The sequence below is a fragment of the Pseudomonas sp. PDM01 genome (assembly GCF_014852325.1).
Lineage (GTDB): Bacteria > Pseudomonadota > Gammaproteobacteria > Pseudomonadales > Pseudomonadaceae > Aquipseudomonas > Aquipseudomonas migulae.
Window position 1 is genome coordinate 171,761 of record NZ_JACVBK010000010.1, and the last position, 56,060, is coordinate 227,820.

54 protein-coding genes are annotated in these 56,060 nt (G+C 60.8%); 25 read left to right on the forward strand and 29 right to left on the reverse strand.

Annotated elements, in window-relative coordinates; all coding sequences use genetic code 11:
- The first annotated feature begins 47 nt into the window (after nucleotides 1-47).
- Nucleotides 48-467, forward strand: coding sequence for a hypothetical protein (locus IB246_RS24225; protein ID WP_008035153.1), 420 nt, complete (start codon nucleotides 48-50; stop codon nucleotides 465-467).
- A gap of 29 nt (nucleotides 468-496) precedes the next feature.
- Complete coding sequence (locus IB246_RS24230; protein ID WP_008044574.1) at nucleotides 497-1,405, forward strand: cation diffusion facilitator family transporter; 909 nt, start codon at nucleotides 497-499, stop codon at nucleotides 1,403-1,405.
- On the opposite strand, the gene IB246_RS24235 is transcribed toward IB246_RS24230, so the two are convergent.
- Nucleotides 1,390-2,418, reverse strand: a complete 1,029-nt coding sequence (locus IB246_RS24235; RefSeq protein ID WP_008044572.1) for a DUF6515 family protein — start codon at nucleotides 2,416-2,418, stop codon at nucleotides 1,390-1,392. The two genes, IB246_RS24230 and IB246_RS24235, sit on opposite strands and share 16 nt — an antisense overlap.
- Before the next feature lie 435 nt (nucleotides 2,419-2,853).
- Here IB246_RS24235 and IB246_RS24240 point away from each other — a divergent pair, with 435 nt between their 5' ends.
- Together IB246_RS24240 and IB246_RS24245 are read left to right on the forward strand one after the other, a co-directional pair.
- The gene (locus IB246_RS24240) at nucleotides 2,854-3,333 is read left to right on the forward strand and encodes an Lrp/AsnC family transcriptional regulator (protein ID WP_007894448.1); all 480 of its coding nucleotides are present in this window, start codon (nucleotides 2,854-2,856) and stop codon (nucleotides 3,331-3,333) included.
- A 189-nt stretch (nucleotides 3,334-3,522) separates the two neighbouring features.
- Complete coding sequence (locus tag IB246_RS24245; protein ID WP_007937369.1) at nucleotides 3,523-3,732, forward strand: DUF2788 domain-containing protein; 210 nt, start codon at nucleotides 3,523-3,525, stop codon at nucleotides 3,730-3,732.
- On the opposite strand, the gene IB246_RS24250 is transcribed toward IB246_RS24245, so the two are convergent.
- From IB246_RS24250 to IB246_RS24265, 4 genes are all read right to left on the reverse strand, one after another.
- Nucleotides 3,727-4,362 carry a pseudouridine synthase gene (locus IB246_RS24250; RefSeq protein WP_008035145.1) on the reverse strand — a complete coding sequence of 212 codons (636 nt, stop codon included), beginning with the start codon at nucleotides 4,360-4,362 and terminating at the stop codon, nucleotides 3,727-3,729. The two genes, IB246_RS24245 and IB246_RS24250, sit on opposite strands and share 6 nt — an antisense overlap.
- 71 nt (nucleotides 4,363-4,433) lie before the next feature.
- On the reverse strand, nucleotides 4,434-5,933 hold the full coding sequence (amn, locus tag IB246_RS24255) for an AMP nucleosidase (RefSeq protein WP_177318196.1): 1,500 nt from the start codon (nucleotides 5,931-5,933) through the stop codon (nucleotides 4,434-4,436).
- Nucleotides 5,934-6,106: 173 nt separating this feature from the next.
- Complete coding sequence (locus tag IB246_RS24260) at nucleotides 6,107-7,753, reverse strand: acyl-CoA dehydrogenase family protein (protein WP_008044570.1); 1,647 nt, start codon at nucleotides 7,751-7,753, stop codon at nucleotides 6,107-6,109.
- A gap of 73 nt (nucleotides 7,754-7,826) precedes the next feature.
- Entirely contained in the window at nucleotides 7,827-10,211 is a 2,385-nt protein-coding gene (locus IB246_RS24265; RefSeq protein WP_008044567.1) for a hybrid sensor histidine kinase/response regulator, read from the reverse strand.
- 314 nt (nucleotides 10,212-10,525) lie between these two features.
- On the opposite strand from IB246_RS24265, the gene IB246_RS24270 reads away from it, so the two are divergent.
- The 4 genes from IB246_RS24270 to IB246_RS24285 all read left to right on the forward strand — a co-directional run bounded on the left by IB246_RS24270 (nucleotide 10,526) and on the right by IB246_RS24285 (nucleotide 14,044).
- Nucleotides 10,526-11,323, forward strand: a complete 798-nt coding sequence (locus IB246_RS24270) for a hydroxymethylpyrimidine/phosphomethylpyrimidine kinase (RefSeq protein ID WP_008044566.1) — start codon at nucleotides 10,526-10,528, stop codon at nucleotides 11,321-11,323.
- A gap of 18 nt (nucleotides 11,324-11,341) precedes the next feature.
- Nucleotides 11,342-11,965, forward strand: a complete 624-nt coding sequence (gene thiE / locus IB246_RS24275) for a thiamine phosphate synthase (protein WP_008044565.1) — start codon at nucleotides 11,342-11,344, stop codon at nucleotides 11,963-11,965.
- Nucleotides 11,966-11,980: 15 nt separating this feature from the next.
- Nucleotides 11,981-13,264, forward strand: coding sequence for a glutamate-1-semialdehyde 2,1-aminomutase (gene hemL, locus IB246_RS24280; protein ID WP_008044562.1), 1,284 nt, complete (start codon nucleotides 11,981-11,983; stop codon nucleotides 13,262-13,264).
- Nucleotides 13,265-13,489: 225 nt separating this feature from the next.
- A complete protein-coding gene (locus tag IB246_RS24285; protein ID WP_008035122.1) occupies nucleotides 13,490-14,044 on the forward strand; it encodes a tetratricopeptide repeat protein in 555 nt (184 codons plus the stop codon).
- 140 nt (nucleotides 14,045-14,184) lie between these two features.
- Here the strand turns inward: IB246_RS24285 and IB246_RS24290 are convergent, their stop codons facing one another.
- Nucleotides 14,185-14,514, reverse strand: coding sequence for a DUF1820 family protein (locus IB246_RS24290; protein WP_007894425.1), 330 nt, complete (start codon nucleotides 14,512-14,514; stop codon nucleotides 14,185-14,187).
- Between the two features lie 135 nt (nucleotides 14,515-14,649).
- Here IB246_RS24290 and miaB point away from each other — a divergent pair, with 135 nt between their 5' ends.
- The 5 genes from miaB (at nucleotide 14,650) to lnt (ending at nucleotide 20,052) form a co-directional block, all read left to right on the forward strand.
- Nucleotides 14,650-15,978, forward strand: a complete 1,329-nt coding sequence (gene miaB / locus IB246_RS24295) for a tRNA (N6-isopentenyl adenosine(37)-C2)-methylthiotransferase MiaB (RefSeq protein ID WP_032832882.1) — start codon at nucleotides 14,650-14,652, stop codon at nucleotides 15,976-15,978.
- 205 nt (nucleotides 15,979-16,183) lie between these two features.
- The gene (locus IB246_RS24300; RefSeq protein WP_032829221.1) at nucleotides 16,184-17,188 is read left to right on the forward strand and encodes a PhoH family protein; all 1,005 of its coding nucleotides are present in this window, start codon (nucleotides 16,184-16,186) and stop codon (nucleotides 17,186-17,188) included.
- On the forward strand, nucleotides 17,181-17,675 hold the full coding sequence (gene ybeY / locus IB246_RS24305) for an rRNA maturation RNase YbeY (protein WP_008044557.1): 495 nt from the start codon (nucleotides 17,181-17,183) through the stop codon (nucleotides 17,673-17,675). The genes IB246_RS24300 and ybeY overlap by 8 nt, the downstream gene beginning before the upstream one ends.
- 5 nt (nucleotides 17,676-17,680) lie before the next feature.
- The gene (locus IB246_RS24310) at nucleotides 17,681-18,520 is read left to right on the forward strand and encodes an HlyC/CorC family transporter (RefSeq protein WP_008035118.1); all 840 of its coding nucleotides are present in this window, start codon (nucleotides 17,681-17,683) and stop codon (nucleotides 18,518-18,520) included.
- Nucleotides 18,521-18,528: 8 nt separating this feature from the next.
- Nucleotides 18,529-20,052: an apolipoprotein N-acyltransferase gene (gene lnt, locus IB246_RS24315; protein WP_192230191.1), complete on the forward strand. Its 1,524-nt coding sequence runs from the start codon at nucleotides 18,529-18,531 to the stop codon at nucleotides 20,050-20,052.
- A gap of 125 nt (nucleotides 20,053-20,177) precedes the next feature.
- Here lnt and IB246_RS24320 read toward each other — a convergent pair whose 3' ends face one another.
- Nucleotides 20,178-20,939 carry a YdcF family protein gene (locus IB246_RS24320; RefSeq protein ID WP_008044554.1) on the reverse strand — a complete coding sequence of 254 codons (762 nt, stop codon included), beginning with the start codon at nucleotides 20,937-20,939 and terminating at the stop codon, nucleotides 20,178-20,180.
- A gap of 107 nt (nucleotides 20,940-21,046) precedes the next feature.
- Nucleotides 21,047-21,367 carry a hypothetical protein gene (locus IB246_RS24325; protein WP_008044553.1) on the reverse strand — a complete coding sequence of 107 codons (321 nt, stop codon included), beginning with the start codon at nucleotides 21,365-21,367 and terminating at the stop codon, nucleotides 21,047-21,049.
- Between the two features lie 279 nt (nucleotides 21,368-21,646).
- Between IB246_RS24325 and leuS the strand changes: the two genes are divergently transcribed.
- The 5 genes from leuS to IB246_RS24350 all read left to right on the forward strand — a co-directional run bounded on the left by leuS (nucleotide 21,647) and on the right by IB246_RS24350 (nucleotide 27,762).
- Nucleotides 21,647-24,253 carry a leucine--tRNA ligase gene (leuS, locus tag IB246_RS24330; protein ID WP_008044551.1) on the forward strand — a complete coding sequence of 869 codons (2,607 nt, stop codon included), beginning with the start codon at nucleotides 21,647-21,649 and terminating at the stop codon, nucleotides 24,251-24,253.
- Nucleotides 24,254-24,340: 87 nt separating this feature from the next.
- On the forward strand, nucleotides 24,341-24,946 hold the full coding sequence (lptE, locus tag IB246_RS24335) for an LPS assembly lipoprotein LptE (protein ID WP_008044550.1): 606 nt from the start codon (nucleotides 24,341-24,343) through the stop codon (nucleotides 24,944-24,946).
- 39 nt (nucleotides 24,947-24,985) lie between these two features.
- Nucleotides 24,986-26,023 (forward strand): DNA polymerase III subunit delta, encoded by a 1,038-nt coding sequence (gene holA, locus IB246_RS24340; protein WP_008035107.1) that lies wholly within the window; start codon nucleotides 24,986-24,988, stop codon nucleotides 26,021-26,023.
- A 189-nt stretch (nucleotides 26,024-26,212) separates the two neighbouring features.
- Nucleotides 26,213-26,377, forward strand: coding sequence for an alternative ribosome rescue factor ArfA (arfA, locus tag IB246_RS24345; RefSeq protein ID WP_008035105.1), 165 nt, complete (start codon nucleotides 26,213-26,215; stop codon nucleotides 26,375-26,377).
- Nucleotides 26,378-26,439: 62 nt separating this feature from the next.
- Complete coding sequence (locus tag IB246_RS24350) at nucleotides 26,440-27,762, forward strand: lytic murein transglycosylase (protein ID WP_008044549.1); 1,323 nt, start codon at nucleotides 26,440-26,442, stop codon at nucleotides 27,760-27,762.
- Between the two features lie 94 nt (nucleotides 27,763-27,856).
- On the opposite strand, the gene IB246_RS24355 is transcribed toward IB246_RS24350, so the two are convergent.
- The 13 genes from IB246_RS24355 to IB246_RS24415 form a co-directional block, all read right to left on the reverse strand.
- Nucleotides 27,857-28,807, reverse strand: coding sequence for a S66 peptidase family protein (locus tag IB246_RS24355; RefSeq protein ID WP_008044548.1), 951 nt, complete (start codon nucleotides 28,805-28,807; stop codon nucleotides 27,857-27,859).
- Between the two features lie 159 nt (nucleotides 28,808-28,966).
- Nucleotides 28,967-29,992 (reverse strand): lipoyl synthase, encoded by a 1,026-nt coding sequence (gene lipA / locus IB246_RS24360; RefSeq protein WP_008035102.1) that lies wholly within the window; start codon nucleotides 29,990-29,992, stop codon nucleotides 28,967-28,969.
- Between the two features lies 1 nt (nucleotide 29,993).
- A complete protein-coding gene (lipB, locus tag IB246_RS24365) occupies nucleotides 29,994-30,641 on the reverse strand; it encodes a lipoyl(octanoyl) transferase LipB (RefSeq protein ID WP_008044547.1) in 648 nt (215 codons plus the stop codon).
- Nucleotides 30,641-30,916, reverse strand: a complete 276-nt coding sequence (locus IB246_RS24370) for a DUF493 domain-containing protein (protein ID WP_008022933.1) — start codon at nucleotides 30,914-30,916, stop codon at nucleotides 30,641-30,643. Before IB246_RS24370 ends, lipB begins: the two co-directional genes overlap by 1 nt.
- An 86-nt stretch (nucleotides 30,917-31,002) precedes the next feature.
- Complete coding sequence (locus tag IB246_RS24375) at nucleotides 31,003-32,160, reverse strand: D-alanyl-D-alanine carboxypeptidase family protein (RefSeq protein ID WP_008035100.1); 1,158 nt, start codon at nucleotides 32,158-32,160, stop codon at nucleotides 31,003-31,005.
- Between the two features lie 183 nt (nucleotides 32,161-32,343).
- Nucleotides 32,344-33,354 (reverse strand): septal ring lytic transglycosylase RlpA family protein, encoded by a 1,011-nt coding sequence (locus IB246_RS24380; protein WP_008044546.1) that lies wholly within the window; start codon nucleotides 33,352-33,354, stop codon nucleotides 32,344-32,346.
- Entirely contained in the window at nucleotides 33,354-34,364 is a 1,011-nt protein-coding gene (gene mltB / locus IB246_RS24385; protein ID WP_008035098.1) for a lytic murein transglycosylase B, read from the reverse strand. The genes IB246_RS24380 and mltB overlap by 1 nt, the downstream gene beginning before the upstream one ends.
- A 17-nt stretch (nucleotides 34,365-34,381) precedes the next feature.
- Entirely contained in the window at nucleotides 34,382-35,485 is a 1,104-nt protein-coding gene (gene rodA, locus IB246_RS24390; protein WP_050550375.1) for a rod shape-determining protein RodA, read from the reverse strand.
- A gap of 31 nt (nucleotides 35,486-35,516) precedes the next feature.
- On the reverse strand, nucleotides 35,517-37,412 hold the full coding sequence (gene mrdA, locus IB246_RS24395; protein ID WP_008035095.1) for a penicillin-binding protein 2: 1,896 nt from the start codon (nucleotides 37,410-37,412) through the stop codon (nucleotides 35,517-35,519).
- 9 nt (nucleotides 37,413-37,421) lie between these two features.
- Nucleotides 37,422-37,889: a 23S rRNA (pseudouridine(1915)-N(3))-methyltransferase RlmH gene (rlmH, locus tag IB246_RS24400; RefSeq protein ID WP_007937439.1), complete on the reverse strand. Its 468-nt coding sequence runs from the start codon at nucleotides 37,887-37,889 to the stop codon at nucleotides 37,422-37,424.
- A gap of 9 nt (nucleotides 37,890-37,898) precedes the next feature.
- Entirely contained in the window at nucleotides 37,899-38,393 is a 495-nt protein-coding gene (gene rsfS / locus IB246_RS24405) for a ribosome silencing factor (protein ID WP_008035092.1), read from the reverse strand.
- Between the two features lie 72 nt (nucleotides 38,394-38,465).
- Nucleotides 38,466-39,155, reverse strand: coding sequence for a nicotinate-nucleotide adenylyltransferase (nadD, locus tag IB246_RS24410; RefSeq protein WP_085988415.1), 690 nt, complete (start codon nucleotides 39,153-39,155; stop codon nucleotides 38,466-38,468).
- A gap of 1 nt (nucleotide 39,156) precedes the next feature.
- Nucleotides 39,157-40,428, reverse strand: coding sequence for a glutamate-5-semialdehyde dehydrogenase (locus IB246_RS24415; RefSeq protein ID WP_008044543.1), 1,272 nt, complete (start codon nucleotides 40,426-40,428; stop codon nucleotides 39,157-39,159).
- Nucleotides 40,429-40,605: 177 nt separating this feature from the next.
- Between IB246_RS24415 and IB246_RS24420 the strand changes: the two genes are divergently transcribed.
- Both IB246_RS24420 and IB246_RS24425 read left to right on the forward strand, forming a co-directional pair.
- The gene (locus IB246_RS24420) at nucleotides 40,606-41,304 is read left to right on the forward strand and encodes a DNA-3-methyladenine glycosylase (RefSeq protein ID WP_032832881.1); all 699 of its coding nucleotides are present in this window, start codon (nucleotides 40,606-40,608) and stop codon (nucleotides 41,302-41,304) included.
- 175 nt (nucleotides 41,305-41,479) lie between these two features.
- Nucleotides 41,480-42,796 carry a bifunctional DedA family/phosphatase PAP2 family protein gene (locus IB246_RS24425; protein WP_008044540.1) on the forward strand — a complete coding sequence of 439 codons (1,317 nt, stop codon included), beginning with the start codon at nucleotides 41,480-41,482 and terminating at the stop codon, nucleotides 42,794-42,796.
- A 54-nt stretch (nucleotides 42,797-42,850) separates the two neighbouring features.
- Here IB246_RS24425 and IB246_RS24430 read toward each other — a convergent pair whose 3' ends face one another.
- The 4 genes from IB246_RS24430 to IB246_RS24445 form a co-directional block, all read right to left on the reverse strand.
- A complete protein-coding gene (locus tag IB246_RS24430) occupies nucleotides 42,851-43,018 on the reverse strand; it encodes a hypothetical protein (RefSeq protein ID WP_008044534.1) in 168 nt (55 codons plus the stop codon).
- A gap of 129 nt (nucleotides 43,019-43,147) precedes the next feature.
- Nucleotides 43,148-43,738 (reverse strand): LON peptidase substrate-binding domain-containing protein, encoded by a 591-nt coding sequence (locus tag IB246_RS24435; protein WP_008035081.1) that lies wholly within the window; start codon nucleotides 43,736-43,738, stop codon nucleotides 43,148-43,150.
- 10 nt (nucleotides 43,739-43,748) lie between these two features.
- Complete coding sequence (locus IB246_RS24440) at nucleotides 43,749-44,465, reverse strand: LrgB family protein (RefSeq protein ID WP_008035079.1); 717 nt, start codon at nucleotides 44,463-44,465, stop codon at nucleotides 43,749-43,751.
- Nucleotides 44,462-44,824 carry a CidA/LrgA family protein gene (locus IB246_RS24445; protein ID WP_008044533.1) on the reverse strand — a complete coding sequence of 121 codons (363 nt, stop codon included), beginning with the start codon at nucleotides 44,822-44,824 and terminating at the stop codon, nucleotides 44,462-44,464. The genes IB246_RS24440 and IB246_RS24445 overlap by 4 nt, the downstream gene beginning before the upstream one ends.
- 183 nt (nucleotides 44,825-45,007) lie before the next feature.
- Here IB246_RS24445 and IB246_RS24450 point away from each other — a divergent pair, with 183 nt between their 5' ends.
- From IB246_RS24450 to IB246_RS24460, 3 genes are all read left to right on the forward strand, one after another.
- A complete protein-coding gene (locus IB246_RS24450; protein ID WP_008035756.1) occupies nucleotides 45,008-45,463 on the forward strand; it encodes a MaoC family dehydratase in 456 nt (151 codons plus the stop codon).
- A gap of 103 nt (nucleotides 45,464-45,566) precedes the next feature.
- Complete coding sequence (locus IB246_RS24455; protein WP_192230193.1) at nucleotides 45,567-47,285, forward strand: C13 family peptidase; 1,719 nt, start codon at nucleotides 45,567-45,569, stop codon at nucleotides 47,283-47,285.
- Nucleotides 47,286-47,312: 27 nt separating this feature from the next.
- Nucleotides 47,313-47,954 carry an oxidoreductase gene (locus IB246_RS24460; protein ID WP_008042977.1) on the forward strand — a complete coding sequence of 214 codons (642 nt, stop codon included), beginning with the start codon at nucleotides 47,313-47,315 and terminating at the stop codon, nucleotides 47,952-47,954.
- Nucleotides 47,955-48,069: 115 nt separating this feature from the next.
- Here the strand turns inward: IB246_RS24460 and IB246_RS24465 are convergent, their stop codons facing one another.
- The 4 genes from IB246_RS24465 to IB246_RS24480 form a co-directional block, all read right to left on the reverse strand.
- Nucleotides 48,070-48,354, reverse strand: a complete 285-nt coding sequence (locus IB246_RS24465) for a YceK/YidQ family lipoprotein (protein ID WP_008035760.1) — start codon at nucleotides 48,352-48,354, stop codon at nucleotides 48,070-48,072.
- Nucleotides 48,347-48,979, reverse strand: a complete 633-nt coding sequence (gene ubiX, locus IB246_RS24470; RefSeq protein WP_008035761.1) for a flavin prenyltransferase UbiX — start codon at nucleotides 48,977-48,979, stop codon at nucleotides 48,347-48,349. The genes IB246_RS24465 and ubiX overlap by 8 nt, the downstream gene beginning before the upstream one ends.
- Nucleotides 48,976-50,325, reverse strand: a complete 1,350-nt coding sequence (mpl, locus tag IB246_RS24475; protein ID WP_008042978.1) for a UDP-N-acetylmuramate:L-alanyl-gamma-D-glutamyl-meso-diaminopimelate ligase — start codon at nucleotides 50,323-50,325, stop codon at nucleotides 48,976-48,978. Before mpl ends, ubiX begins: the two co-directional genes overlap by 4 nt.
- Nucleotides 50,326-50,584: 259 nt before the next feature.
- A complete protein-coding gene (locus IB246_RS24480; RefSeq protein WP_008042979.1) occupies nucleotides 50,585-52,498 on the reverse strand; it encodes a sigma-54-dependent Fis family transcriptional regulator in 1,914 nt (637 codons plus the stop codon).
- Nucleotides 52,499-52,797: 299 nt separating this feature from the next.
- On the opposite strand from IB246_RS24480, the gene IB246_RS24485 reads away from it, so the two are divergent.
- Both IB246_RS24485 and eat read left to right on the forward strand, forming a co-directional pair.
- Entirely contained in the window at nucleotides 52,798-54,318 is a 1,521-nt protein-coding gene (locus IB246_RS24485; protein ID WP_008035766.1) for an aldehyde dehydrogenase family protein, read from the forward strand.
- Between the two features lie 218 nt (nucleotides 54,319-54,536).
- The gene (gene eat / locus IB246_RS24490; protein WP_008035770.1) at nucleotides 54,537-55,907 is read left to right on the forward strand and encodes an ethanolamine permease; all 1,371 of its coding nucleotides are present in this window, start codon (nucleotides 54,537-54,539) and stop codon (nucleotides 55,905-55,907) included.
- Nucleotides 55,908-56,060: the final 153 nt, after the last annotated feature.

Below are 56,060 nucleotides of genomic sequence, written 5' to 3' on the forward strand. Positions count from 1 at the left end.
ATTCATAGAGACGCCCTTTCGTTTTGAAATTACCCAGGAGATTTCATATGCGTGTTCCCTTTCGCCTGATTGGCGGTGTATTGGTTGCCACCTTGCTGACCCAGGTAACCGCTTGCGGCTCGATCTTCTACCCTGATCGCCGCGGGCAGATCGAAGGCAAGATTGACCCGGCCATCGCCGCGCTGGATGCCGTGGGCCTGCTGTTCTACATCATCCCCGGCCTGATCGCGTTTGCCGTGGATTTCGCCACCGGCGCGATTTACTACGCACCGGGCGAGACCGCGCAGGTGGCGCCGGAAAAACTCAAGGAAGCGATCGGTGCCGACGGCAAGGTCGATACCCACAAGTTGCAGACTATTCTTGAAACCGAACTGGGCCGCAGCTTCCCGCTGGACGATCCACGTTTGATTCAACACAAGGGCAGCACTCAGCAACTGGCCTTGCTCGGCCTGCAACCTGCCGCGTAATCCGTGCACATAAAGGAATAGCCGCACTTATGATTTCCAGCTCCGAACACGCCCGCCTGCTGCGGCTGGCGACCCGTGCCTCGGTGGCGGTGGCGTGCACGTTGATCGTCGCCAAAGCCATCGCGTGGTGGTTGAGCGGTTCGGTGAGCATGCTCGCCGGGTTGACCGACTCGGCCCTCGACGGTATCGCCTCGTTGCTCAACCTGCTGGCAGTGCATTACGCCTTGCGCCCCGCCGATGAAGATCACCGTTACGGGCACGGCAAGGCCGAATCGCTGGCGGGCATGGCGCAGGCGTTGTTCATTGGTGGCAGTGCGGTGCTGATTGCGTTGCAGGCGTTTGATCGGCTCAAGCATCCGGAACCGGTGGGTGCGCCGTGGATCAGCATCGGCGTGATCGTGTTTTCCCTGGCGCTGACATTGGTCCTGCTGATGTTGCAGCATCGGGTCGTCAAGGCCACCGGCTCCAACGCGGTGCGTGCCGATTCCCTGCATTACCGTTCGGACTTGCTGCTCAATGGCAGCATTCTGGTTGCACTGGTGCTGGCCGGGGTTGGCTGGCATCAGATGGACGCGTGGTTTGGATTGGGGATCGCCGCTTACATCTTCTGGAGCGCCATTCAAATCGCCCGGGAAAGTTTTAAGGTGCTGATGGACGAGGAGCTGCCGCCAGACGTCAGCCAACACATGCTCGAACTGGCCTGCAGCGTACCGGGGGTGCTGGGCGCGCATGACCTGCGCACACGGGTTTCCGGCAACCAGTGGTTCGTGCAATTGCACCTGGAATTGCCGGGGGAGCTGACCCTGTCAGTCGCCCACGGCATCAGCGATCAGGCGGCCGATGCAATTCACGCGGTGTACCCGCGAGCCGAGGTGCTGGTGCACGCCGACCCGCAGGAAGTGGTGAAGGCCGCCAAGGCAAATCAGAAACTCACCTGATACCCGCGACTGCTCAGGCAGTTGCCCTGGGCCTGACGGTAGGCTTGCACCACCGACGGATCCGGCTGGTAGGTGGCCGTGCGCGGATCGAAGCCACTCTGCTGCACTGCGTATTGATAACACTCGTAGCCGTCCTGATTGACCTGCTGCGGCGACTGCCCGTTGGCGGGATACGCCACCACGTCATAGCCATTGCCGGTCGGTTGCGGTTGCACGGGCGGCTCGACCACCACGTAATCCTGAGTGCTTTCCTGATAGGCGTAGTACGAGCCCGCCGCCAGGAACAACAGCGCGCCGCCGATCCACACTTCACGGGCGTAATCAGGCAGGTAGCTGACGCGAATCCCGCGCGGCGGCTGTACCACGACATAACGCGGGCCGAGCGGGCGATACCAATAGCCGCCGGAGAAGAAATAATCCTGCCCACGATACGGCACGCGATAGTCGCGGTCCGGGAAGCGGTCGATCACATGCCCGGGACGGTACTGCGGGCCTGGCCCCCAACCGTTACCGTGGCCATTCGGGCGACCGGCCCAATGATGATCGTCGGGACGTGAACCCGGCCCGCCGGTCTGCCATTGCTGGTTGTAACCATTGTTTCGCGGGATGTCCTGATAGTAACCACGTTGCGGCTGCTGGGTCTGGCGCACGGTGTCGGGCCGGCCCTGGATCGGCAAATCGTTGGCCGGCAATTGTGGCGGCGGCGGTGGTGGCCGCACGGGACTGTTGAAGTCGCGCGGCGGGTTGTCTCGCGGCTGATTGTTCTGCCACTGCCCGCCATTGCGCGACTGGCCGTTGTTCTCGAACTGACGACTGTTGTCGCCACGAATGATGTCGTTGTTTTGCGGACGCGGCTGATTGTTGCCACCACGGCCCTGATTGTTGCCCTGATGACCGTCCCCACGCTGTCCGTTGTCGGGACCCCGGTTCTGCGGCTCATCGGCCAGCGATTGCGCAGTGACACTGACACACAGCAAACCAACACCGGCCAAACGCCAGATGCGCGACTTCATGCTTTTCCTCACTGCGGGTTAGGGCCTGTACGTAAGACTGGGAAAGCACAGGCCGGTTCTGCAACAGGTTATCAGTCGCGCAACTTATTTATTGAGGGCGGGTGAAAAATTGCGGGCAAAAGAAAAGGGAGACCCGTCGGCCTCCCTTTGAGAACTTCGTCCGTGCTCGACGCTTATGACGTCGGCTCACCTCACGCCGTCTTCTGGACAGTGTGTAGCTCGGGGGCCGGCACATCCCCGGTGGGGGTGGCGGCCGCGACTGGCCTGATTGGGCGAGTCGCTGTGGACTGTTTGTCCGAGCAGTGATTCTGGTGATAAGAATAGGCCTGGGGCGCCGGCAGAGGATTGCGAAGATTGCTCAAATAAACATGACTTGCGCAATTTTTAACCCTGGATAGATAATCTGCCGCAATCGATATGACAAAGGCCTGATTGATGAGCAAACTCGACCGATACGACCTGAGCATTTTGGCGGAATTGCAGCGCGACGCGCGCATCTCCAACCAGGAGCTGGCCGAACGCATCGGCCTGTCACCTTCACCGTGCTCGCGCCGGGTCAAGCAACTGGAAGACGACGGCTACATCACCCGCCAGGTGGCCCTGCTGGATCGCAAAATGCTTGGCCTGAGCCTGACGGCTTACGTGCTGATCGGCATGGACCGGCATACACCGGAGCGATTCGAGAATTTCGAAGCGGCGATTCGCACCTTGCCGCAAGTGCTTGAATGCAGCCTGGTGACGGGGATGGATGCGGACTATCAGCTCAAGGTGGTGGTGCCGGACATGGATCACTATCAGAAATTGCTGCTGGGGCACCTGACAAGGATTGAAGGGGTGACGAGTGTGCGGTCGAGTTTTGTGTTGAATCAGGTGCTCAACAGCACTGAGTTACCGCTGACTCATCTGCGCAGCTGACGACGCCTTCGCAGGCAAGCCTCGCTCCTACAGGTTTTGCGCGAGCCTTTGTAGGAGCGAGGCTTGCCCGCGAAGGGGCCGGAACAGGCGACGAATAGCTGCGACACGCTGCCGCAGGTCAATGCCGCGCCAATCCCCCATGCCGTATACTCCAGCGCCTTTTAGCCCCGCCCTCGCTGGAGATGTCCGATGGATCCTGCAGTATTCGAAGAGTGGATGATGACCGGACTGGTCAGCATTCTGATCATTTTCATGGGTTTCATCGTCTGGGATCTGGCAAAGAAATCCAAGGCCGGGCGCTTCGGTTCGTTCATCCTGTTCTTCGTGCTCGGCCTCGGTGTGGCCGCGTTCGTGATCAAAAGCGTGGTGATCGGCCTGATCGAATCCGGCACGTTATAAGCGCGCCGGCACTTCTTTCCACTGGCCCTGATCGAGCCCTTCGATCGACCAGTCGCCGATCCTGACCCGCACCAGGCGCAACGTCGGCAAGCCGACCGCTGCGGTCATGCGCCGGACCTGACGGTTACGCCCCTCGCGAATCACCAGTTCCAGCCAACTGGTCGGCACGCTTTTGCGAAAGCGCACCGGCGGGTTGCGGGGCCACAGTTGCGGCTCATCCAGTTGCCGCGCTTGCGCGGGCAAGGTCATGCCGTCATTCAGCTCGACGCCATCACGCAAACGCTGTAACTGCTCGGCACTCGGCTCGCCCTCCACTTGCACCCAATACGTCTTGGCCAGTTTGTGCTTGGGGTCGGCAATCCGCGCCTGGAGCTGGCCGTCGTTGGTCAGCAGCAACAACCCTTCGCTGTCGCGATCCAGACGGCCTGCCGGGTAAATCCCGGGAATCTCGATGAAATCCTTGAGCGTCGCCCGCCCTTCACCGTCGCTGAATTGCGTCAGCACATCGAACGGTTTGTTGAACAGAATCAGCTTCGGCTCGGCCGGCGGCGCTTTGGCGACACGGCGCGGGGCTGATGACGGGGTGTTCGCGCCAGGGCGGCGGGACACGGGACGTTGGGGACGGGACATGGCGAAGAGAACATCTAACGGTCAGGGCTGCTAATGCTAGTGCCCTGACCGCCAAATGACCATGACAACTATTACCGGAACGGCGGCTCGTCGAAGCTGCGCAGTTTGCGCGAGTGCAACGAGTTGAGTTCGGTGCGCAACAAGTCCACCGCCTCGATACCGATCTTCAAGTGCTGGCTGACCGCGCGCTCATAAAAGGCGTTGGCCGAACCCGGCAGCTTGATTTCGCTGTGCAGCGGTTTGTCCGAGACGCAAAGCAATGTGCCGTACGGCACCCGCAAGCGATAACCTTGCGCGGCGATGGTGCCGCTTTCCATGTCCACCGCCACGGCGCGGGACAGGTTGATCAGCGGACGCTCCTGGGCCCAGCGCAATTCCCAGTTACGGTCGTCGTAAGTCAGCACGGTGCCGGTGCGCAGGCGTTTCTTCAGCTCGTCGCCCTTCTCGCCGGTGATGTTGGCCGCCGCTTGCTGCAACGCCATCTGCACCTCGGCCAGGGCCGGAATCGGAATGTTCGGCGGCACGACCCGATCGAGAATCCCGTCGCGGCGCATGTAGGCGTGAGCCAACACATAATCGCCAATGGTCTGCGACTGACGCAGACCGCCGCAGTGACCGATCATCAGCCAGCAATGCGGACGCAATACCGCCAAATGGTCGGTGATGTTCTTGGCGTTGGACGGGCCGACGCCGATGTTCACCAAAGTCACGCCATGACCGTCGCTGGCAATCAGGTGATAGGCCGGCATTTGATAGCGATGCCAGACCACGCCGGCCGCAATCGCCGACGCTTCGCCGTGATCCATGCTCTTTTCGATGATCACGTTGCCCGGCAACACCATGCGCACGAAACGCGGATCGCTGCGCAACTGCTCAAGGCCATGAACAATGAACTGGTCAACGTAGCGGTGGTAGTTGGTCAGAAGAATCCACGGCTGCACATGGCGCCAGTCGCTGCCGGTGTAATGCACGAGGCGGCGCAGGGAGAAATCCACCCGCGCGGCATCGAACAGGGCCAGCGGCAGCGGATCGGTGTTTTCCCAGTCGTACAAACCGTCAGCGATACCATCGGTGGCGGCGGACAGATCGGTGCTCGGGAACACCCGCGCCAGCACGGCCGCGGTCACGCCGGAGCCGGCCAGTTCATCGCCCTGCTCGACCACGTACGGATAAGGAATATTCTGCTGGCTGATGCCGACTTCCACGGTCACGGTGAAGTCGTGCATCAACGGCACGAGCTGTTCCAGCAAGTATTTACGGAAAGCCGCCGGATGGGTGACGGTGACGCTGTAGGTCCCCGGCAGCTGCACCTTGGCGTAGGCGCGGGTGGTTTGCGGGACTTCGCCCTGGCAGTGGTAGGTCAGACGCAGTTCAGGATAACGAAACATCGCACGCTGTTCGGCGTCCGGTTCAACTCGATCCTTGAGGTAACGCTTGAGCGCCTGGCTCAGTGCGGTGGTTGCGCGATTGTGCAAGTGAGCAAGCCGGTCCACGGCTTGCTCGGCGGTTTGAACGATAATAAAAGCTTCGGTCACGATCAGCATCCTGTGTTCTGACTTGCAGGCCTTCATCTTGCCTGCATCGTCGCTTCACGGGAACAGTGGTGGCTACACAAATGCCAAGTCCACAGTAGATCCAATGTGGGAGCGAGCCTGCTCGCGATGACGGACTGTCAGCCAACAAAATTGCTGAATGTTGAACCGCTATCGCGAGCAGGCTCGCTCCCACAGGGGTTCGGTGTTGGTTACATAGATGGGGTCGAGCGGGCGACGATCGCTTCGACATCCAGCCCTCGCGGCAACGCGCCGTATACCCGACCAGTGGAACCGAGGCGGCTGGCGATGAACGCATCGCTGACCGCCGAATTGCCGGCCTCCAGCAACAGCTTGGCTTGCAGCCCCAACGCAATGTCTTCGGTGAGCTGCCGCGCACGATACTGAATGTCGCTGGTGTCCTTGAACGCCGCCTGCAACTGGCTGATGTGCGCGGCCAGCCGTTTGTCGCCGTGACCATCACCCAACTCGCTGAACAGCACATCGAGCACACCCGGTTCTTTCGACAGCGCCCGCAACACATCCAGGCATTGCACGTTGCCGGAGCCTTCCCACGTCGAATTGACCGGTGCTTCGCGGTACAAGCGCGGCAGGATGCTGTCTTCGACATACCCGGCACCGCCCATGCATTCGGCAGCTTCGTTGATCATCGCGGGCGCGCGCTTGCAGATCCAGTACTTGCCCACGGCGGTCACCAGGCGCGCGAATTTGGCTTCGTGCCCGTCATCCAGATGATCCAGCGCCTTGCCCATTCGCAGGCTCAACGCCAACGCCGCTTCGCTCTCCAAGGCCAGATCGGCAAGGACGTTCTGCATCAACGGTTGTTCGCTGAGCAGCTTGCCGCCGACGCTGCGATGAGCGCAGTGATGACTGGCCTGGGTCAGCGCCTGACGCATCAAGGCGCTGGAACCGACCATGCAATCGAAGCGGGTCATGGCAACCATTTCGATGATGGTCGGAACGCCGCGCCCCTCTTCGCCGACCATCCACGCCAGCGCACCGCGAAACTCGACTTCGCTGGAGGCGTTGGAGCAATTGCCGAGTTTGTTTTTCAGGCGCTGGATGTAGAACTGATTGCGTGTGTCGTCCGGGCGATGGCGTGGCAACAGGAAGCAGGTCAAACCTTTGTCGGTCTGGGCCAGCGTGAGGAAGGCATCGCACATCGGCGCAGAACAGAACCATTTGTGGCCCACCAGTTCGTAGGCCTGGCCCGGCCCGCTGGCACCCACCGGATACGCCTTGGTGGTGTTGGCCCGCACATCGGTGCCGCCCTGTTTCTCGGTCATCGCCATGCCAATGGTGACACCGGCCTTATGGGCCATGCCGACATTGCGCGGATCGTATTCGGTGGCGAGGATTTTCGGCAGCCACTGCTTGGCCAGGTCCGCTTGCAAGCGCATCGCCGGCACACTGGCGAAGGTCATGGTCAATGGGCAACCGCTGCCGGCTTCAGCCTGGCTGTGCAGGTAGGTCATGGAAGCGCGGGCGACATGGGCGCCGTCCTGTGGATGCGCCCAGGGCAGCGAGGTCAACCCGTGCTCGATCGCCGTGCGCATCAGCTCGTGATACGCCGGGTGAAATTCCACCAGATCGATGCGATGACCGTAGCGGTCGTGGCTGCTGAACACCGGTTTGTTCTGGTTGGCCAGGAACCCCGCTTCCATCAGCGGCCCGCCGGCCAGCGCGCCGTAAGTGTCGATCCGCGACTCGGCCCAACCGGCCCCGAAACGCTGCGACCACTCCTGCAAAGGCAGGTCGATGCGATACAGGTTGGCGCCGTCCAGCGACGGCGGCTGGTTGGTGACTTCGTGGGTTTCGGCGAACTGATGCAGGTTCATGACGGGGCTCCTTTGGTCAGCCAAGGAGTTCAGTTAAGCACTGCCCCGAGGCCGAACAAAGTGGCATATCCGCCTAACTGTCGGCGCTTTCGCCTTGTTTTGGACAAAGCACGCGTCGATACAACGCGGCCTGCAAATCTTCGAATTTCACCGGTTTGCTCAGGTAATCGATCAAGGCACCGGTTGGGCAGCGCTCCCGATCAGCGCTCAAGGCAATCATGAACACCGGCAATTCGGCACAACCCGGCAAGTCCCGGATCTGGCAGCAGACAGACTCCCCGTCGAGGGGCGGTAGCTGACAATCGAGGAGTACGGCATCAAAGGTTTCACGCTGCAGGACTTCCAGCGCGGTCACCCCGTTGTCCGCCGTACGGACCCGAAACCCGAGCTTGAGCAACATGCCGCGCATCACCAATTGATTGATGCTGTTGTCGTCCACCAGCAGCACCGTGCAGTCCTGAGGCAAGCGCAGGCGCGGGAATTCCCGGGTCATCAATGGCGTTGTCACGCGCTCGACCACCGGCAATTCAAACTCGACGTCAAGCTGGAAGCGGCTGCCGCGACCTGGCTCGGAGCGGTGAGTCAGGTTCCCGCCGAGCAGGTCGACCAGTTGTCGACAGATCGCCAGGCCGACACCGAGGCCGCCATATTCACGGGTCATCGAGCCGTCGAGCTGGAAGAACCGCTGATACAGCGTCGCCTCGCCCAGATCGGTAAAGCCGATGCCGGTGTCGATGACCGCAAAGGACAATGCCAGCTTGCCGGGCTCCACGTTTTTACCCGAGACCCGCAGCGCCACCCCGCCCACTCGCGTGAACTTGATCGCGTTATCCAGCAGGCATTCCAGGCATTGCGCCAACTTGACGTTATCGCCGTACAAGCGGTCCGGCAGGCCCGGTGTCACCTCGACCTTGAAGTCCAGCGACTTGCCCGACGCGTTGCCTTCGAACTGCACGCGCAAGGTATCGACCACGCTGCGCAAACTGAAGGTGGACGCCGAAGCCTTGAGCTTGCCGGCCTGCAATTCGGTCAGGGTAAGAATGCCGTTGACCATGCGCATCATGTCGCGTGCCGAACCGGCGGCCGTTTGCTGGTATTGCTCCAGCTCCGGGTCCATCTCGACGGTTTGCATCAATTCCAGCGAACCGATCACGCCGTTCATGGGGGTGCGCAATTCGTGGGTCAGCGTGGCGAGGAATTCATCCTTGAGCTTGTTACTGTGCGCCAGTTGCTGGTTGAGCACTTCAAGCTTTTGCCCTGCATCGAACAAGGTTTGCGCCTGTTGCTCGCGCATGGCGTTGATGCGGTCGGCCAAGGCCAGGGACAGCAGCGCCACCTCGATGGCCGAACCGATCTGGCTGGAGTACATGGTCAGGAATACGTTCGGCAGGTAACCCAGCACCATCATCGTATTGATGATGCCGCCGAGCAAAAACGCCGACCAGGCGATGATGAAATAGCGCGCCACCCGCAAGCCGCGCCACCAGGCGAAAAACCCTGCGGCGAAAATCACCACGGTGAACGACAGGGCCAGCGTCGTCGCCAGGCGCAGGGCCAGAGCGTAACTGGTCATCAATGACAACCCGACGACTACCGCACTGAACGCAATCAACGCCAGCAGCAAGCGATCGAGCCAGCGGCTGAGGGTCGCCGTTTGCAGGAAGCTGCGGGCGAACTGGCTGCCGAACAGCCCTGCACAACCAATGAAAAACGGCGTCGCGGCGTTGGCCCACCACGGGTTGTCTGGCCAGAAATACTCTACGGCCGCGCCATTCACCGACAGCTGATACAGGCCGAACGAGGCAATATAAAAAATGTAATAGAGGTAGCTGGTGTCGCGCACGCTGAGGTAGATGAACAGGTTGTAGACCAGCATCCCCAGCAACACGCCGTAAATCAGGCCCAACACATAAAGCCGCACCGGCTGTTCTTCGAGGAACGCAGTGCTCGACCACAACGTGACCGGCGCCTGGATCGACCCTTCGCTTTGCAGGCGCAAGTACACGGTTTGCATTTGGTCGGGCGTAAAGTTCAGATCGAACAGGTAGTTGTTCTGGCGAATCTCGCGACTGCTGAACGGCAAGGCGTCGCCGGTCTGACGGGCCAATTGATAGCTACCGCTGGCATCAGGCAAATACAGATCAAGGTGATCGAGGGGCGGATAGGCCAGTTCCAGCAGCCACGTCCGCTGTGCAGCGGGATTGGTCGGGCGGTAATGCAGGTCGATTTTCAGCCAGAACACCGAACGCGAGTAACCGGCGTTGAGCGTGGCCTTGTCATGGGGCTTGAAGTGTCCGGCAGCGGCTTGCGCGCGGATATCGGCAATGCTCGCCTGACCATCGGCGTCTTCGAACACTTGCAGGGTTCGGCCCAAGGGCAGGCTTTGAGTGAACTCATCGAACTCGACTGCGCTTGCCATGAGGGGCAAGCAAAACAGCAACATCAGCAAATAGCGCATTTAAGCCCCAGCGTGGCCTGTCCGGTTATCTCAGGAAGCCCCTCATTCCTTTTGAGTAGACGTAAAACCGGCATTACCTGTTATTGGTTTGGATCCACTCTAGCATAGCCGTTGATGGCCATTGAACACCATTGAAATTTTTCTTGGAAAGGCTCTAGAACGGGTGTTCCAGAGAAGAATATAGAGCCAGAGCTGTTTGCTCGGTCAGATTGTGACAATCCCGGACGACTGCATTTCCAGCCCATGACACTCTATCGGCAGACCTGGCGGGCACTGCACCCGAAAATCGATGTTTGGTGGTAAGCTCGCGCACCATGAATATCTACAGCTCTCGCCCCGTTGTCCTCTGTCTCTCCGGCCACGACCCAAGTGGTGGCGCCGGCTTGCAGGCAGATATCGAAGCCCTGCTTGCCCAGGGATGTCATGCGGCTCCGGCCGTCACCGCCCTGACCGTGCAAGACACGGTCAACGTCACGGATTTCCGCGTCCTCGACCGTGAGTGGGTGCTGGCTCAGGCCAACGCCGTGCTCAACGACTCCGAAGTCGCCGCCGTCAAGCTGGGCATGCTCGGTTCCCTGGAAATGGTCGACACCGTCGTCGAACTGCTTCAGGCGCACCCGCATTTGCCGATGGTCTGCGACCCGGTGCTGCGCGCCGGCGGCGGCGGACGACTGGGCAAGGACGAAGTCGGCTACGCCATGCGCGAACGCTTGCTGCCCCTGGCTATCATCGCCACCCCTAACCTTCCCGAAGCCCGCATCCTCGCTGAACTGCCAGAAGGCACCGCCGACGAGTGCGCTGAAAAACTCCTGCCGTTCGTCAAACACCTGCTGATCACCGGCGGCCACGGTGATGAACACGAGATACACAATCGCCTGTACAGCCGCGACGGTCTGCGCGAAACCTATACCTGCCAGCGCTTGCCCGGCAGTTACCACGGTTCGGGTTGCACATTGGCGAGCGCCCTCGCCGGTCGTCTGGCCCAGGGTGAAAACCTCATCAGTGCCGTGCAGAGCGCGCTTAACTACACGTGGCGCACCCTGCGCGATGCCGAGCAGTTGGGCAAAGGCCAGTTCGTGCCGCGCCGCCTGCCACTGGATTTCTGTTCGTAACGCCATGAGGCATGCCCGATGAAACTACGCGGCCTGTACGCCATTACCGACAGCCAGTTACTGGCCGGTAAATTTCTTTCGTACGTGGAGGCGGCGCTGGAAGGCGGCGTCACCCTGCTGCAATACCGCGACAAGAGCAGCGACGAGGCCCGCCGTCTGCGTGAAGCTGAAGCCCTGCGCGATCTGTGCGAACGCTACAAGACCCATCTGATCATCAATGACGATGCCGAACTGGCCGCACGCCTGAACGTCGGCGTGCACCTGGGCCAGACCGACGGCCCGCTGACCCCGGCCCGTGCGTTGCTCGGTCGCCAGGCGATCATCGGTTCGACCTGTCACGCGCAACTCGAACTCGCCGAACAAGCGGCCAAAGAAGGCGCCAGTTATGTCGCCTTCGGCCGTTTCTTCAATTCCAGTACCAAACCCGGCGCACCGACTTGCAGCCTCGAACTGCTCGACCAGGCCCGCAGCACATTGCACCTGCCGATCTGCGCGATCGGCGGCATCACCCTGGAAAACGCCGCCCCGCTGGTGGCCCACGGGGTCGATCTGCTGGCGGTGGTCCACGGCCTGTTTGGCGCCGAGAGCACGGCTGAAGTGACCCGCCGCGCCCGCGCATTCAACGAATTACTAAAAATCTGATTTGAGAGCCCCATCATGTCTCGTTCCGAAACGCTGTTTGCCAATGCCCAGAAACACATTCCCGGTGGCGTGAATTCACCTGTTCGCGCGTTCAAGAGCGTTGGCGGCACCCCCCTGTTTTTCAAACACGCTGAAGGCGCCTACGTCACCGACGAAGACGACAAGCGTTATGTGGATTACGTCGGTTCCTGGGGGCCGATGATCCTCGGCCACAGCCATCCGGACGTGCTGGACGCGGTGCGCAAGCAGCTGGAACACGGCTTGTCCTATGGCGCCCCGACCGAGATGGAAACCGAGATGGCCGACCTGGTCTGCTCGATCGTCCCATCGATGGAAATGGTGCGCATGGTCAGCTCCGGCACCGAAGCGACCATGAGCGCGATTCGCCTGGCCCGTGGTTTCACCGGTCGCGACAGCATCATCAAGTTCGAAGGCTGCTACCACGGCCACTCCGACAGCCTGCTGGTTAAAGCAGGTTCCGGCGCCCTGACCCAAGGCGTGCCGAGCTCGGCCGGTGTACCGGCGTCCTTCGCCAAACACACCCTGACCCTGCCGTTCAACGACATCGACGCCGTAGAAACCATGCTCGCTGAAGTGGGCCAGGACGTGGCCTGCATCATCGTCGAGCCGGTGGCCGGCAACATGAACTGCGTACCGCCGGCACCGGGCTTCCTCGAAGGCCTGCGAACCCTGTGCGACAAGCACGGCGTGGTGCTGATTTTCGACGAAGTGATGACCGGTTTCCGCGTTGCCCTCGGCGGTGCTCAAGCGCATTACGGCGTTACGCCAGACCTGACCACGTTCGGCAAGATCATCGGTGGCGGCATGCCGGTTGGCTGCTTCGGCGGCAAACGCGCAATCATGTCGCACATCGCGCCACTGGGCCCGGTGTACCAGGCGGGCACCTTGTCGGGTAACCCGCTGGCAATGGCGGCCGGTCTGACGACCTTGCGCCTGATCAGCCGCCCAGGCTTCCACGCCGAACTGAGCGACTACACCAGCCGCCTGCTCGATGGCCTGCAACAGCGCGCCGACGCTGCCGGCATTCCGTTCGTGACCACCCAGGCCGGTGGCATGTTCGGCTTGTACTTCAGCGGCGCCGACGACATCGTCACCTTCGATGACGTGATGGCCAGCGACGCGAAGCTGTTCGGCCGCTTCTTCCACCTGATGCTCGAAGGTGGCGTGTACCTGGCGCCAAGTGCATTCGAAGCCGGCTTCACCTCGATCGCCCATGGCGAAGCCGAGTTGAAACTGACCCTGGATGCCGCCGAGCGCGCTTTCGCTGCATTGAAATAACGTTGTGCCGCTGACGTTGGCGATTGCCAGCGTCAGCTTTCACCTACATTCCCGCCTCTTTTCCTACTCACCTGCCAATAATCCCCCGTAAAGTGGGCGATATATTCCCCGTGCAGCAGAAAAACGAGTAAAGACTTTGTAAGGTTGGCCCTGCTTATTTCATAATGCGCGCTTATTGGATCCCCTCGTTGGGTCCGCGCGCCCTTCAGAGGTAAGTCGATTCCCATGAACCGCACCGGCCGCGCCCTTGCAATGGGCTGCCTGTTGCTCCTTCAGCCCCTGCTCGCGCTCGCACAAGCAGGCGGCAACTCGTTGTTAATCCCAGCGATGGGTCGCTGCACCCTCAATACCCAGCCGCAAGACCTGGCACAGGCGCTCGCCGCCTGTCAGAAAGCGTCGGATGAAGGGGATGCGCAAGCGCAATACGAGTTGGGTGAGTTCTACTACGACGGCAAAAACACCCCGCGCGATCTCAAGAAAGCCCTGGATTACTTCGAAAAGGCCTCGCTGCAAGGCCATGCCCAGGCGCAATTCAAACTCGGCACCATGTTCTTCCACGGCGAAGGTGTACCGGCCAATAACGTTCAGGCGTACATCGTGCTGAAAATGGCGGCGGTCAATGGTGCGGAAGAAGCGCTGGATACGGCGGATGAAGTCGCCGAGAAGATGCCGCGTGAAGAGCTTGAAGTGGCGACTCAGGTGCTTGGGCAGATCTTCCGCAAGTACCTGATGGAATTGCAAAGCGCCGATGGGCGTACGCCGTTTTCGCCTCTTCCCTGATTTCTGCGCTGTTCTGACTGGCCCCATCGCGAGCAGGCTCGCTCCCACATTGGATCTTCAGTGAACACAATATCTGTGAACACTTGAGATTAACTGTGGGAGCGAGCCTGCTCGCGATGGGGGCAACGCGGTCTTGAGGCTTACTTCTCAGGCATCGGCATCGGAAACGGCATCACATTGCCGACCGCGCCACGGGCTTCGCTGATTTTCGGGGTGCCCAGACGCTCGACTTCGTCGATGCGCACGATCGAATGCATCGGCACAAAACTGCGCACCACGCCCTCGAACTGAGCCTTGAGCTTCTCTTCGCTCGGGTCGACGACCACTTGCGTGCGCTCGCCAAAGACGAACTCTTCCACTTCCAGGAAGCCCCACAGATCACTTTGATAGATCTGCTTGGCGTACATTTCGTACACCTGGCCCTGATTGAGGAAAATCACCTTGTAGATTGGAGCTTCACGTTTGGTCATGGTGGGCGAGCAACACATCGGGGGATAAAAATGAGGGCGCGAACTATAGCATAGCCACCGGACGCGCAACGGTAGGAACCTTGGGACATGTTCCCTATAATGCGCGGTTCTTTGAATCACGTGATGACTGTATCCATGGCCAAGAAGCTTTACATCGAAACCCACGGTTGCCAGATGAACGAGTACGACAGCTCGCGCATGGTTGATCTGCTGGGTGAACATCAGGCCCTGGAAGTCACCGCTCGCGCTGAAGACGCCGACGTGATCCTGCTCAACACCTGCTCGATCCGTGAACGCGCCCAGGACCGGGTGTATTCCCAGCTCGGCCGCTGGCGCGAACTGAAACTGGCCAACCCGGAGATGGTGATCGCCGTCGGCGGTTGCGTCGCCAGCCAGGAAGGCGCCGCCATCCGCGATCGCGCACCGTACGTCGACGTGGTGTTCGGCCCGCAAACCCTGCACCGTTTGCCGGAAATGATCGACGCCGCACGCGCTACCAAGCTGCCGCAAGTCGATGTCTCGTTCCCGGAAATCGAAAAATTCGACCACCTGCCCGAGCCGCGCATCGATGGCCCGAGCGCTTATGTGTCGGTGATGGAAGGTTGCAGCAAGTACTGCACATTCTGCGTGGTGCCCTACACCCGCGGCGAAGAAGTCAGCCGCCCGTTCGATGACGTGATTGCCGAGATCATCCACCTCGCCGAGAACGGCGTGCGTGAAGTGACGTTGCTGGGCCAGAACGTCAACGGCTATCGCGGAACCACTCACGATGGTCGCCTGGCGGACCTCGCCGAGCTGATCCGCGTGGTCGCCGCTGTCGATGGCATCGACCGCATCCGCTACACCACTTCGCACCCGCTGGAGTTCTCCGACAGCCTGATCCAGGCCCACGCCGAGGTACCGGAACTGGTGAAACACCTGCACTTGCCGGTGCAATCGGGTTCGGACCGCATTCTGTCGGCGATGAAGCGCAACCACACGGCACTGGAATACAAATCCAAACTGCGCAAGCTGCGCGCCGCCGTTCCGGGGATCTGCATCAGCTCGGACTTCATCGTCGGCTTCCCGGGCGAAACCGAAAAAGACTTCGAACAGACCATGAAGCTGATCGAAGACGTCGGTTTCGACTTCTCCTATTCGTTCGTCTATAGCCAGCGCCCAGGCACGCCGGCGGCCGATCTGGCCGACGAAACGCCGGAAGAACTGAAAAAAGAACGCCTGAACGCCTTGCAACATCGCCTGAACCAGCAAGGTTTCGAGATCAGCCGACAAATGGTCGGTTCGGTCCAGCGGATCCTGGTGACCGATTACTCGAAAAAAGACCCTGGCGAGCTGCAGGGCCGGACCGAGAATAACCGGATCGTCAACTTCCGCTGCGACAATCCAACCCTGATAGGTCAGTTTGCCGACGTGCATATCGATGCCGCTCAGCCGCACTCGCTGCGCGGCTCTCTAATTCAATGACACCACAAAACCTGTAGGAGCGAGGCTTGCCCGCGAAGGCTGCGCCACGGTCTGCCTGACAAACCGCGTTATCGTTCATCGCCAGCAAGCCGGCTCCTACAGAATCGAGGTGTGTCAGGTCGAGATATTTAAGAGCTTTCGCACCCGCCTCACTGGCGTTATCCTTGATTTCATCTTAATTGCCCCAGGGCGGCTAAATACGACCTTGAACGCACCCATAGAACCACATCGTTTTATCCTCGAGCCCTTTGAGGCTCGCCGCTTTGCCAATCTGTGCGGGATGTTCGACGAGCACCTGCGCTTGATCGAGCAACGCCTGACCATCGAAATCCGCAACCGCGGAAATCAGTTCGAGCTGATCGGCGACCCCAAACACACCACCTCCGCGGAAAACCTCCTGCGCCGCCTGTACCGGGAAACCAAGGGTACCGAGCTGTCGCCGGACATGGTTCACCTGTTCCTGCAGGAATCGGCCGTCGAAGAGCTGGACAACGTTTCGCCGTCCGAACCTTCCGTGGCCCTGCGCACCAAAAAAGGCATGATTCGCCCTCGCGGCTTGAATCAGCTGCGCTACGTGAAGGAAATCCTCGGCAACGACATCAACTTCGGCATCGGTCCGGCCGGTACCGGCAAGACCTACCTGGCCGTTGCCTGCGCGGTAGATGCATTGGAACGCGAGCAGATCCGCCGCATCCTGCTGGTGCGCCCGGCGGTTGAAGCGGGCGAAAAACTCGGCTTCCTGCCCGGCGACCTGTCGCAAAAGATCGACCCGTACCTGCGACCGCTCTACGACGCACTCTACGAAATGCTCGGCTTCGAATACGTCGCCAAGCTGATCGAGCGCCAGGTGATCGAAGTCGCGCCGCTGGCCTACATGCGCGGTCGCACGCTGAACAACAGCTTCATCATCCTCGATGAAAGCCAGAACACCACCGTCGAGCAGATGAAGATGTTCCTGACCCGGATCGGCTTCGGTTCCACAGCGGTCATCACCGGTGACATCACCCAGGTCGACCTGCCGAAAGGCACCAAGTCCGGGCTGCACCACGTGATCGAAGTGCTGAAAGACGTACCGGGCATCAGCTTCACCCATTTCATGCCCAAGGACGTCGTGCGCCATCCACTGGTGCAGCGGATCGTCGAAGCCTACGAGCGCTTCGAGAATCGCGGGGCAGACGAAACACCAAAGGACAGCCGCCGCGATGCTTGAGCTTGATCTGCAACTGGCCACCGAAGCATCTGCGCCAAGTGAAGCCGAGTTCCGCCAATGGTGTGAACTGGCCCTGCGCCAGCGCACCGCCGACTCCGAAATGACCATTCGCCTGGTCGACGAAGCGGAGGGGCGCGAGCTGAATCACACCTGGCGGCAAAAGGACTACGCCACCAACGTGCTGTCGTTTCCTGCCGATGTGCCTGACGAGTTTCTCGACATCCCGCTGCTGGGCGATCTGGTGATCTGCGTGGCGGTGGTCGAGCGCGAAGCCGCCGAACAAGGCAAGGAACCCAAGGCCCACTGGGCACATCTGGTCATTCACGGCTGCTTGCATCTGCTGGGTTACGACCATATAGATGACGACGAAGCCGAAGAAATGGAAGCACTGGAACGAACGTTGCTTGCTGAGTTGGGCTATCCCGACCCGTACACGGACGACGAAACAGAAACATCCCCTATCGTTACAACAAAGGATTCAGAGTAATCGCTATGAGCGAAGATCGATCGAGCAACGGGCAGAAGTCATGGCTGGGTAAGCTCACCCAGGCTTTTGCCCACGAGCCGAAGAACCGTCAGGAGCTGCTGGAGCTCCTGCGCGATGCACATCAAAACAAGTTGCTGGACAGCGAAGCGCTGGCCATCGTCGAAGGCGCCATCCAGGTTGCAGACCTGCAAGTACGGGACATCATGGTCCCGCGTTCGCAGATGATCAGCATCAAGGCGACCCAGACACCCCGTGAGTTTTTGCCCGCCGTGGTCGACTCTGCCCACTCCCGCTACCCGGTCATCGGCGAAAGCCACGATGACGTGATGGGCGTGTTGCTGGCCAAGGACTTGCTGCCGTTGATCCTCAGGGAGAACGGCGACAGCTTCAACATCAAGGACCTGCTGCGCCCGGCCACCTTCGTGCCCGAGTCCAAGCGCCTGAACGTGCTGCTGCGCGAGTTCCGCGCCAACCACAACCACATGGCCATCGTCATCGACGAATACGGCGGCGTGGCAGGCCTGGTGACCATCGAAGACGTGCTGGAACAGATCGTCGGCGACATCGAGGACGAGCATGACGTCGAGGAAGACAGCTACATCAAGCCGCTGCCCAGCGGTGATTTCCTGGTCAAGGCCCTGACGCCGATCGAGAACTTCAACGAATTCTTCGACAGCGAGTTCTCCGACGACGAATTCGACACCGTTGGCGGCCTGGTGATGAGCGCGTTCGGGCACTTGCCAAAACGCAACGAAATCACTGAAATCGGCCCTTACCGCTTCCGTATCCTCAATGCGGACAGCCGTCGAATCCACCTTTTGCGCCTGACTCCAATTGCCCGTTAAGGACTGACATGCTCCGCGTAACCCGCCCCGGCTGGCCCGGTAACCTGCTGGCCGTGGCGGCCGGTGCACTCACCACCCTGGCCCTGGCGCCGTTCGATATCTGGCCGTTGGCACTGCTGGCGGTCGGGTTCTTTTATGCCGGTTTGCGCGAACTGAACCCACGTCAGGCCCTTGGCCGTGGCTGGTGTTTCGGTTTTGGCCTGTTTGGCGCGGGCACCAGCTGGATCTACTACAGCATTCACAACTTCGGTGGCGCTTCCGTGCTGCTGGCCGGGTTCCTGATGCTGCTCTTCACTGCAGCGATTGCCTGGTTTTTCGCCCTGCCCGCCTGGATCTGGGCGCGCTGGCTGCGACGCAACGAGGCGCCGCTGGCCGATGCCCTGGCGTTTGCGGCGTTGTGGGTCGGCCAGGAAGCGTTTCGTGGCTGGTTCCTGACCGGTTTCCCGTGGCTCTACTCCGGTTACAGCCAGCTCGACGGCCCGTTGGCCGGGCTCGCACCCGTGGGCGGGATGTGGCTGATTTCCTTCACCCTGGCCCTGACCGCCGCACTGATCTACAACGCCTTGCGCCTGGTGAAAGCGGGTCGTAAAGCCTTCATCGCCGCTGGCGTATTGCTGTTGCTCGGCCCTTGGGTCGCCGGCATCGCACTCAAGGGCCATGCCTGGACCACCCCGGCCGGCGAGCCGCTGAGCGTCGCGGCGATTCAAGGCAATATCGAACAAAGCATGAAGTGGGACCCGGCGCAGCTCAATGCGCAACTGGCGCTGTACCGCGACATGAGCTTCAGCTCCAAGCCGGTCGACCTGCTGATCTGGCCGGAAACCGCCGTCCCGGTGCTCAAGGAGTCCGCCCAGGGCTACCTGAACATGATGGGAAACTTCGCCGCAGAACGTAAGAGTGCGCTAATTACCGGCGTACCGATCCGTGAAGAGGTTCACCACCAGAAGCGCTTCTACAACGGCATTACCGTAGTGGGTGAAGGCGATGGCACGTACCTCAAGCAGAAACTGGTGCCGTTCGGCGAGTACGTACCGTTGCAGGAAGTGCTGCGCGGGCTGATCGCCTTCTTCGATTTGCCGATGTCGGACTTTGCCCGCGGCCCCGCCGACCAGGCGATGCTGCAAGCCAAGGGTTATCAGATTGCGCCGTTCATCTGCTACGAGGTGGTTTATCCGGAATTCGCCGCCAGCCTTGCCGCTCGCAGCGATCTGTTGCTGACCATCAGCAACGACACCTGGTTTGGCACCTCCATCGGCCCGCTGCAACACTTGCAGATGGCGCAGATGCGCGCACTTGAGGCCGGTCGCTGGATGATCCGTGCCACCAACAACGGCGTCACCGGCCTGATCAACCCGTTTGGGCAGATCACTGTCCAGATCCCACAGTTCGAACGCGGCATTCTGTATGGCGAAGTGGTGCCAATGCACAACCTGACGCCGTATCTTGAATGGCGTTCGTGGCCGCTGATCATCGTGTGCGTGCTGTTGTTCGGCTGGGTGCTGGTCGCGAACCGGATGGCCAAAACCGTCTGAATCTCTGTAGGAGCGAGCTTGCTCGCGATGAGTTTGAAAGCGGCGCCAGTTTCCCGCAAACACGCGTCATCGTTCACGCCCATCGCGAGCAAGCTCGCTCCTACAGGAAATGGGTGAGCTTTGGGTTATCGATAAAACAGCGGATATCCCACCTGCCCCGCCGCCTCATTCAACAACATCCCGCTTTGCCACACCGACTTGAATTCCGGGACCCAGCCCGCCAACGGCCGGGCATTATCCACCCCGAGAAACCCCATCGGCGCCGCCACCACCTCAAAACCCGCCTTCTGAAAACTCCAGACCGCTCGCGGCATGTGCCAGGCCTGGGTGACAACGACCACGCGCTTGACCCCTTCCGGCAACAACACCTCAGCACTGAATTGAGCGTTCTCCCACGTGGTGCGGCTGCGCTCTTCCTGCCAGCGCACGGTCACGCCGAAATCATCGCGCAACGAATCGGCCATCAACCTGGCTTCGCTCGGTGGTGTCCCGTAATGCAATCCGCCGCTGGTCAGGATCGGCAAGCCCGACGCCTTCGCCAGCCGCGCCGCATAACGTTCGCGCTCCAGCGCGACACCGGTCGGCTGGTCGGCGCCCCAGGCCAGGTCGCCACGTTCGCGCCCCGCACCGAGCACGATGATCGCGTCGGCGCGCTGAGCCAGGGTTGCCCACTCCTCGCGAGCCAGCGGCGGCTCGCGCTCCAGGGCTTTGGCGCCCCATTGCACAGCCACCGGCAGGCTCATCAGCCAGAATCCGCCCGCCCCCAGCGCAAAGCACACACCGGCAAGGCGCGGTCTTGAGCGGCGAAACCACCAGGCAAGCACCAGCAACAGCAACAAAATGCCGGGCGGCATGAGAAGGTGTTTAACGAAGTAACGAAAAGGCATCGAGCATCTCCTGAAGATGCCCGAAGCCTAAGTGGGTTGACGCAAAGCGACAACAAATGCGAAAGGACTATGCTTTAAAAAACCACACGCCATGGGTTCAAGTGCCCTTACTTGAATTGCAGAGACCGGACCTTTACCGCGTCTTTGCCGGGTGCCTTGTCCTTGAGCCAGATGATCTTGGCCGAACGTGGTGCGTCGAGTTGCTTCACTGCTTCTGACAAGCATCCGTGTGTTTCACGTTCACTGCGGTCCAGATACGCCTTGACCAGTTCAAACTCTGCGGGGCTCAGGCCACGCAGTTCCAGCTCCAGGGGACGTTCATCGCGCAACCGGCCAGCGGTTTTTGCCGCGTCCAAGGCCAATCCCAGACGATCGATCAGTCTTTCGTACAACTCTGGTTTTGTAACTTTTTGCTGTGACTCAACCATCCCTCACCTCATTGAAGATAAGACTCACTCCCCATTTAGAGCTTAGCTTCCATGAACAAACCGGCTGAACGCCGCGACCAACGGCCCTCGCAGCCATTTCTGCGAGACGCGCGGCAGTAATCAGGGTTTCCCTCGGTAGAGTGCGGTCATGTATGCTACGGCGCTTCCTGTAACTCCACTTCCAGCTCGTCTGGGCACCGAAACGCCGATTTGGCGTGATCACCGTCCAGCGTCGCATTGAAGAGGATTAGGCCACCCCTATTCAGTTCAAAAGTAGCCATGCACGAACAATATCAGCCCCGTGAAATCGAAGCCGCCGCCCAGTCGTTCTGGGACGAGCAAAAGTCCTTTGAAGTCAGTGAACAGCCAGGCAAGGAGACGTTCTATTGCCTGTCGATGTTCCCTTACCCCAGCGGCAAGCTACACATGGGGCATGTGCGCAACTACACCATCGGCGACGTGATCTCCCGCTACCAGCGCATGCAAGGCAAGAACGTCCTGCAACCCATGGGTTGGGACGCCTTCGGCATGCCGGCGGAAAACGCCGCGATGAAAAACAACGTAGCGCCCGCCAAGTGGACCTACGAAAACATCGCCTACATGAAATCCCAGCTGCGCAGCCTGGGCCTGGCGGTGGACTGGTCGCGTGAAGTGACCACCTGCAAGCCCGATTACTACCGCTGGGAACAATGGCTGTTCACTCGCCTGTTCGAAAAAGGCGTGATCTACAAAAAGAGCGGCACCGTGAACTGGGACCCGGTCGACCAGACCGTCCTGGCCAACGAGCAAGTGATCGACGGTCGCGGCTGGCGTTCCGGCGCGCTGATCGAAAAACGCGAAATCCCGATGTACTACTTCAAGATCACCGCGTACGCGGATGAACTGCTGGAGAGTCTCGACGATCTGCCGGGCTGGCCTGAACAGGTCAAGACCATGCAGCGCAACTGGATCGGCAAGTCCCGCGGCATGGAAGTGCAGTTCCCGTACAACGTCGACTCCATCGGCGAAGCCGGCGCGCTGAAAGTCTTCACCACCCGTCCGGACACCCTGATGGGCGCGACCTACGTCGCCGTGGCCGCCGAACACCACCTGGCCACCCTGGCCGCACAGAACAATCCCGAGCTGCAAGCGTTCATCGCTGAATGCAAGGGCGGCAGCGTCGCTGAAGCCGACGTCGCCACCCAAGAGAAAAAAGGCCTGCCGACCGGCCTGTTCGTCGAGCACCCACTGACCGGCGAGAAACTGCCAGTGTGGGTCGCCAACTATGTGCTGATGCACTACGGCGACGGCGCCGTCATGGCGGTTCCAGCGCACGACGAGCGTGATTTCGAGTTCGCCCACAAGTACAACCTGCCGGTCAAATCGGTGGTGCGCACCAGTTCAGGCGACACCAACCCGGCGCCGTGGCAAGACGCCTACGGCGAACACGGCACGCTGATCAACTCCGGCGAATTTGACGGCCTCGACTTCGCAGGCGCTTTCGACGCCATCGAAGTCGCGCTGATCAAGAAAAACCTCGGCGCATCGCGTACCCAGTTCCGCCTGCGCGACTGGGGCATCAGCCGTCAGCGTTACTGGGGCTGCCCGATCCCGATCATCCACTGCGGCACCTGCGGTGACGTGCCGGTCCCGGAAGACCAGCTGCCTGTCGTACTGCCGGAAGACGTGGTTCCGGACGGCGCCGGTTCGCCATTGGCCCGCATGCCCGAGTTCTACGAGTGCACTTGCCCGAAATGCGGCGCACCGGCCAAGCGTGAAACCGACACCATGGACACCTTCGTCGAGTCCTCGTGGTACTACGCCCGTTACGCCTCGCCGCACTATGAAGGCGGCCTGGTGGAAAAATCCGCAGCCGACCATTGGCTGCCGGTGGATCAGTACATCGGCGGTATCGAACACGCGATTCTTCACCTGCTCTACGCGCGCTTCTTCCACAAGCTGATGCGCGACGAAGGCCTGGTGAGTTCCAACGAGCCGTTCAAGAACCTGCTGACCCAGGGCATGGTGATCGCCGAGACTTACTATCGTCGCGAAGCCAATGGTGCTTACACCTGGTTCAACCCGGCAGACGTTGAACTCGAGCGCGACAGCAAGGCCAAGGTCATCAGCGCCAAGTTGATCGCCGACGGCCTGCCGGTGGAAATCGGCGGCACCGAGAAGATGGCCAAGTCGAAGAACAACGGCGTCGACCCTCAGTCGATGATTGACCAGTTCGGCGCAGACACCTGCCGCCTGTTCATGATGTTCGCCTCGCCGCCTGACATGAGCGCGGAATGGTCCGACTCTGGTGTAGAAGGTTCGCACCGCTTCCTCAAGCGCGTCTGGCGTCTGGCTCAAGCCCACGTGACTCAGGGCCTGCCGGGCAAACTGGACATCGCCAGCCTGAACGACGAGCAGAAAGTCATTCGCCGTTCGATCCACCAGGCCATCAAACAGGCCAGCCACGACGTTGGCCAGAACCACAAATTCAACACCGCCATCGCCCAGGTGATGACGCTGATGAACGTGTTGGAAAAAGCCCCGCAAGCGACCGAACAGGATCGCGCGCTGGTTCACGAAGGTCTGGAAACCGTGACGCTGTTGCTGGCTCCGATCACCCCGCACATCAGCCATGAGCTGTGGCATCGCCTGGGTCACGCCGATCCGGTGATCGACGCCGGTTGGCCAGTGCTGGACGACAGCGCACTGGTGCAGGACAGCCTGACACTGGTTATCCAGGTCAACGGCAAGCTGCGCGGCCAGATCGAAATGCCGGCCAGCGCGACTCGTGAAGAGATCGAAGCCGCTGCCCGCATCAACGAAAACGTGCTGCGTTTTGTCGACGGCCTGACTATTCGTAAAGTGATCGTAGTGCCCGGGAAACTGGTCAATATCGTCGCCAGCTAATTGGATCAGGCGCCAGGTGAGCCTGGCGCCGAGTAAAACCTTTCGGGCCGCATGATCGGCCCACATGGTTTCAAGGGGAGCAACAAGATGATCAAACGCAATTTGCTGGTGATGGGCCTCGCGGTCCTGTTGAGCGCCTGCGGTTTCCAGCTGCGCGGCACCGGCACCTATGAAATGGCGATCAAGGAAATCGACCTGAGCGCGCGCAATTCCTACGGTGAAACCGTGACGCTCATGCGTCAGGTGATGGAAAACAGCGGCATCAATGTCCACAGCGGCGCACCTTACAAACTGGTGCTGGCCGACGAAAAAGAAACCCAGCGCATTCTCAGCTACGCAGGCGCCGGCCGTACTGGCGAGTATGAACTGAATACCGTGCTCGACTACGTCATCCTGGGTCGGAACGACCTGCTGCTGGTGAGCGACAAGATTGAAACTCAGCGAGTCTTCATTCACGACGGCAACAACCTGGTGGGTTCCGACCAGGAAGCCGCCGATGCCCGCAGGGACACGCGTCGTGAAATGGTTCAACGCATGATGATCCGCATGCAACAGCTCACGCCATCTCAGCTGGATCAGTTGCAAGAGACTGCCGAAGCCAGGGCCAAGGCTGAAGCCGCGGCACTTGAAGCAGCGCAAAAGGCTGAAGCGGAAACGCCGCGTCAGTCGCCTGTCGAAATCCCGCAGCAATAAGACTTACGGGGCGCTCAGGCGCCCCGTTTGCCCTCGCCTATGAAACTCGCCCCCGCCCAACTCGCCAAACACCTGCAAGGTACGCTCGCGCCGGTCTACATCATCAGTGGCGACGATCCACTGCTGTGTCAGGAAGCCGCCGACGCCATTCGCGCAGCCGCCCGTCAACAGGGCTTCGATGAACGCCAGGTGTTCGCCGCCGAAGCCAGTTTCGACTGGGGAACGCTGCTGCAAGCCGGCGCAAGCATGTCGTTGTTCGCTGAAAAACGCCTGCTGGAACTGCGTCTGCCGTCCGGCAAACCCGGTGACAAAGGTGCAGCCGCATTCATCGAGTACTGCTCGCGACCGGCCGAAGACACTGTGCTGCTGATCAGCCTGCCGAAGCTCGACGGCAGCGCGCAGAAAACCAAGTGGGGCAAGGCGCTGGTCGAAGGTCAGCACACTCAATTCGTGCAAATCTGGCCGGTGGACGCCAGCCAGTTGCCGGGCTGGATCCGGCAGCGCTTGTCCCAGGCAGGCCTGTCCGCCAGCCAGGACGCCGTGGAACTGATCGCCGCGCGAGTCGAGGGCAACTTGCTGGCGGCCGCGCAAGAGATCGAAAAGCTCAAGCTGATGGCCGAAGGCGGGCAGATTACCGTCGAAACCGTGCAAGCCGCAGTGGCCGACAGTGCGCGCTTCGATGTCTTCGGCCTGACCGACGCGATTCTCAACGGCGAAGCCGCTCACGCCCTGCGCATGCTCGAAGGGCTGCGCGGTGAAGGCGTCGAACCGCCGGTAATTCTCTGGGCGCTGGCCCGGGAACTGCGCTTGCTGGCCAACCTCTCGCTGCAATACAGCCAGGGCGTGCCGCTGGACAAAGCCTTCAGCTCTGCCCGACCGCCGGTCTGGGACAAACGCAAACCGCTGATGAGCAAAGCCTTGCAACGTTACTCGGCGCAACGCTGGGCACAGTTGTTGTTGGAAGCGCAGCGCATCGACGCACAGATCAAAGGTCAGGCGGCGGGTTCGCCGTGGATGAGTTTGAGTCGGTTGTCGTTGTTGATGGCCGGACAGCGGCTGACATTGCCTGCCGAGTAAGGCGTTCGACCGCATCACGGCCATTCGCGGGCAAGCCTCGCTCCTACAGATCCGATGCTAAACCTGTAGGAGCGAGGCTTGCCCGCGAAGACGTCCGAAAGGTCCTACGCAATGTGGGGTCTAGACAGAACCCCAACTTCGGCAGATTATTTCCCCCCGCAAAACCCCACTCAATCGAGAGATCCGATCATGAGCAAAAAGCCATCTAAACATGGCCCCAACAAGGCCAAATCCATCATCGCCCAGCCACTGTTCCGCAGCCGTCAGGAACGAGCCGGCAAGGGCAAAGGCAGCTACCGCCGCGAAGCCTTCCAGTCTGACAACTGGGAGGCTTCTTACTTTCTGGCGGCCTGAAAGGCAAGCCATCGCTCAACATGTTAAGGTCTGCACCTGATCCGTATTCCCTGGACCCGTGCATGCCCCTTTGTATTTCCCGTCGTTGGCATTTGCGCCAATTGATTGCTGCCTCCAGCCTCGTTCTGCTTGTCGCCTGCGCGGAAAAACCGACCGCCGCCGACGCCCAACCGCTTCAGACCCTTCCCGTCGCGACAGCCCCTGCGGTGATCCCGCCCGTGGTGCCGACCGGTGAAAATCTCGACATCCAGCCGACCCAGACCTTCGCCGAATGGCAGGCGGGTTTCCGCAAGGATGCGCTGGCCGCCGGCATTCGCGCCGACCTGTTCGACCGCGCCTTCGCCAATGTCAGCCTGGACACCAGCGTGATCCGTGCCGACCGCAGCCAACCGGAATTTTCCCGCCCGGTGTGGGAATACCTCGATGGCGCCCTGTCGCCGCTGCGCGTGCGCAAAGGTCAGGCACTGGTCAGCCAGTACGCCGACATCCTGCAAAGCATCGAACAACGCTACGGCGTCGATCGTCAGGCACTGGTTGCGGTGTGGGGCATGGAAAGTAACTTCGGCCAGTTTCAGGGCAGCAAGTCGGTGATCAACTCCCTGGCGACGCTGGCCTACGAAGGCCGGCGCCCTGGTTTCGCCCACGCGCAATTGATCGCGGCCCTGCAGATCCTGCAACAGGGCGACATCGCGCCGGAGAAAATGCTCGGCTCCTGGGCCGGCGCCATGGGCCAGACCCAGTTCATCCCGACCACCTACAACACCCACGCCGTGGACTTTGATGGCGACGGCCGTCGCGACATCTGGGGCAGCTCTGCCGACGCCCTGGCGTCGACCGCGCACTACCTGCAAAGCTCTGGCTGGCAGAAAGGCCAGCCATGGGGCTTTGAAGTGCAGCTGCCGGGCAGCTTCAACTACGTGCTGGCCGATGGCTCGATCCGCAAGAGCGTCGCCGAATGGCAGCAATTGGGCGTCACGCTGCCGAACGGCGGCCAGGTTCCGGCCGGTGCGGAACACCTGTCGGCGGCCCTGCTGCTGCCGGCGGGCTATCGTGGCCCGGCGTTCCTGGTGCTCGACAACTTCCGTGCGATCCTCAAGTACAACAACTCGTCGTCCTATGCGCTGGCCGTCAGTTTGTTGTCCGAGCGCTTCAACGGCGCGGGGTTCATCAATGGCACCTGGCCCAAGGATGATTTGCCGCTGAGCCGTACCGAACGGATCGAGCTGCAAAACCTGCTGAGCGCGCAGAAATACGAAGCGGGCACCGCCGACGGCATCATCGGCGCCAACACCCGCAAAGCGATCCGCAGCGCCCAGCAGTCGTTTGGCTGGCCGGCGGACGGGTATCCGACACATAAGCTGCTTGAAGGGCTGCGTAACCGCTAAAAGCTTCGCGGGCAAGCCTCGCTCCTACAGGGTTCGCGCATAACCTGTAGGAGCGAGGCTTGCCCGCGAAGACTGACTATCAGGCGCTGTAAAACTATCGCTTGATGACTACATCCTGCTCCAACACCAATTCCTTATTACCCGCATCCAGCCGGACCAATGCCCCCATCGGCAGCGTCAGGTTCGGATCGCAATGCCCGCTACGCCACCCCGACAACACCGGAATCCGCAACGGCTCGAACGTCTGCTTGAGCAACCGCTCCAGCGCAATCGAATCGACCCCCGCCACATCCCCCACCAGAACCCCGCGCAACTTGCCCAGCGTGCCGGCCAGACGCAGATGAGTCAGCAGCCGGTCGATGCGATACAACGGCTCGTTGATGTCCTCGATAAGCAGGATCACGCCCTCGGCCTCGATTTCATAAGGCGTGCCCATGGTCGCGGCAATCATCGACAGATTACCGCCCAGCAAGCGCCCGTGAGCGATGCCAGGCTCGATTGTGGTCAACGGGTAAGCCACCGGGTGCGTCAACACACTGCCCGCCTTCAACTGCCCCCTTAGCATGTTGAAAAACGAGGACTCGGTAGGTTTTTGCTTGTCCCCCAACAAATCAGCGTTGAGCAGCGGGCCATGAAAAGTCACGAACCCGGCATAACGGCTGATTGCCATGTGCAGCGCGGTGATGTCGCTGTAGCCGATGAACGGCTTGGCGTTGTTCTGCAATAGTTCGAAATCAATGCGATCGAGCAAACGCGGCGTGCCGTAACCACCGCGCAGGCAAATGATCGCATCGACCTCGCTGTCCGCGAACGCGGCGTGCAGGTCATTGAGCCGCACATCGTCGCTGCCGGCCAGGTAGCCGTCCTGCTCATACACACCGGGGAAAATCCGCAACGCGTAACCGCGCGCGCGCATCCAGCTGATGGCCTTATCGGTGTCCAGTGCAGCGGGGCCTGCGGGCGCAATGACGCCGATCAGCCCTTGCGAGGGCAAGGCCGGAACGGGTTTATGGGGAAAAAGAGTGTGGGTCGGTCGAACGGTCATCCATGAATCTCCCTGCGCGAAAGCTTCTGCACACAGTAGTCAGGAACGGGAATAAACAGAAGAGGGACAGTCGCCCCACAGCGTGCAGGAAAAGACTGTAGTTGCCGTAAGCACGGCAAAAAAATGCCCGCAAGGCTGAAAAGCCTTGCGGGCGTTTTGTTACAACGACGAGATCAGTTCAGCTTTAACCAGCTTCGCCTGCTCGTCGGCGTGGTACGAGGAACGTACCAACGGACCGGAAGCGACGTTCTTGAAGCCCATCTTGTAACCTTCCTCGGCGAACCAGGCGAAGGTGTCCGGGTGCACGAAACGTTGCACCGGCAAGTGGCTGCGGGACGGTTGCAGGTACTGGCCGAGGGTCAGCATGTCGATGTCGTGCTCGCGCATGCGCTTCATGACTTCGATGACTTCTTCGTCGGTCTCGCCCAGACCCAGCATCAGGCCGGACTTGGTCGGAATGTGCGGCATCATCTGCTTGAAGCGTTGCAGCAAGGTCAGCGACCACTGGTAGTCCGAACCCGGACGCGCAGCCTTGTACAGGCGCGGCACGGTTTCCAGGTTGTGGTTGAACACATCCGGTGGCTCGGCGGCGGTGATTTCCAGCGCCACGTCCATGCGCCCACGGTAATCCGGGACCAGGGTTTCGAGCTGCACGTTCGGCGACAGCTTGCGGATTTCGCGGATGCAGTCGGCAAAGTGCTGGGCACCGCCGTCACGCAGGTCATCGCGGTCAACCGAAGTGATCACTACGTATTTCAGTTTCAGGTCGGCGATGGCAATGGCCAGGCTTTCCGGCTCATTCACGTCCAGTGGTTTCGGACGGCCGTGGCCAACGTCGCAGAACGGGCAGCGACGGGTGCAGATGTCGCCCATGATCATGAAAGTCGCGGTGCCGCCGGAGAAGCACTCGCCCAGGTTCGGGCAGGACGCTTCTTCGCACACACTGTGCAGCTTGTGTTTGCGCAGCAACGCCTTGATGCGGTCGACTTCCGGGGAAACCGGGATACGCACGCGGATCCAGTCAGGTTTCTTCGGCAGTTCGGTGGTAGGAATGATCTTTACCGGGATGCGTGCAACCTTCTCGGCGCCGCGCAGCTTGACGCCGGCTTCAACCTTGGCACGCGGGGCCGGACGCTCGGTGACATCCAGCGTCGGGATCATGGTTTGCACTGCATCAGTAGTCATATCAGTCGATTCCGCCCGTTAGGGTCGTCTGCTCAGCATAGTCGAGGTGTTTGACGAGCTGCGCGCGCAGCCGGGCACTTACCTCGGCAAATTCAATCGATCCTGCGTGATCGCTCAGCTGGGTCATCGCCAGCCCGGCGTAGCCGCAGGGATTAATCCGTCGAAACGGTTCCAGGTTCATGTCCACGTTCAGGGCCAGGCCATGAAAGGAACAACCGTGGCGGATCCGCAGACCCAGGGAAGCGATTTTCGCCCCATCGACGTAGACACCCGGTGCATCCGGCTTGGCCGCAGCCGTCACGCCGTAGCTGGCCAGCAGCTCGATCAGGCAGAGTTCCATGCGGGTGACCAGGTCACGCACGCCGAAACCCAGCTTGCGCACATCGAGCAACAGATAGGCGACCAACTGGCCGGGGCCGTGATAAGTCACCTGACCACCGCGATCGACCTGCACCACCGGAATATCCCCCGGCAGCAACAAGTGCTCGGCCTTGCCGGCCTGGCCCTGGGTGAACACCGGTGGGTGCTCAACCAGCCAGATTTCGTCCGCGGCATCGCTGCCGCGTTCGTTGGTGAAGCGTTGCATGGCATGCCAGACCGGCTCGTACGCCATCTGGCCGAGCTCGCGAAAGCCCAGCGTGCCAGACATCACAGCACCATGTGCACGAAGCCGGTAGCCCGCAGTTCGCTGTTGATGTTGTACAGCTGGTCCTGGTCGGTGGCGACGATGTGCAATTGAATCGTGGTGTATTTGCCGTTGGTGCTTTGGCGTTCATCCACACGGTCATGGTTGATCGTCGCGTGTTTCTTGACGATCTCGATGATCCTGTCTTTGTTGCCAACTCCGGTATCGCTGATGACCTTAACCGGGTAATCAACGTTGGGGAATTCGATCTTGGGCGCCTTTACTTCAGTATCGGTCATGGCGTAACGGCCTCGTAAGCGTAAGCCGTGGCGACGGGCATGACCCCGCGCCGGATGAGCGCGGGACCATGCAGGTGCACACTAATTCAGTTGAACAAGCCGTAGAAGAATAGACGGATGCTATCCCACATGCGACGGAAGATACCACCCTCTTCGACGCCATCCAGAGCGATCAGGTCAGCGCTGTGCACCACCTTGTCGTCCAGTTTGACTTCGACTTTACCGATCACGTCGCCCTTGGCGATTGGCGCAACCAGTTGCGGGTTCATGGTCATGCTGGCAGCGAGCTTTTTCAGCTGGCCTTTTGGCAGGGTCATGGTCAGGTCTTCAGCCAGGCCGGCCTTGACTTGATTGGTGGAGCCTTTCCAGACAGGGGCCTGAGCCAGCTCGGCGCCTTTCTGATAGAAGGTCTGGGTTTCGAAGAAACGGAAACCGTAGGTCAGCAGCTTCTGGGTTTCCGACGCACGTGCCACTTCGCTGTTGGTGCCGAACACCACGGCGATCAGGCGCATGCCATCACGTACGGCCGAAGACACCATGCAGTAGCCGGCTTCATCGGTGTGGCCGGTTTTCAGACCGTCGACCGTCTTGTCGCGCCACAGCAGCAGGTTACGGTTAGGTTGCTTGATGCCGTTCCAGAAGAACTCTTTCTGCGAGTAGATCGCATAGTGAGCCGGGTCTTCGTGGATGATCGCGCGAGCCAGCACGGCCATGTCGTGAGCCGACGAGTAGTGCTCAGGGTTCGGCAGACCGGTCGGGTTCATGAAGTGGCTGTTGGTCATGCCCAGGTCGGCCACGGTTTTGTTCATCATGTCGGCGAAAGCGTCTTCGCTGCCGGCGATGTGCTCGGAGAGCGCAACACTGGCGTCGTTACCCGACTGAATGATGATGCCGTGCAGCAGGTCGCTGACGGTCACTTGCGAACCGACTTTGATGAACATCCGCGAACCGCCGGTGCGCCAGGCGTTTTCGCTGACGGTCACCGGGTCGTTTTCGCCGATCTGGCCACGACGGATTTCCAGCGTCGCGATGTACGCGGTCATCAGCTTGGTCAGGCTGGCTGGTGGCAGACGCTGGTCACCGTTGTTCTCGACCAGCACGTTGCCGCTGCTGGCATCCATGAGCACATAGGCTTTGGCGGCCAGTTGTGGCGGCGACGGCATCATCTCGACCGCGAAAGCGGCAGGCGAGAGGAGCAGCGGGACTAGAAGGCACAGGCGTTTGGCAAAGGTGGTGATGTTCATCCGTCTCTCGAAATCGCTAATGGAAACTGCCCGAAGGCAAAACTAATCTAGATGACCTTCTGACGGGCCATCGCGTGTTCAGTCGTTCACTCAGTACCCTTGCCGGGCTTTTGTTCTTCAACGAGCCAACAACCAGGTTCACCCCTCAAAACCGCAAGTGAACCGTCAATCAAGTACTACGTATTACTCGGCGGTGACCACGCTCGGCGAACCGAGATTGGCCAGGCGCACGCTGTTCTGCACTTGCTGGATTTCACCCGGCGAGCCGATCGGCCCCAAGCGCACCCGATGCAGTGTCTGTTGATTGCGCACGATCGAGCTGATGAACACCGGAGCGCTCACCATCCCGCTGAGCTTCGATCTCAGGAGTTCTGCAGCGTCCGGGTTGGCGAACGCGCCCACCTGCAGATACTGGCCAGAGGCTGGTACAGAAGCGTTTTTTTTTGCATCGATCTGCACGGGTACGACGGCCGCGGCGTGTTGCTGCGGCGGCGGCGTCCATTGCTCGACCGTGCCGGCAGAAGCGGTAATCGTCGGCGCGGCATTTTGCGCTACTTGCGGCTCGTTGAGCATCAAAGGCGCCGGACGGCCTTTGGCCGCCCACCATTGCTGCGGGTCGATGCCTTCGACCTTGACCCGTGCGGTGCCGGTTTCGGCGTAGCCGAGTTTCTTCGCGGCAGCGTAGGACAAGTCGATGATGCGATCCGAGTAAAACGGCCCGCGATCGTTGACCCGCAAAATCACTGACTTGTTGTTGTCGAGGTTGGTCACCCGAACGTAACTCGGCAGTGGCAAGGTCTTGTGAGCGGCGCTCATGCCATACAGGTCGTAAACCTCGCCATTGGCGGTGTTCTGGCCGTGGAACTTGGTGCCGTACCAGGACGCCGTGCCCGAGGCGACGTAGGTCTTGGATTCTTGCAGCGGGAAGTAAGTCTTGCCCAGCACGGTGTACGGGTTGGCCTTGTAAGGCCCGGTGTGCAGGGTCGGCGTGGCATCCGGGATGCGCGATACGTCGACGTCCCACCACGGTGCGCCATCTTTGTGGGCGCGGTTGATGTCCAGCCCCGGCGCCGAGCGCACGGCGGTGGATGATTTCTGTGACGGTGCGCGGCTGGTCGAACAACTGGCGACCAGCACTGCCAACGCGGCGAATGCCATCAGCTTCAGGGGTTTATTCATAGGCAATGCCCGCATTACTTGACGCCCCGTGCTTGGACCAGCTGTTCAGACAGTTGATGTACTGCCATGGCGTACATCACGCTGCGGTTATAACGCGTGATTGCGTAAAAATTCGTCAGGCCCATCCAGTATTCAGGGCCATTGTCACCTTCCAGGCGGAATGCCGTGACCGGCATATCATCGCGCAGCGCATCATGACTTGACCACCCTAGAGCCCGCAACTCCCCGACGGTTTTAGTCGGTTCGATGCCGGTGGTCAAACCTTCGTCGACCTGATCGCCACGCACATCGGCGCGGCTGACCACCGGTTCGCCGGCCACCCAGCCGTGACGCTTGAAGTAACTGGCGACGCTGCCGATGGCATCGTCCGGATTGGTCCAGATATTAATGTGGCCGTCACCGTCGAAGTCCACCGCATAGGCGCGGAAGCTGCTCGGCATGAACTGCGGCAAGCCCATCGCCCCGGCGTAGGAACCTTTGAGGGTCAATGGATCGACCTGCTCTTCCCGGGCCAGCAACAGGAATTCACGCAATTCCTTGCGGAAGAATTCGGCACGGGGAGGATAGTCGAAACCCAGGGTCGACAAGGCGTCGATTACCCGGTAATTGCCGGTATTTCGACCGAAAAACGTCTCAACGCCGATGATCGAGACAATCACCTGGGCCGGTACGCCATATTCCTGCTCGGCACGGGCGAGTACCGCCTCGTGCTGCCGCCAGAAATCCACGCCGCGTGCGATGCGCGCGTCGGTGATGAACATCGGGCGATATTCTTTCCACTGCTTGACCCGTTCGGCGGGCTTGGAGATAGCGTCCAGAATCGACTGCTTGCGCTCGGCTTCGCGGAACACGCCCATCAGCTGTTCACCGGCAAAACCGTAGTCGCGGGTCATTTCACCGACGAAGCCGGCCACCTGGGGTGAGCCTTCGTAATCGCCGGCCAACGCGTCCTGCGCTGTGCCAAGGATGCTTACCAGGCCGACCCATGGCGCGTATCGAGTCGCCCAGCCACGCATTACTTGCATTGAAATCTTCACCTTATTCAAACCTGTGCGATCCACTTGCGATGGGTATGGATCGACATCAAAACCCCAAACGCTGACAGCAGCGTTACCAGCGAAGTTCCTCCGTAGCTAATGAACGGCAACGGCACCCCTACAACCGGCAACAGGCCACTGACCATACCGATGTTGACGAAAACGTAAACAAAAAACGTCATGGTCAGGGCGCCCGCGAGCAGTTTGCCGAACAATGTCTGGGCCTGGGCGGTAATCACCAGCCCGCGACCGATCAACAGCAGGTAAATCAGCAGCAGTGCGCAGATGCCCACCAGGCCGAACTCTTCACCCATCACCGCAATAATGAAGTCGGTGTGGCTTTCCGGCAGGAAGTCGAGGTGCGATTGCGTGCCCAGCAGCCAACCCTTGCCGAACACGCCGCCGGAACCGATGGCGGCTTTCGACTGAATGATGTTCCAGCCGGTGCCCAGTGGATCGCTTTCCGGATCGAGGAACGTCAGGATTCGTTGCTTCTGGTAGTCGTGCATGATGAAAAACCACATACCCACGGCCACCGGCACGGCGGCGGCCAGTACGCTGATGATCCAGCGCCAGCGCAGCCCGCCCATGAACAAAACGAATGCCCCACCCGCCAGGATCAACAGCGAAGTGCCGAGGTCAGGCTGACGCACGATCAGAATGAACGGCAAACCGATCAGGAACAGACTGACGCCCACATGCTTGAGCTGCGGCGGCAAGGTGCGCTTGGACAAGTACCAGGCGATGGTCGCCGGCATCAGGATCTTCATGAACTCCGAAGGCTGGAAGCGGATCACCCCCGGAATGTTGATCCAGCGCGTGGCGCCCATGGCGTTGTGGCCCATGACGTCCACCACCACCAGCAACAGCACGCCGACGACATAAGCGACCGGCACCCAACGGGCCATGAAGCGCGGCTCGAATTGGGCGATGACGATCATCGACACCAGGCCGATGCCGAAGGAAGTGGCTTGCTTGGCCAGCAGGTCCCAGCTCTTGCCGCTGGCCGAATACAGCACGAAAAGGCTGCCGGCGGCGAGGGTCAGCAGCAGGATCAGCAGCGGTCCGTCGATGTGCATGCGTTGCAACAGCGTCGCACGGCGACGCATCACATCCTCGCTGGAGAGGATGCGATCGAAATTACTCTTCACGGGCCGTAGCCTCCGCACTGATAGGGCTGGCGTATTCGGCTTTCAGACGGCCGTCCTGGTCGAGGAGCCAGGCGTCCATGACTTGACGCACCACAGGCGCGGCGACACCGGAACCGGACTCGCCGTTCTCGACCATCACCGACACCACGATTTTCGGGTCGTCGGCCGGCGCGAAGCCGACAAACAAGGCGTGGTCGCGATGACGTTCCTGAACCTTCGAGCGGTCGTACTTCTCGCCCTGCTTGATCGCGACCACCTGGGCGGTACCACTTTTGCCGGCGATCCGGTATTGCGCGCCGATCGAAGCCTTGCGCGCCGTACCGCGCGCACCGTGCATCACTTGCTGCATGCCGTGGTTGACCCGGGTCCAGTCGGACGGATCGCGCAGGATGATGTCCGGCATCGGGTTGTCATCCTTCGGCCGCTCGCCTTCGACGGTCTTGGCCAGGTGCGGACGGTTCCACACGCCTTTGTTGGCCACCAGCGCCGTGGCCTGGGCCAGTTGCAGCGGCGTGGATTGCATGTAGCCCTGACCGATCCCGAGAATCAGCGTTTCACCCGGGAACCAGGCCTGGCGCCGGGTCGCGCGCTTCCACTCACGGGACGGCATCAGCCCCGGCGACTCTTCGAACATGTCCAGCGAGACCTTTTGGCCGATGCCGAACTTGCCCATGTAGGCCGACAAACGATCAATCCCCAGCTTGTGGGCCAGGTCATAGAAGTAGGTGTCGTTGGACCGCATGATCGCCGTGTCCAGATCGACGTAGCCGTCACCGGTACGGTTCCAGTTGCGATACTTGTGATCGTAATTGGGCAGCATGTAGTAGCCGGGGTCGAAGACCCGGGTCGACGCGGTGACAACGCCCGAGTCCAGGCCCGCAATGGCCACCGCAGGCTTGATGGTCGAACCCGGCGGGTAAAGACCACGCAGCACGCGGTTGAACAACGGCCGGTCGATGGAATCACGCAGTTCGGAATAAGCCTTGAAGCTGATGCCGGTCACAAACAGGTTCGGGTCGAAACTCGGCTGACTGACCATTGCCAGCACTTCGCCGGTTTTCGGGTCCAGCGCGACCACCGCACCACGGCGACCGCCGAGAGCCGCTTCGGCCGCTTCCTGCAACTTGATGTCCAGGCTCAGGACGATGTCCTTGCCGGGAATCGGATCGGTACGCTTGAGCACCCGCAGAACGCGGCCTCGTGCGTTGGTTTCGACTTCTTCGTAACCCACCTGGCCATGCAGCTCGGGCTCGTAGAAACGCTCGATGCCGGTCTTGCCGATGTGGTGGGTGCCGCTGTAATTGACCGGATCGAGAGACTTCAGCTCTTTCTCGTTGATCCGCCCCATGTAACCCACCGAGTGCGCAAAGTGCGCGCCCTGCGGGTAATGCCGCACCAGCTGCGCAACCACTTCCACACCCGGGAGGCGGAACTGGTTCACGGCGATGCGGGCGATCTGCTCTTCGGTCAGCTCGAACAGGATCGGCACCGGCTCGAATGGCCGACGCCCCTGGCGCATGCGTTTCTCGAAGATCACCCGATCCTCGGGCGTCAGCTCCAGCACTTCGACGATCACATCGAGCACTTGCTGCCAGTCGCCGGAACGCTCGCGGGTCATGCTCAGGCTGAAGCTGGGCCGGTTGTCGGCCACCACCACGCCATTGCGGTCGAAGATCAATCCGCGGGTCGGCGGAATCGGCTGCACATGGACGCGGTTGTTTTCCGACAGGGTCGAGTGGTACTCGTACTGGATCACCTGGAGGAAATACAGGCGAGCGATCAGCACGCCGATCAGCACCACCACTGCAATAGCCCCGAACACGACGCGGCCACGCACCAGACGGGCGTCTTTTTCGTGGTCCTTGATGCGGATCGGCTGGGACATGAGGCAGAACTACTTGTGGTAAGGGTGACCGGACAGAACTGTCCAGGCACGGTACAGCTGTTCGCCGATCAGAATCCGCACCAGCGGGTGCGGCAACGTCAACGGTGACAACGACCAGCGCTGATCGGCCCGCGCACAAACTTCCGGCGCCAGCCCTTCGGGGCCGCCGACCATGAAATTCACCGTGCGCGAGTCCAGCCGCCAGCGATCGAGCTCGACCGCCAACTGCTCGGTACTCCAGGGCTTGCCGTGGACTTCGAGGGTGACAACGCGCTCGTTCGGCCCGACCTTGGCCAGCATGGCTTCGCCTTCCTGACGGATGAAGCGTGCCACGTCGGCGTTCTTGCCACGGGTGTTGAGCGGTATTTCCACCAGTTCCAGCGCCAGCTCGGACGGAAGACGCTTGGCATATTCATGCCAGCCTTCTTCCACCCACTTGGGCATGCGTGAACCGACGGCGATCAGTCGCAGTCGCACAGCAATCCCTTACAGCTGGTCTTTGTTGAGCTTGGTGAAATGCTCGTGGGTGTTTTCCGGGCTGTGATGCGCAGCGCTGGCCGAACGGCTCTGCTCTGCACCGGCCCACAGGCGCTCCAGGTCGTAGAACTGGCGAGCCGAGGCGGTCATCATGTGCACGATGACATCGTCCATATCCAGCAGGACCCAGTCGCTGTCGCCCTTGCCTTCTTCACCCAAAGGCTTGACGCCCTGGGCTTTGACGGCTTCGCGGACCTTGTCCAGCATGGCGCCGATCTGGCGGTTGGACGTACCGGTAGCGATGATCATGAAGTCAGTGATGCTCTGCTTTTCACGAACGTCGATGACCTGGATGTCCTGGGCCTTCACGTCTTCCAGGGCTGCCACGGCAACCTTGACCAGCGCTTCGCCAGCCAGCTCAGGGCCGGTTGGAGCTTCTACTGGCAGCGGGGCGCTCTTGAATGTGCCTTTGCGCTTTACTTTAGCTACGTCTTTGTCAGTCATATAAAACTCGTTTTGCTCGTATGTTCGGGCGCTTCGCTACACGCATTCACGTGCCTTGAAGCGCACCCTTTTTCAGTTCGACGCACGGTAAAGTCCGTGCGCATCGATGTAGGCCAGGACCGCGTCGGGCACCAGGAAACGTACCGACTTACCGCTGGCCAGCAGTTGACGGATCTGGGTGGCGGATACCGCGAGCGGCGTCTGCCAGACGAATGCAATCTGTCCGCTCGGCCCTTTAAGGGCCAGCGGGTCGCTCACCGAGCGCGCTGCCAGCAGGTTGCGCAAGGCATCCGGCGGTTCGCTGTCGGCATCCGGGCGTTGCAGCACCAGGATGTGGCAATGCTGGAGCAACTCTTCCCAGCGGTGCCAAGTGGGCAGGCCGCAAAATGCGTCCCAGCCCAAAAGTAGAAAAACCTGGTCTTCAGCGGCCAGTTCGGCACGCATCAGTTCCAGGGTGTCGATGGTGTAGGACGGCTTGTCCCGCTGCAATTCGCGGGCGTCCACCACCAACGGCGCCACACCGGCCACCGCGCACTCGACCATCGCCAGACGGTCCTTCGCCGACACCTGCGGCGTACCGCGATGCGGCGGCCTGGCACTGGGTGTCAGGCGTAACTCGTCGAGCGCCAGCGCTTCGGCGACTTCCAGCGCACCGCGCAAATGGCCGATGTGCACCGGGTCGAACGTCCCGCCCAGCATGCCAATACGTCGAGGCGCAGGTTCGCTGGTGGTTACCGGGGCCGACGGATTAAGGTCGCCCAAGTCAGACCGACGCCTGGCCGCGCAACTGGCCATCACCGACCACGATGTACTTCTCGCAGGTCAGACCTTCGAGACCCACCGGGCCGCGGGCGTGCAGCTTATCAGTAGAAATGCCAATCTCGGCACCCAATCCGTATTCGAAGCCATCAGCGAAGCAGGTCGGGGTGTTGATCATCACCGACGACGAATCGACTTCCGCGACGAAACGCCGGGTGTCTGCAAGGTTTTCGCTGACGATCGAATCGGTGTGATGGGAGCCGTACTTATTAATGTGCTCGATGGCCTGGTCCAGCCCGTCGACCACGCGGATCGAGAGGATCGGCGCCAGGTACTCGGTGTGCCAGTCTTCTTCAGTGGCCACTGCGGCCTCAATGATCGCCCGAGTGCGCTCGCATCCCCGCAGTTCAACGCCTTTTTCGCGGAACTGGGCAGCCATCGAAGGCAGGAAATCTTTGGCAACGGTTTGATCCACCAACAACGTCTCCATCGCACCGCAAATGCCATAACGGTAAGTCTTGGCATTGAAGGCAATACGCTGGGCCTTCGGCAGATCGGCGTGGGCACTGACGTAAACGTGGCAGATACCGTCCAGATGCTTGATCACCGGCACGCGCGCATCACGGCTGACGCGCTCGATCAGGCCACGGCCGCCACGGGGCACGATGACGTCGACGTATTCAGGCATGGTGATCAGCGCGCCAACGGCGGCACGGTCGGTGGTTTCGACCACTTGAACCACGGCGGCCGGCAGATCGGCTTCGGCCAGGCCGCGCTGGATGCAGGCGGCAATGGCACGGTTGGAATGAATCGCTTCGGAACCGCCGCGCAGGATGGTCGCGTTGCCGGACTTCAGGCACAGGCTGGCGGCGTCGATGGTCACGTTGGGCCGGGATTCGTAAATGATCCCGATCACGCCCAGCGGCACACGCATCTTGCCGACCTGAATCCCCGACGGACGGAAGCTCATGTCGCGAATGGCGCCGACCGGGTCTGGCAACGCTGCAACCTGGCGCAAACCGACGATCATGCCGTCGATACGCTCCGGGGTCAGCGCCAGACGCTCCAGCAGCGCAGGTTCCAGGCCATTGGCTCGACCAGCCGCCAGATCCAGCTCATTGGCGGCCGTCAGCTCGGCACGCGCGGCATCCAGCGCATTGGCAGCCGCCTGCAAGGCGCGGTTTTTCTGCGCGGTGCTGGCACGGCCGATGATGCGCGACGCTTCACGGGCGGCGCGACCCAGGCGGGTCATGTAGTCGAGAACGGACTCAGTCATTGTCTGCTGTGATCTTGGCAAAGATGAAAGCGGCAGATTATAGCTGTCGCGTCCCCTGACTAACAGCGGTGACGGGCGGATGGTCGAAATGGAGGGCAATTTGCCGACGTTCAGCCGTGATTAAGCTGCAAATTGTTATCATCACGACTCAATCAGCTTTGATAAATGCCGTTCATCATGTCCAACCTGACTGTACGTGCGACCGCTGCGGGCCTGCCCACCGGGCTCCCGGACGCATTTTTCGACCGGGATGCGCAAACGCTGGCCCGGGATTTACTTGGCAAAGTCATCCGGCATCGGGTCGGTGAACTGTGGCTCAGCGCCCGGATCATCGAGACCGAAGCCTATTACTTCGAAGAAAAAGGCAGCCATGCCTCTCTCGGCTACACAGAAAAGCGTAAGGCTTTGTTTCTGGATGGCGGCCACATCTATATGTATTACGCCCGGGGCGGCGACTCCCTGAATTTCAGCGCTCAAGGTCCGGGCAATGCGGTTTTGATCAAATCAGCTTATCCGTGGGTCGATGAGTTGAGCGGCCCGGCAAGCCTGGCGCAGATGCTGCTGAACAATCCCGACGCCCAGGGCCGCCCTCGCCCGTCGCAAAAACTCTGTGCCGGGCAAACGCTGTTGTGCAAGGCGCTGGGTTTGAAGGTGCCGGTATGGGACGCCAAGCGTTTTGATCATGAAGTGCTGCTGGTGGAGGATGTCGGCCCGGCGCCGGGTCACATCATTCAAACCACACGCCTGGGTATTCCCCATGGGCGCGATGAGCATCTGATGTACCGCTTCGTCGATGCGGCTTACGCGCCGTATTGCACGCGAAACCCGCTGCGACGGGGGCAGGTCGAAGGTCGCGATTATTTTTTGCTCACTTGAACAATGAAAATCCCTTGTAGGAGCAAGCTTGCTCGCGATAGCGGTCTGACAGTCGAAGCAGATGTTGCCTGACACTCCGCCATCGCGAGCAAGCATGCTCCTACAAGGGTCTGTAGTGTTTTGAAGAGTGCGTTCGGCCCTTGAGGCCAATTGATTATTCAATGGAGTTGTTTTTATGGGCCCATGGCTCGATAGCGTGACCGGATGGCTGACGGTCAACCCGCAATGGCTGGCTGCGGCGGTGTTCATCGTGGCCTTCGTGGAATGCCTGGCGATTGCCGGACTGATCGTACCCGGCACGGTGTTGCTGTTTGCCGTCGCCGTGCTGGCCGGCAGCGGTGCGCTGTCGTTGAGCGAAACCTTGCTGCTGGGATTCGTTGCCGGCGTGCTGGGCGATATCGTTTCCTACTTTGTCGGGCGACATTTCCATCAGAACATCCGCCGCCTGCCCGGCCTGCGCCATCACCCGGAGTGGATCGCCGGTGCCGAGGCTTACTTCCAGCGCTATGGCATCGCAAGCCTGCTGGTCGGGCGATTCATCGGGCCGCTAAGGCCGATGCTGCCGATGGTCGCCGGGATGTTCGACATGCCGTTCCCGCGCTTCGTTGCCGTCAGCCTGCTGGCCACTGCCGGCTGGAGCGTCGCCTACCTGCTGCCCGGCTGGGCCACGGGCGCGGCGATTCGCTTGCCATTACCGGAAGGTTTCTGGCCTGAGGCCGGGATCGTCGCCGGCAGCATCGCCGTGATGATCGGTCTCAGCGCGACCAGCAGCCTGCGCCGTCATCGCAAGGCCACGATACTGATCGCCAGCATGAGCTTGTTGATTCTGGCCGGATTGTTTATCGGCTACCCGCACCTCACCGCTCTCGACCAGGGTTTGATGACGCTGGTGCAGGAACACCGCAGCCCGATGCTCGATGAAGTCGCCGTGACTTTCACCCTGATCGGCGAGTTCCGCAATATGCTGCTGTTCAGCGCCCTGCTCACCGTTTTGCTGCTGCTGACCCGGCAATGGCGACAGGCGATTTTCGCCGGCAGCACACTGCTCGTCACCGCACTCGGCAATACGCTCACCAAACACTTTTTCGCCCGGTTGCGCCCGGAAGTCCTGAGCGACCCGCTTACCAGCTACAGCATGCCCAGCGGCCATGCCTCGGGCTCTTTCGCGCTGTTTCTGACGCTCGCCGTGCTGGCCGGTCGCGGACAACCGCCAAGGATGCGCCTGACCTGGTTGCTGCTGGGTTGCCTGCCGGCGCTGGCGATTGCCTTGTCGCGCGTGTACCTGGGCGCGCACTGGCCAACGGATGTGCTGGCCGGCGCCATGCTGGCGGCGTGCGTGTGTGCGGCGAGCCTGGGGTTGAGTCAGCGCCAGACACCGCTCAACGCCATGCCACCCAAAGTCTGGTGGCTGGTGTTGCCGGCGATGGTGGTGTTATTCGGCTTCTTTGCGTTGCGGCATTTACCGCACGCAATGTTGCGGTATGCCTATTGATCGAACACAAAAAGCCCGAGCATTGCTCGGGCTTTTTTTATCCAGCGAAATTGTTCAAGTACGTCGAGCTTCGCGTTTTTCGATCAGCGCATCCGCGGCATCGGCGGCAGCCTGAGCAGCGACTTCATAGTTGAATCGCTGTTGACTCTTCAGCACGACCAGCATGACCTCAACAGCGCATTGATCCCAGATAGCCTGTTTTTGTGTTGCGTCGGAATCCATTTACATCTTCCTTTTCAAGTGTGAACCCACTTCCTGTGGGCAGACTTGAAACTATGCGTATCCGTTGCTTCCGACAATGCTGGCCTGAGGCCCAAACTGCTACCAAATGCGTTCATCAGCCCTTCGCTCTCAAGCGAACAACTCACCCTGCAATTCATCGAGCAGCGCCTGGATCGCATCCAGTCGTTGCTGCGGATCATCGAGTTGCAGCAGGTCGATCTTGTCCACCTCGGCGAATGGCAGCAGGTACGCCAACTGATTGGCCAGCGACTGTTGCCCGGTCGCTTCGGTGCCCATGTTCAGCGCTTCGACCATCGGGTGTTCGGCCAGGGCCTTGAGCAGTGCGACGAGGTCGGCATCCTCATCCTGCAAGGGTTGCTCCGGTTCGTCTTCCAGCCACTCGACCTCGGCGACGGTCAACTGATCGCGCTGAACCTCGGTGCGCAACACGTGAAAACGCCGCCCGCCCTGCACCCGAATGCCCAGCAGGCCATTGTCCTGCTGCTTGAAATCGGTGATCAGCGCCTCACACCCGACCAGCGCATAACCTGACGGGGCGATGCCGACCTCTTCACCCTCAAGGATGCACACCACGCCGAAGCCGCCGCCCTGTTTCATGCAGCGACCAATCATGTCCAGGTAGCGCGCCTCGAAAATCTGCAAGTCGAGGATGCAGCCCGGAAACAGCACCGTATTCAGCGGGAAAAGCGGCAGGCTCATAGACATTTCCTTACACCACCATCGACACCGCCAACGGCAGGAACACCGCCGTGGCCACGCCCATCAGACTCATCGCCAGCGCCGCGAAGGCGCCGCACTCTTCACTTTCCTGCATCGCCACGGCCGTGCCCACCGCATGGGCGGTCATGCCCAGCGCCATGCCGCGCGCCTCGGGGCTGTGGACGCCGAGCCGGTTCAGCAGGCTCGGCCCAAAGATCGCCCCGATTACGCCGGTGATCAACACAAAAACCGCCGCCAGCGCCGCGACGCCGCCGATCTGTTCGGCCACCAGCATGGCGATCGGCGAGGTCACCGACTTCGGCGCCATGGTCATCAGGATCATGTGCTCGGCACCAAACGACCACCCCAGCAACACGCCCATGCCGGTGGCAATCACGCCACCTATCACCAGCGTAGTAAATATCGGCCAGAACAACTGCCGAATCCGCCGCAGGTTGAGGTAAAGCGGCACGGCCAGCGCAACGGTGGCAGGGCCGAGCAAAATACTGAGGATCTCGGTGCTCTTGCGGTACTCGGCGTAGGTCAGGCCGCAGCCGACCAGCACGCCAATGACCAACAGCATGGAGACCAGCACCGGCTGCAGAAAAATCCAGCGGGTTTTCTCGAACGCCGCCAACACCAGCTGATAGGCGCCGAGGGTGATGCCGATGCCGAACAATGGATGATGAATCACCGACACCCAGGCGCCCTGCCAGTCGAAGATCATTGCGAGTCCTCGCGGTGCGCGTGGCGTTTGACCATGCGCTGCATCAGCACACCGGCGAACGCCATGGACAGCAGCAGCGACAACACCAGTGCGCCGACGATGGCCCAGAAGTCCGCAGCAATGTCCTTGGCGTAAACCATCACGCCCACGGCCGGCGGCACCAGCAGCAATGGCAGGTAACGCAGCAGGCTGCCGGCCGCCAGGCTCAACGGCTCGCCGACCTGGCCACGGCTGATCAGGAACACCAGCAGAAGCAGCAGGCCAATGATCGGCCCCGGCAGCACCGGCAAAAACAAATGGTTGATGGCGGTGCCCAGCAATTGGAACAACACCAGCCAGGTCAGGCCACGTAACAACATCCGTCCTCTCCCCCGAAAAATCGCGCCCGGCATTATAAGCATGCCAACGCTATAGACCGGCATTCGCCAAAAGCATGGTCAGTTGACCGGAGCAATTTGCCATGTTGATCTAAAGTGGTAATCCGGGAGGTCAAATCCCCCCACCTCAAAACTATAAAACCGATGAACCCAAGGAGAGTCTCAATGCCCTATGTTCCAGTTGCAGAGCTCAAAGATTATGTCGGCAAGGAACTTGGACGTTCCGAATGGCTAACTATCGATCAGGAGCGCATCAACCTGTTCGCCGAAGCCACTGGAGACTATCAGTTCATCCACGTCGACCCGGTCAAAGCCGCGCAAACGCCATTTGGCAGCACCATTGCCCACGGTTTCCTGTCGCTGTCGCTGATCCCGAAACTGATGGAAGACATCCTCATCCTGCCTGAAGGCTTGAAGATGGTGGTCAATTACGGCCTCGACAGCGTGCGGTTCATTCAGCCGGTCAAGGTCAATTCGAAAGTGCGCCTCAAGGTCGACCTGACCGAAGTCACCGAGAAGAAGCCCGGCCAATGGTTACTCAAGGCCACCGCCACGCTCGAGATCGAAGGTTCGGACAAACCGGCCTATATCGCCGAGCCACTGTCGCTCTGCTTCGTGTAAACGCTCCCGGATGCGAAGCAGCTCACGCTGTTTCGCGACCTCTCTCTATATCTCAGTCATAGAGCTGCGGCATACTCGGTCGCCTAATTGCCCGGATCCCGCTATGCGCTCACTTGCACTCATTGCCTTGACCCTGATGCTCACCGCTTGCGGCGACAGCGAATCGCTGTTGCCGCCCGATGCGCGCCTGCCGGACGGCGGCCGCTATCGCGGAGACCTGGTCAACGGATTGCTGCAAGGCCAGGGTCGCGTCGATTACCCGAACGGCAGCTGGTACGCCGGCAGTTTCGACAAGGGCCAGTGGCACGGCCAGGGCGAATGGCACGGCAGCAACGGCGAGCTGTATCGCGGCAATTTCAACCTGGGGCTGTTCGACGGCCAGGGCACGCTGACCACCAGCGGCAGCAGCTACACCGGCGGCTTCAAGGCGGGTCGGCGCGAAGGCGAAGGCACCCTCAAAGAAAACGGCATGACCTACCGCGGCGAATTCAAGGCCGATCAATATTCGGGGCTCGGCCGTCTGGAACTCGAAGACGGCAGCTCGTATCAAGGTCAGTTCGCCCACGGCAAACCCAACGGCGAAGGCCAGCGTGGCGACGCCAGCGGCAATCAGTTCACCGGGCATTTCAAGGACGGTCAGCTGGAAGGCAACGGGACATTCAACAGCGCTGAAGGCGACATTTACGTCGGCAGCTTCAAGAACAACCAACTGCACGGCAAGGGCCGCTACGAAAACGCCGACGGTGATGTCTGGCTCGGCCAGTTCAAGGAAGGCTCGCTGAATGGCAAAGGCGAGTTGATCGGCGCCGACGGCAGCCACTACATCGGCCAGTTCAGCGACTGGCGCTTCACCGGTCAGGGCCGACTGAACCTTTCAGATGGCAGCTTCTACATCGGCCAGTTCGACGGCGACAGTTATCAGGGACGCGGCACGCTGGTGCTGACCGATGGCACCGTGCAGAGCGGCACGTGGGCCAATGGTCAGCGAGTACGCGATGCCGACGGCAAGCTGTTGCCCGACAGCCTTGAACTCGGCTTGCTGGCCCAGGGCCGCTTGCTCGAAGACGCGCTGGCCAATGTGCCGGCTTCGACCCCGGCGATCGAGTTGTACACCTTGACCGTCGGCGGTGACGGCAAGCAGAGCGTGTTCCTGCGTGAATCCGATTACGTCAGCAACATGCTCACCAGCCGTTTCGGTGCGTTTGGCCAGATCCGCCTGGTGAACCATCGCGACCACCTCGTCGACCGGCCGATGGCCACCCGGGAAAACCTGCGCCGTGCGGCGCTGACGCTGGCCGAGCGCAGCGGCCCGGAAGACCTGATCTTCATCTACCTGACCAGCCACGGCACCAGCGAACACGAACTGGTGCTCGACCAGCCACGCATGGAGCTGTCCGACCTGCCGGCCAACGAACTCGGCGCCGTGCTCGCCCCGCTGAAAAACCGCGACAAGATCATCGTGATTTCGTCTTGCTACTCCGGTGGTTTCATCCCCGCCCTGAAGGACGAACGCACCCTGATCATGACCGCGTCGCGCGCCGACCGCGTGTCCTTCGGGTGCTCGGAAGAAGCCAACTTCACCTACTTCGGCGACGCGCTGTTCGCCCAGGCCCTGAACCAGACCGACGACCTGGAACAAGCCTTCAAGCTGGCCAAGGCCTCCGTGGCCGAGCGTGAATTGGCGGACAGTTTCGAAGCCTCTGAACCGCAAATCTGGGCGCCGAAAACCGTTCTCTCCCATTGGCAGCTATTACGCAAACAGCAGGCACGAAAAGCGCTACAAAGTGTCTCTATCGACAGCAAGGACGCAAAGAGCAACTAAGCTGATCAGTATCAAGGGGGACATATTATGTACTTGACGCCTCAGCACGTATTGCTTGCCGGAGCTACCGGGTTAACCGGTGAACACTTGCTTGATCGCCTGCTTAACGAGCCCACGATCACGCGCGTATTGGCCCCCTCACGCCGGCCGCTGGCCGAGCATCCGCATCTGGAAAACCCGGTCGGCGACCCGGCGATGTTCCTGCCGCAACTCAGCGGTCGCGTCGACATCGCCTACTGCTGCCTCGGCACCACGATCAAACAGGCCGGCTCGGAAGCGGCGTTCCGCGCGGTCGACCTCGACATGGTAGTGGCCTTCGCCAAACGGGCGCGGGAAATGGGTGCGCGACACTTGATCGTGATCAGCGCCCTGGGGGCCGATCGCAGATCCTCGGTTTTCTACAACCGGGTCAAAGGCGAGATGGAGTACGCATTGCGCGCACAAAACTGGCCACAGCTGACCATTTGTCGACCTTCGGTGTTGCTGGGTGAACGCCTCGAACCGCGTCTGGCCGAGCAGGTCGCCGGTCCGTTGTCCCGCTTGATCCCCGGCAAATACCGCGGAATCGAAGCTTGCCAACTGGCCAGGGCGATGTGGCGACTGGCGCTGGAAGAACAGGATGGGATACGGATTGTCGAGTCGGATGAGTTGAGGAAGCTAGGCAAGTAATTTATTGAGTCAGGGATGAACCATCGCGAGCAGGCTCGCTCCCACATTTGATCTGTGTCGCTCACAAATCCAATGTGGGAGCGAGCCTGCTCGCGATAGAGCGCGAAGCGCTCTCCTACAATCCACCCGTCGCCTGAAAACTCACGCCGATCACCGTCAACACCGACAACGGCAACAGCAGCGTATCAAGCAACGCGCTGGCCGGCAGATCGACACCCGGATAGCTCGGCGCCTCTGCCCCAAAACGATCCATCGCACAGCAACCGCCATTCAGGGCGTACAAATCCAGGCGCGTGCCCGCATACACCACCGGTGCCCCAGGCTTGGCAGCATCCAGCGTGCGTGCCGTGGCGCACCCCGCCAGTTGCAGCGCCAGCACAATCGTCAGCAGCTTATTCATCGCTGGTCAGATGGTGTTCGCCCCAACGCGGCAGCATGTCTTGTGGAATATTCAGCAGGTTGAGAATCCGCGCCACCACAAAATCGATCAGGTCATCGATGGTCTGCGGCTGATGATAGAAGCCCGGCGACGCCGGCAAAATGGTCACACCCATGTTCGACAACTTGAGCATGTGCTCCAGATGAATGCTCGAATATGGCGCTTCACGCGGCACCAGAATCAGCTGGCGACGCTCCTTCAGCGTGACATCGGCGGCGCGCTCGATCAGGTTGTTGCAGGCACCGGTGGCAATGGCCGACAGCGTACCGGTCGAACACGGCACGACCACCATCGCCGACGGCGCACCGGAGCCCGAGGCCACCGGTGACATCCAGTCTTCCTTGCCGTACACCCGAATCTGCCCGGCGGCAGCGCCGGTGTACTCGGTGAGGAAAGCCTGCATCATTTGGGTTTTCGGCGGCAGCGTGACGTCAGTCTCGGTGGCCATCACCAGTTGCGCAGCCTTGGAAATCAGGAAGTGCACCTCGCGGTCTTCGCGGATCAGGCAGTCCAGCAGGCGCAAACCGTACTGGGCGCCCGAAGCGCCGGTCATCGCCAGCGTGATGCGTTCCGGGCCGTTGTTCATTGCAGCGCCTCGGCGAGTTTGCCGTGCAGGCCGCCGAAGCCGCCGTTGCTCATGATCACCACGTGAGTGCCGGGCTGCGCCTGGCTCTTCACACGGTCGATGATGCCTTCCAGTGATTCGCTGACAATCGACGGCACACTGCACAGCGCGGCGGTCGCGCCCAAATCCCAACCGAGGTTGGCCGGTGCGTACCAGATCACCTGATCGGCATCGACCACGCTTTCCGGCAAACCGTCGCGGTGCGCGCCAAGTTTCATGGAGTTGGAGCGCGGCTCGATGATGGCGATCAGCGGCGCGTCGCCGATGCGTTTGCGCAGACCGTCGAGGGTCGTGGCGATGGCCGTCGGGTGATGGGCAAAATCGTCATAGATGGTAATGCCGCGGACCTCGGCGACTTTCTCCATACGGCGCTTCACGCTTTTGAACGCGCTCAACGCGGCAATGCCCATCGATGGCACAACACCGACATGCCGCGCGGCTGCCAGGGTGGCCAGTGCGTTGGCAACGTTATGCTGGCCGGTCATGTCCCAATCGACCACGCCTTGAGCGATGCCTTCGAACATCACTTCGAATTTCGAACCGTCTTCGCTCAGCAGTTTGACCTGCCACTGACCACCGGCGCCGGTGGTTTGCACCGGGGTCCAGCAGCCCATCTCGATCACGCGCTGCAATGCCGGCTCGGTGGTCGGATGGATCACCAGGCCTTCGCTCGGGATGGTCCGCACCAAATGGTGAAACTGTCGCTCGATGGCTGGCAGATCGGGGAAGATGTCAGCGTGATCGAACTCCAGGTTGTTCAGGATCGCCGTGCGCGGGCGGTAGTGAACGAACTTGGAGCGCTTGTCGAAGAACGCACTGTCGTACTCGTCGGCTTCGATCACGAAGAACGGCGTGCCGCCCAGACGCGCCGACACCGAGAAATTCTGCGGCACGCCGCCGATCAGGAAACCGGGGCTCATGCCCGCGTGTTCCAGCACCCAGGCCAGCATGCTGCTGGTGGTGGTTTTGCCGTGCGTACCGGCGACGGCCAGTACCCAGCGGCCTTGCAACACGTGATCGGCCAGCCATTGCGGACCGGAGACGTAAGGCAGGCCTTTGTTCAGTACGTATTCAACAGCCGGGTTGCCGCGGGACATGGCGTTGCCGATGACCACCAGATCCGGCGCCGGATCGAGCTGGGCGGGATCATAACCTTGGGTTAGTTCAATGCCCTGCGCCTCGAGCTGAGTACTCATCGGCGGATAGACGTTGGCATCGGAGCCGGTCACGTGATGGCCCAGCTCTTTGGCCAGAACCGCCATCGAACCCATGAAAGTGCCGCAGATACCAAGAATATGAATGTGCATTAGTCGACCTCGTAAAACATGGCCGCAGGTTAGCGTAGGGAGGCGAAAATCGCACCTTTGTTTCGTGTCAGCCTCTGTAGGAGCCCGGCTTGCCGGCGATGGCATCCTTGAAATCGCCATCGCCGGCAAGCCGGGCTCCTACAGGTCCGGCGTTTTAACCGATGAACGGGGAACGCCCCATTTTTGTAGGAGCCGGCTTGCCGGCGATGGCGCCCTTGAAACCGCCATCGCCAGCAAGCCGGCTCCTACAGGTTTGCATTCACCGGGCGATGCCGTGTTTACGCAGCTTTCTATAGAGGGTGTTACGGCTGACACCCAACTGCTCGGCGGTATGGGTCATGTGCCAACGGGTTTGCTCCAGCGCATTCAGCAACGCCAGGCGCTCGGCATCATCCAGCGGATGTTCGCAAGGCGGTTCGACGGCAACAACCGGCACCGGCCTGGCCTGTCGAATCATCGCCGGCAAATCCTCCAGCCCGATCCGCCCGCCATCACACAACGCCGCCAAGGTGCGCAGCACGTTGCGCAGTTGCCGCACGTTCCCGGGCCAGGCGAACCCCAGCAACGCCTGGCGTGCGGGCTCATCAATCAGCACCGTCTCCCCGCCCGCCTCTTCCGCCAGCAGGAAGTCGAGCAACTGCGATTTGTCACTGCGTTCGCGCAACGCCGGCAACGCAATCTCCAACCCATTGAGCCGGTAATACAAATCCTCACGGAAGCTGCCGTCCTGCACCCGCTCCAGAAGATTACGGTGAGTCGCGCTGATGATCCGCACGTTGACCGCCTCCGGCTCGCCGCCAATCGGCACCACTTGCCGATCTTCCAGCACTCTTAATAGCCGGGTCTGCAACGCCAGCGGCATGTCGCCGATTTCATCGAGGAACAAGGTCCCGCCGTCCGCCTGCTGCAACTTGCCGCGCATGCCTTCCTTGCGTGCGCCGGTAAAGCTGCCGCCGCGATAGCCGAACAACTCGCTCTCGATCAGGCTTTCCGGGATGGCCGCGCAGTTGAGCGCGACGAAGGCTTTTTCGGCCCGCTGACTGGCCTGATGCACCGCTTTGGCGAAGGCCTCCTTGCCGGACCCGGTTTCGCCGTTGATCAACAGCGGCACATCCCGTTCGAACACGCGCAGGGATTTGCGGAAGTCTTCCTGCAAACCCGCATCGCCCAGACAAATGCCCGACAGGCGCGCAGGTTCGGCAACGACCCGACTGGTCACTACCGGCACCGGAATGCTGCGCGGCTGACCGCGCAACACGGCAAACAGGCCGCGCCCGTCACGTGCGCGCAACGGCCAACTGGCGCTGGCATTCACACTCGCGCGGCCCAGCAACTCATCCAGCGAGCAATCGAAAAACGCCTCGACCGGTTTGCCCAGCAGCCCGCCACGACTATGCCCCAGCAGGTTCAGCGCGCTCTGATTGACCGCGCTGATCCGACCCTCGCCGTCGAACGCCAGCAGCCCCTCGCTGAACAGCCCGACGGATTCCGCCTGCAGGTGAAAACGCAGCAACCATTGATTGTCGAAGTAACGCAGGAAATAGCAGCTCTCGATCATCTTCGCCGACAGATTGACCAGGGCCATGGTGTGGAACTGACTTTGCCGTGACACCTCGTGCCGCGCCGAGGACACGTCGAGCACCGCCAGCAGTTCGCCATGCGGATCGAACACCGGGCTCGCCGAGCAAGTCAGGCCAGTGTGACGACCACGAAAATGTTCGTCCTGGTGAATGGTCAGCGACTGACGCTCCACCAGGCAGGTGCCGATGCCGTTGGTGCCTTCGCAGGCTTCGCTCCAGTCGGCACCGAGCCAGAGGCCGGCGCGTTCGAAAATCTTCCGCTCGGCGGGTGCCGTCACACAATTGAGGATCACCCCGCGCGCATCCGTCAGCAGCACCGCATGGCCGGCGCCGGACAGCTGCTGATGAAGACTGCTCATTTCATTGCCGGCGATGTGCAGCACTTGCTGCAAGCGTTCGCGGCTTTCGAGGACACGACCGTGCTCCAGCACCGTCGGCGCCATGGTCAGGGCCGGGTCGAGGTGATAGTCCTCAAGACAACGCAGCCAGGAACGGGCAATGGACGGATCGCTGCCGGGACCGTGCAGGTGGGATTTCCCCTGGGTCACGGTCAGCACTTGCTGGGCATGGCGACTCAAATGGTTGTCGTGCATTTCTTATTATTCTCCCCGGGGCTCGGTGACCCGTATTGAGGTGATGCCCGAGCATCCTCCAGCCTAGCCCGCATTGCAATGCTGGCAAGACCGGTCAGTCACAGCTTGTGCCACAAGCGGTACAAACTGTCACGTGGGCTGTACCGAAAGCGTCACAGCCGCCATCCATCCGTCCGACAAAAAACGCGCAAGGCCTTGATTTGCCTAGCTCACAGGGCAGTGGCCCGACCTTTGCTCTACGCTTATAGCAAGCGCACATGCGCCTCTCTAATAAGTACAAAAGCCAAGGAGAAAACACCATGCGTTACGCTCACCCAGGTACTGAAGGCGCTATCGTTTCGTTCAAAGCCAAATACGGTAACTACATCGGCGGCGAGTTCGTCGCGCCTGTCAAAGGTCAGTACTTCACCAATACCTCGCCAGTGAATGGCCAACCGATTGCCGAATTCCCGCGCTCCACGGCCGAAGACATCGACAAAGCCCTGGACGCTGCCCACGCCGCTGCCGATGCCTGGGGCGCCACGTCCGCCCAGGCGCGCTCGCTGGTGCTGCTGAAAATCGCCGACCGCATCGAGCAGAATCTGGAACTGCTGGCGATCACCGAATCCTGGGACAACGGCAAAGCCGTTCGCGAAACCCTCAACGCCGACATCCCGCTGGCCGCCGACCACTTCCGTTACTTCGCCGGTTGCATCCGTGCGCAGGAAGGCAGCGCTGCCGAGATCGACGGCAACACCGTGGCCTATCACATCCATGAACCGCTGGGCGTGGTCGGGCAGATCATCCCGTGGAACTTCCCGATCCTGATGGCCGCGTGGAAACTCGCCCCGGCGCTGGCGGCGGGTAACTGCGTGGTGCTCAAGCCAGCAGAACAAACGCCGCTGGGCATTACCGTGCTGGTCGAGCTGATCGGCGACCTGCTGCCACCGGGCGTGCTCAACATTGTGCAAGGCTTCGGCAAAGAAGCCGGCGAAGCGCTCGCCACCAGCAAACGCATCGCCAAGATCGCCTTCACTGGCTCGACCCCGGTCGGCTCGCACATCATGAAATGCGCCGCCGAAAACATCATCCCGTCCACCGTGGAGCTGGGTGGCAAATCGCCGAACATCTTCTTTGAAGACATCATGAAAGCCGAACCGTCCTTCATCGAGAAAGCTGCTGAAGGCCTGGTGCTGGCATTCTTCAACCAGGGCGAAGTCTGCACCTGCCCGTCCCGCGCGCTGGTGCAGGAATCGATCTACGACGACTTCATGAAAGAGGTGATGAAAAAAGTCCTGTCGATCAAACGCGGTGACCCGCTGGACACCGACACCATGGTCGGCGCCCAGGCGTCCGAGCAGCAATTCGACAAAATCCTTTCGTACCTGGAAATCGCCAAGGGCGAAGGCGCCGAGCTGCTGACCGGCGGCAAGGTGGAAAAACTCGAGGGCAGTCTGGCGACGGGTTATTACATCCAGCCGACCCTGCTCAAGGGCACCAACAAAATGCGTGTGTTCCAGGAAGAAATCTTTGGCCCGGTGGTGAGCATCACCACGTTCAAGGACGAAGCCGAAGCCCTGGCCATCGCCAACGACACCGAGTTCGGCCTCGGCGCCGGCCTGTGGACACGCGACATCAACCGCGCCTATCGCATGGGCCGCGCCATCAAGGCCGGTCGCGTGTGGACCAACTGCTATCACCTGTACCCGGCGCACGCCGCGTTCGGTGGCTACAAAAAGTCCGGCGTCGGTCGTGAAACCCACAAAATGATGCTCGATCACTATCAGCAGACCAAAAACCTGCTGGTGAGCTACGACATCAATCCGTTGGGCTTCTTCTAACCCCGCGCGAAACCGCGTAACGGCCTTCGCGAGCAAGCTTCGCTCCTACAGGATCACGCCGTACCTGTAGGAGCGAGGCTTGCCCGCGAAGGCATCCTCAAACACACCACAAATCACTGCCCTGCCGCTCTGGCACGGGCTTTGCGTGCCCGCTCCACACCAAAAACCAGTTTCCGAAAGTCCAACAGATCAAACAATAAAAAAGACAGCGAGGACTTATGACTTCTTCCACACAGCTCAAACCCACACTCGGCACCCTGCACTTATGGGGCATTGCCGTCGGCCTGGTGATTTCCGGCGAGTACTTCGGCTGGAGTTACGGCTGGGGCACCGCAGGCACTCTGGGTTTCCTCGTCACCGCCCTAATGGTGGCGACGATGTACACCTGCTTCATCTTCAGTTTCACTGAATTGACTACCGCCATTCCCCACGCTGGCGGGCCCTTTGCCTACAGCCGACGGGCCTTCGGCGAGAAAGGCGGCTTGATTGCCGGCATTGCCACGCTGATTGAATTCGTCTTTGCGCCGCCGGCCATTGCCATGGCCATTGGCGCTTATCTAAACGTTCAATACCCGGAACTTGACCCCAAGATTGCCGCCGTTGGCGCCTATTTCGTGTTCATGACGCTCAACATCCTCGGCGTCAGCATCGCCGCCACGTTTGAACTCGTGGTGACCGTACTGGCCGTCGCCGAGTTGCTGGTGTTCATGGGCGTGGTCGCGCCGGGCTTCAGTTTCAGCAATTTCGTGCTCAACGGCTGGTCGGGTTCGAACGAGTTCACCATTGCCTCAATCCCCGGCATCTTTGCGGCGATCCCGTTTGCGATCTGGTTTTTCCTCGCGATTGAAGGCGCGGCGATGGCGGCGGAAGAAGCCAAGGACCCGAAGCGCACGATTCCCAAGGCCTACGTCAGCGGCATTCTGACGTTGGTGTTCCTCGCGATCGGTGTGATGGTGATGGCCGGCGGCGTGGGCGACTGGCGTCAATTGTCGAACATCAACGACCCGCTGCCTCAGGCGATGAAAGCCGTGGTCGGCAACAATTCGACCTGGATGCACATGCTGGTCTGGATCGGCCTGTTCGGGCTGGTGGCGAGTTTCCACGGGATCATTCTCGGTTACTCGCGTCAGTTCTTCGCCCTGGCCCGGGCCGGCTACCTGCCACGTTCGCTGGCCAAACTGTCACGTTTCCAGACCCCGCACCGGGCCATTCTGGCCGGCGGCGTGATCGGCATAGCGGCAATCTACAGCGACGGCCTGGTCAACCTGCAAGGCATGACGCTGACGGCAGCGATGATCACCATGTCGGTATTCGGTGCCATCGTGATGTACATCATCAGTATGCTGAGCCTGTTCAAGCTGCGTAAGACCGAGCCGAACCTGGAACGCAGCTTCCGCGCGCCGGGTTACCCGATCGTACCGGGGATTGCGCTGTTCCTGGCGGTGGTGTGCCTGGTGGCGATGGCGTGGTTCAACCCGCTGATCGGCTGTGTGTTCCTCGGTTTCATGGCGGCCGGGTATTTGTATTTCCAACTGACCGCCAAACAGCGCTTCGATGCGCCGGCGGATGCGATGCTCGAAGGCGCCTGAGTTGCACCGGTGCCGGGCTAACTTCCCGGCGCCTGCTTTATTGAAGTGCACATCACTCCCCCTGTGGGAGCCAGCCTGCTGGCGATTGCGGTCTGACAGTCAGCATAGATTTTGAATGGCACACTGCAATCGCCAGCAGGCTGGCTCCCACAA

What these genes read in the sequence shown, in the direction of transcription:
- rsfS (WP_008035092.1), bottom strand. Translation starts at nt 38,393, where the DNA reads ATGACTGACAAAGACGTAGCTAAAGTAAAGCGCAAAGGCACATTCAAG.
- mltB (WP_008035098.1), bottom strand. Translation starts at nt 34,364, where the DNA reads ATGCAAGTAATGCGTGGCTGGGCGACTCGATACGCGCCATGGGTCGGC.
- IB246_RS24460 (WP_008042977.1), top strand. Translation starts at nt 47,313, where the DNA reads ATGTACTTGACGCCTCAGCACGTATTGCTTGCCGGAGCTACCGGGTTA.
- IB246_RS24370 (WP_008022933.1), bottom strand. Translation starts at nt 30,916, where the DNA reads ATGACCGATACTGAAGTAAAGGCGCCCAAGATCGAATTCCCCAACGTT.
- IB246_RS24250 (WP_008035145.1), bottom strand. Translation starts at nt 4,362, where the DNA reads ATGTCCCGTCCCCAACGTCCCGTGTCCCGCCGCCCTGGCGCGAACACC.
- IB246_RS24440 (WP_008035079.1), bottom strand. Translation starts at nt 44,465, where the DNA reads ATGATCTTCGACTGGCAGGGCGCCTGGGTGTCGGTGATTCATCATCCA.
- IB246_RS24260 (WP_008044570.1), bottom strand. Translation starts at nt 7,753, where the DNA reads ATGAACCTGCATCAGTTCGCCGAAACCCACGAAGTCACCAACCAGCCG.
- arfA (WP_008035105.1), top strand. Translation starts at nt 26,213, where the DNA reads ATGAGCAAAAAGCCATCTAAACATGGCCCCAACAAGGCCAAATCCATC.
- rodA (WP_050550375.1), bottom strand. Translation starts at nt 35,485, where the DNA reads ATGCGTCGCCGTGCGACGCTGTTGCAACGCATGCACATCGACGGACCG.
- IB246_RS24310 (WP_008035118.1), top strand. Translation starts at nt 17,681, where the DNA reads ATGAGCGAAGATCGATCGAGCAACGGGCAGAAGTCATGGCTGGGTAAG.
- IB246_RS24375 (WP_008035100.1), bottom strand. Translation starts at nt 32,160, where the DNA reads ATGAACATCACCACCTTTGCCAAACGCCTGTGCCTTCTAGTCCCGCTG.
- lipA (WP_008035102.1), bottom strand. Translation starts at nt 29,992, where the DNA reads ATGACTACTGATGCAGTGCAAACCATGATCCCGACGCTGGATGTCACC.
- eat (WP_008035770.1), top strand. Translation starts at nt 54,537, where the DNA reads ATGACTTCTTCCACACAGCTCAAACCCACACTCGGCACCCTGCACTTA.
- thiE (WP_008044565.1), top strand. Translation starts at nt 11,342, where the DNA reads ATGAAACTACGCGGCCTGTACGCCATTACCGACAGCCAGTTACTGGCC.
- IB246_RS24285 (WP_008035122.1), top strand. Translation starts at nt 13,490, where the DNA reads ATGAACCGCACCGGCCGCGCCCTTGCAATGGGCTGCCTGTTGCTCCTT.
- IB246_RS24350 (WP_008044549.1), top strand. Translation starts at nt 26,440, where the DNA reads ATGCCCCTTTGTATTTCCCGTCGTTGGCATTTGCGCCAATTGATTGCT.
- mpl (WP_008042978.1), bottom strand. Translation starts at nt 50,325, where the DNA reads ATGCACATTCATATTCTTGGTATCTGCGGCACTTTCATGGGTTCGATG.
- IB246_RS24485 (WP_008035766.1), top strand. Translation starts at nt 52,798, where the DNA reads ATGCGTTACGCTCACCCAGGTACTGAAGGCGCTATCGTTTCGTTCAAA.
- ubiX (WP_008035761.1), bottom strand. Translation starts at nt 48,979, where the DNA reads ATGAACAACGGCCCGGAACGCATCACGCTGGCGATGACCGGCGCTTCG.
- holA (WP_008035107.1), top strand. Translation starts at nt 24,986, where the DNA reads ATGAAACTCGCCCCCGCCCAACTCGCCAAACACCTGCAAGGTACGCTC.
- IB246_RS24245 (WP_007937369.1), top strand. Translation starts at nt 3,523, where the DNA reads ATGGATCCTGCAGTATTCGAAGAGTGGATGATGACCGGACTGGTCAGC.
- ybeY (WP_008044557.1), top strand. Translation starts at nt 17,181, where the DNA reads ATGCTTGAGCTTGATCTGCAACTGGCCACCGAAGCATCTGCGCCAAGT.
- IB246_RS24240 (WP_007894448.1), top strand. Translation starts at nt 2,854, where the DNA reads ATGAGCAAACTCGACCGATACGACCTGAGCATTTTGGCGGAATTGCAG.
- IB246_RS24420 (WP_032832881.1), top strand. Translation starts at nt 40,606, where the DNA reads ATGTCCAACCTGACTGTACGTGCGACCGCTGCGGGCCTGCCCACCGGG.
- IB246_RS24430 (WP_008044534.1), bottom strand. Translation starts at nt 43,018, where the DNA reads ATGGATTCCGACGCAACACAAAAACAGGCTATCTGGGATCAATGCGCT.
- IB246_RS24265 (WP_008044567.1), bottom strand. Translation starts at nt 10,211, where the DNA reads ATGCGCTATTTGCTGATGTTGCTGTTTTGCTTGCCCCTCATGGCAAGC.
- IB246_RS24235 (WP_008044572.1), bottom strand. Translation starts at nt 2,418, where the DNA reads ATGAAGTCGCGCATCTGGCGTTTGGCCGGTGTTGGTTTGCTGTGTGTC.
- hemL (WP_008044562.1), top strand. Translation starts at nt 11,981, where the DNA reads ATGTCTCGTTCCGAAACGCTGTTTGCCAATGCCCAGAAACACATTCCC.
- IB246_RS24320 (WP_008044554.1), bottom strand. Translation starts at nt 20,939, where the DNA reads ATGCCTTTTCGTTACTTCGTTAAACACCTTCTCATGCCGCCCGGCATT.
- IB246_RS24415 (WP_008044543.1), bottom strand. Translation starts at nt 40,428, where the DNA reads ATGACTGAGTCCGTTCTCGACTACATGACCCGCCTGGGTCGCGCCGCC.
- IB246_RS24225 (WP_008035153.1), top strand. Translation starts at nt 48, where the DNA reads ATGCGTGTTCCCTTTCGCCTGATTGGCGGTGTATTGGTTGCCACCTTG.
- IB246_RS24355 (WP_008044548.1), bottom strand. Translation starts at nt 28,807, where the DNA reads ATGACCGTTCGACCGACCCACACTCTTTTTCCCCATAAACCCGTTCCG.
- IB246_RS24465 (WP_008035760.1), bottom strand. Translation starts at nt 48,354, where the DNA reads ATGAATAAGCTGCTGACGATTGTGCTGGCGCTGCAACTGGCGGGGTGC.
- IB246_RS24380 (WP_008044546.1), bottom strand. Translation starts at nt 33,354, where the DNA reads ATGCGGGCATTGCCTATGAATAAACCCCTGAAGCTGATGGCATTCGCC.
- lnt (WP_192230191.1), top strand. Translation starts at nt 18,529, where the DNA reads ATGCTCCGCGTAACCCGCCCCGGCTGGCCCGGTAACCTGCTGGCCGTG.
- IB246_RS24230 (WP_008044574.1), top strand. Translation starts at nt 497, where the DNA reads ATGATTTCCAGCTCCGAACACGCCCGCCTGCTGCGGCTGGCGACCCGT.
- miaB (WP_032832882.1), top strand. Translation starts at nt 14,650, where the DNA reads ATGGCCAAGAAGCTTTACATCGAAACCCACGGTTGCCAGATGAACGAG.
- amn (WP_177318196.1), bottom strand. Translation starts at nt 5,933, where the DNA reads ATGAAGGCCTGCAAGTCAGAACACAGGATGCTGATCGTGACCGAAGCT.
- lipB (WP_008044547.1), bottom strand. Translation starts at nt 30,641, where the DNA reads ATGTCTGGCACGCTGGGCTTTCGCGAGCTCGGCCAGATGGCGTACGAG.
- IB246_RS24290 (WP_007894425.1), bottom strand. Translation starts at nt 14,514, where the DNA reads ATGACCAAACGTGAAGCTCCAATCTACAAGGTGATTTTCCTCAATCAG.
- leuS (WP_008044551.1), top strand. Translation starts at nt 21,647, where the DNA reads ATGCACGAACAATATCAGCCCCGTGAAATCGAAGCCGCCGCCCAGTCG.
- lptE (WP_008044550.1), top strand. Translation starts at nt 24,341, where the DNA reads ATGATCAAACGCAATTTGCTGGTGATGGGCCTCGCGGTCCTGTTGAGC.
- IB246_RS24425 (WP_008044540.1), top strand. Translation starts at nt 41,480, where the DNA reads ATGGGCCCATGGCTCGATAGCGTGACCGGATGGCTGACGGTCAACCCG.
- IB246_RS24450 (WP_008035756.1), top strand. Translation starts at nt 45,008, where the DNA reads ATGCCCTATGTTCCAGTTGCAGAGCTCAAAGATTATGTCGGCAAGGAA.
- IB246_RS24435 (WP_008035081.1), bottom strand. Translation starts at nt 43,738, where the DNA reads ATGAGCCTGCCGCTTTTCCCGCTGAATACGGTGCTGTTTCCGGGCTGC.
- mrdA (WP_008035095.1), bottom strand. Translation starts at nt 37,412, where the DNA reads ATGTCCCAGCCGATCCGCATCAAGGACCACGAAAAAGACGCCCGTCTG.
- IB246_RS24325 (WP_008044553.1), bottom strand. Translation starts at nt 21,367, where the DNA reads ATGGTTGAGTCACAGCAAAAAGTTACAAAACCAGAGTTGTACGAAAGA.
- IB246_RS24480 (WP_008042979.1), bottom strand. Translation starts at nt 52,498, where the DNA reads ATGCACGACAACCATTTGAGTCGCCATGCCCAGCAAGTGCTGACCGTG.
- IB246_RS24445 (WP_008044533.1), bottom strand. Translation starts at nt 44,824, where the DNA reads ATGTTGTTACGTGGCCTGACCTGGCTGGTGTTGTTCCAATTGCTGGGC.
- IB246_RS24270 (WP_008044566.1), top strand. Translation starts at nt 10,526, where the DNA reads ATGAATATCTACAGCTCTCGCCCCGTTGTCCTCTGTCTCTCCGGCCAC.
- IB246_RS24455 (WP_192230193.1), top strand. Translation starts at nt 45,567, where the DNA reads ATGCGCTCACTTGCACTCATTGCCTTGACCCTGATGCTCACCGCTTGC.